We start from the raw sequence: 49,480 nt of genomic DNA on the forward strand, positions 1-49,480 counted from the left end.
CCCATATACGGTACGGCCTATCCCAGCCCGGACAGCAGTACCAACCACGCACAAGGAGACGACCCGGTGGTCACGAGCGATCAGCGGCGGCGACAGCTCGCCAAGGAGAAGTACGAGCGCCAGCAGAAGCGGCGGGCCGAGGCCCGGCAGAAGGCCCGTCGGCGCGCGGCCGTGATCGGCGCGGCGGTGGCCGTGGTGGTCGCGACGCTGGTCGGCCTGATCGTGGGCGGCGTCTTCGACAAGGACAAGAAGGACCAGGCGGCGGACCCGTCGGCGAACCCGTCGTCCTCGGCGTCGCCCAAGCCCAAGCAGTCCCCCTCGCCGGAGATGGCGATCGACCAGAAGGCGAAGTACACCTTCGCCCTGAAGACGAGCGCGGGCGACATCACCTTCACGATGGACGCGGCGAAGACCCCGCAGACCGTGAACTCCTTCAAGTCCCTCGCGGACAAGGGCTACTTCGACAACACGAAGTGCCACCGGCTGACGGCCGGCGGGATCTTCGTGCTCCAGTGCGGTGACCCCGAGGGCACCGGCATGGGCGGCCCCGGCTACACCATCCCCGACGAGAACCTCGACTCGCTCGGCAAGGCGAACGAGCAGGGCCAGGTCGTCTACCCGGCGGGCACGGTCGCGATGGCCAACACCGGCCAGCCCGGTTCGGGCGGCAGCCAGTTCTTCCTCGTCTACAAGGACAGCCCGCTGGCGCCGTCCTACACCCCCTTCGGCAAGATCGACGCGGCGGGCCTGAAGGTCCTGGAGGACATCGCCAAGGCCGGTACGGCCGACGGCGGCCAGGACGGTCCCCCGAAGAACGAGGTGAAGATCGAGAAGGGCACCGTCACCCAGAGCTGACGGGCCCCCGCGGCCCCGGGACCGGCCGGCCCGCCGTCCGTACGTCGAATTCCGTCGTGCGGGATGCGGACAGCCGGCCCGGCGGTCGCCTATGTTGGCGTTGTGCAGGGCGGGCGCTGCCCGCCCCAGGAAACTGTGGACGATGCCCAGGGGGTGAACCCCTCACAGGCATCAGGTGGAGGAGGCGCTGTGAGCAGCGACCCGTGGGGCCGAGTCGACGAGACGGGCACCGTGTACGTGCGTACTGCCGATGGCGAGAAGGTCGTCGGATCGTGGCAGGCGGGCACCCCTGAGGAGGCCCTGGCCTATTTCGAGCGCAAGTACGAGGGCCTGGTGGTCGAGATCGGCCTCCTCGAAAAGCGGGTGCGGACCACCGACCTGTCCGCGAAGGACGCGCAGACGGCGATCGACCACCTGCGGACGCAGGTCGACGAGCACCATGCCGTGGGCGACCTCGACGCGCTGCGCGTGCGGCTGGACAAGCTGGTCGCGACCGTGGAGTCGCGGCGCGAGGAGCGCAAGGCCCAGAAGGCCAAGCAGACGGACGAGGCCCGTGCGGCCAAGGACGCGCTGGTCGTCGAGGCCGAGCAGCTCGCGCAGAGCGACCAGTGGCGCAGTGCCGGTGAGCGGCTGCGCGCCCTGGTGGACATCTGGAAGGGCCTGCCGCGCCTGGACCGCAAGTCGGACGACGAGCTGTGGCACCGCTTCTCGCACGCCCGTTCCGCCTTCTCCAAGCGCCGCAAGGCGCACTTCGCCTCGCTGGACGCGCAGCGCGAGGACGCCCGCAAGGTCAAGGAGAGGCTGGTCGCGGAGGCGGAGGCGCTGTCGAAGTCGACCGACTGGGGTCCGACGGCCGCCCGCTACCGCGAGCTGATGGCGGACTGGAAGGCGGCGGGCCGGGCGCAGCGCGAGTCCGAGGACGATCTGTGGAACCGTTTCCGCGGTGCGCAGGACGTCTTCTTCGCGGCCCGCAGCGAGGTCTTCGCCGAGCGGGACGCCGAGCAGACGGAGAACCTGAAGCTCAAGGAGGAGCTGGCCGACGAGGCCGAGAAGCTCGTGCCGATCACGGATCTGAAGGCCGCCCGCGCCGCGTTCCGCTCGCTGAACGAGCGCTGGGAGGCCGTCGGCCACGTGCCGCGGGACGCCCGGCCGAAGGTCGAGGGCCGGATGCAGGCGGTGGAGCGGGCGATCCAGGAGGCCGAGGAGGGCGAGTGGCGTCGTACGAACCCGGAGGCGCGGGCGCGTGCGGCCGGTCTGACGGGGCAGCTCCAGGCGGCCGTCGACAAGCTGCGTGAGCAGATCGACGCGGCGCGCGCCGCGGGCAACAACGCGAAGGCCGACAAGCTGTCCCGGGAGCTGGAGGGCCGCCAGGCCCTGCTGGACCAGGCGCTGAAGGGCCTGGAGGAGTTCGGCGGCTGATCGCCGGCTCCCCGGTCACGCGCAGGGCCCCGGTACGGATCTCCGTACCGGGGCCCTGCGCGTCCTGCTACGGCCGCCGGGCCGAGGTCACGCGGTAGACGTCGTACACGCCCTCCACGCCCCGCACGGCCTTGAGGACGTGGCCGAGGTGCTTGGGGTCGCCCATCTCGAAGGTGAACCGGGAGGTGGCGACCCGGTCGCGGGAGGTCTGGACGGCCGCCGACAGGATGTTGACGTGCTGGTCCGACAGGACGCGGGTGACGTCGGAGAGCAGCCGGGACCGGTCCAGCGCCTCGACCTGGATGGCGACCAGGAAGACCGAGGACTGGGTGGGCGCCCACTCGACCTCCAGCATCCGTTCGGGCTGCTGCGAGAGGGAGTCGACGTTGACGCAGTCCGCGCGGTGAACCGATACGCCACTGCCCCGCGTGACGAACCCGATGATCGGGTCGCCCGGCACCGGGGTGCAGCAGCGGGCCAGCTTGACCCACACGTCGTCGACGCCCTTGACGACGACACCCGGGTCGGCGTTGCTGCGGCGCTTGCGGCCGCGCGCGGGCGGGATCGACTCCTCGATGTCCTCGCCGGCCGCCTCCTCACCGCCGAGGGCCGACACCAGCTTCTGGACGACTCCCTGGGCGGCCACGTGGCCCTCGCCGATCGCCGCGTACAGCGAGGAGATGTCGGGGTAGCGCATCTCGTGGGCGAGGGTGACGAGGGAGTCGCCGGTCAGGATGCGCTGGATCGGCAGGTTCTGCTTGCGCATGGCCCGCGCGATGGCGTCCTTGCCGTGCTCGATGGCCTCGTCGCGGCGCTCCTTGGAGAACCAGCCGCGGATCTTGTTACGGGCCCGAGGGGACTTGACGAAGCCCAGCCAGTCGCGGGACGGGCCGGCGCCCTCGGCCTTGGAGGTGAAGACCTCGACCAGGTCGCCGTTGTCGAGCGTCGACTCCAGCGGGACGAGGCGGCCGTTGACCCTGGCCCCTATGGTGCGGTGGCCGACCTCGGTGTGGACGGCGTACGCGAAGTCCACGGGGGTGGCGCCGGCGGGCAGCGCGATGACGTCGCCCTTGGGCGTGAAGACGAAGACCTCGTTGCGGGAGAGGTCGAAGCGCAGCGAGTCGAGGAACTCGCCCGGGTCCTCGGTCTCCTTCTGCCAGTCCAGCAGCTGGCGCAGCCAGGCCATGTCGTTGACCGTGTCGTGGCCGGCGCTGCCCTTGGCGGCCTGCGGGACGTCGGTGCGCACCTTGGAGGTGCCGGCGACGGTCTGCTGCTTGTACTTCCAGTGCGCGGCGATGCCGTATTCGGCGCGGCGGTGCATGTCGAAGGTGCGGATCTGCAGTTCGACGGGCTTGCCGCTGGGCCCGATGACCGTCGTGTGGAGCGACTGGTACATGTTGAACTTGGGCATCGCGATGTAGTCCTTGAACCGGCCGGGGACCGGGTTCCATCGCGCGTGCACGGTGCCGAGGGCGGCGTAGCAGTCCCGGACGGTGTCCACCAACACCCGGATGCCGACCAGGTCGTAGATCTCCGCGAAGTCGCGGCCGCGCACGATCATCTTCTGGTAGACGCTGTAGTAGTGCTTCGGGCGGCCCGTCACGGTGGCCTTGATCCGGGCGGCCCTGAGGTCGGCCTGCACCTCGTCGGTGACGACGGCGAGGTACTCGTCCCGCTTGGGCGCGCGCTCGGCGACCAGACGCACGATCTCGTCGTACATCTTCGGGTAGAGGATCGCGAAGGAGAGGTCTTCGAGCTCCCACTTGATGGTGTTCATGCCCAGCCGGTGCGCCAGCGGGGCGTAGATCTCAAGGGTCTCGCGGGCCTTCTTCTCCTGCTTCTCCCGCTTGAGGTAGCGCATCGTGCGCATGTTGTGCAGCCGGTCGGCGAGCTTGATGACCAGGACGCGCGGGTCCTTGGCCATCGCGACGACCATCTTGCGGACGGTCTCGGCCTGGGCGGCCTCGCCGAACTTGACCCGGTCGAGCTTGGTGACGCCGTCGACGAGCAGGGCCACGGCGTCGCCGAAGTCGCGGCGCAGGTCCTCCAGCCCGTACTCGGTGTCCTCGACGGTGTCGTGCAGCAGACCGGCCATCAGCGTGGCCGGGTCCATGCCGAGCTCGGCGAGGATCGTGGTCACCGCGAGCGGGTGGGTGATGTAGGGGTCGCCGCTCTTGCGCTTCTGGCCGCGGTGCCAGCGCTCGGCCACCTGGTAGGCCTGTTCGAGCTGGCGCAGCGTCGCCGTCTCGATCTTCGGGTCGTTGCTGCGGACTATGCGGAGCAGGGGCTCCAGTACCGGGTTGTACAGGGTCGAGCGCTGTACGCCGAGCCGGGCGAGACGGGCGCGCACCCGGTTGGAGGACCCGGCCGACTTCGCGGACGCGGGCTTGACCGGCGGCGCGGGCCGCGCGGGCGGAGCCGGCGGGGGCGTGGCGGCGGCCGCCGTGGCCTGCTCGGCCTGCGGGTCGGGCTGCGCGGCGGAGAGTGGCTGGACCTCGTCTGGCAAGAGCGCTCCTCACGGGGGTCCCCCGGGACGGAGTCCGGGGGAGGATCCGGTGCCCGTGTCCGGTCCGGATAACCCATCGTAGCGAGGGTTCGGCCCCGTCGTTGTAGCGAGGGTTCGGCCCCCTCGTTCCCCGGGCCCGCCCCTCCCTCCGGGGGCCGCCGCCGGGGCTCAGCCCGGCGCCCGGCGGGCCCCGCACGCAGAAGCGGCGGGCACCCGGAGAACCGGATGCCCGCCGCTCGGCGCGGGAGGGATCAGACCACGATCAGCGCGTCCAGCGGGGCTTCCCCCAGGGCGCCGGCCAGCTTGGCCCGGCCCGGGAGGAACGACAGCTCCATCAGGACGGCCACGCCGGCGACCTCGGCCCCGGCCCGCCGGATGAGCATGAGCGAGGCCTCGGCCGTACCGCCGGTGGCCAGGACGTCGTCGATGACCATGACCCGGTCACCGATCGCCAGGTCCTCGGCGTGGACCTCGATCTCCGCGGTGCCGTACTCCAGGTCGTACGCCTGGGCGAGCGTCGCGCCCGGCAGCTTGCCGGCCTTGCGCACCGGGACGAAGCCGATCCCGGCCTGTACGGCCACCGGAGCCGCCAGGATGAACCCCCGCGCCTCCAGCCCGACGATCTTCGTCGCCCCGTACCGCACGGCCAGCTCCGCCAGGGCCCCGGTGAGCGCGGTGAACGCCTCGGGGTCCGCCAGCAGCGGGGTGATGTCCTTGAACATCACGCCCGGCTTCGGGTAGTCCGGCACGTCCTTGATCCGCCGGAGCAGCAGGGCCCGTACGTCCTCGGACAGGACCTCGGTCACCGGCGCCGCCCCGACCGGCCCTGGGCCACGACCTGGGGCGCGTCCTCGGCCTCGTAGGCCTCGTCCGGGGACTCGCCCTTGGCCGCCGCGGCCGCCCGCTTGGCGAGCACCCGCTTCTTCAGGGCCTTCATCGCCGGCTCGCGCTCCTTGAGGTCCACGACCAGCGGGGTCGCGATGAAGATCGAGGAGTACGCACCGGCCGCGAGGCCGACGAACAGCGACAGCGAGATGTCGTTCAGCATGCCGGCGTCCAGGAAGCCGCCGCCGATGAACAGCAGGGCCGCGACCGGGAGCAGCGCCACGACCGTGGTGTTGATCGAGCGGACCAGCGTGCCGTTGATGCTGCGGTTGGCGATCTCGCTGTACGTCCAGCGGGTCTGCTTGGTGATGTCCTTCGACCCCTCCTTGAGACCGTCGAAGACGACGACGGTGTCGTAGAGCGAGTAACCGAGGATCGTCAGCAGGCCGATGACCGTACCCGGGGTGACCTCGAAGCCGACCAGCGCGTAGATGCCGACGGTGATGGTGAGGTCGTGGATCAGGGCGATCAGCGCCGCGACCGCCATCCGCCACTCGAAGGCGATGGCCAGGTAGATCACCACGAGGACCATGAAGATCCCGAGGCCCGTCCAGGCCTTGTTGGCGATCTGCTCACCCCAGCTGGGACCGACGAGGTCCGCGTTGATGTCCTTCTCGGTCACCTTGAGGTCGGTGGCGAGCTGCTTCTTCACGTCGGTCGCGGAGTCGGTGTCCAGACCGGAGATCTGGATCCGCAGGCCGCCGGTGCCGAGCTCCTGGACGATCGCGTCGTGGCCGGAGGCCTTCTCCGCGTCCTCCGTCGCCTTGGCGACCGAGACGGCCGTCTTCGGGGTGGTGAAGACGGCACCGCCCTTGAACTCGATGCCCATGTTGAGGCCCTGAACGGCCAGGGCCACGATCGCCGTGATGGTGATCAGGATGGAAACGCCGTACCAGAGAAAGCGCTTGCCGACGAAGTCGTAGCCGACATCACCGCGGTACAGCTTGGCGCCGAGATCTCCCAGCTTCGACATCTCTCACGCCTCCTTTGCGTCGACGGGGGCGGGGGCGGTACGGCGCGACCGGCGCAGCGGGGGCTTGGCGCCGAGCCGCTTGGGGTCGAGCCCGGACCACGGGTGACCGCTGGCGAAGAAGTTCGTACGCGCCAGCAGCGTCATGATCGGCTTGGTGAAGAGGAACACCACGACCACGTCGAGCACCGTGGTCAGACCCAGCGTGAAGGCGAAGCCCTGCACCTTGCCGACGGTGACGATGAACAGCACCGCGGCCGCCAGGAACGACACGAAGTCGGAGACCAGGATCGTGCGGCGGGCACGGGGCCAGGCGCGCTCGACGGCCGGACGCAGGGTGCGGCCCTCGCGGATCTCGTCGCGGATGCGTTCGAAGTACACGATGAACGAGTCCGCCGTGATGCCGATCGCCACGATCGCACCGCAGACGGCGGGCAGGTTCAGCGCGAAGCCGATGGCCTTTCCGAGCAGCGCCATGATCGTGTAGGTGAGGATCGCGGAGACCATGAGGCTGACGATCGCGACGAACGCCAGGCCGCGGTAGTAGACCAGCAGGTAGATCACCACGAGGAGGAGGCCGATCGCGCCCGCGATCAGGCCGGCCTTCAGCTGCTCGCCGCCGAGCGCGGCGGTGACGGTGGTGACGCTGTCCTCGTGGAAGGACAGCGGCAGGGCGCCGTACGAGAGCATGTTGCCCAGGTCCTGCGCGGACTGCTGGGTGAAGCCGCCGGAGATCTCGGCGTTGCCGCCGGTCAGCGCCTGGCTCACGGACGGGTCGGAGATGACCTCGCCGTCGAGCACGATCGCGAACTGGTTCTGCGGCATCTGCTTGGTGGCGAGCTCACCGGTGATCTTGGCGAACTTGTCGGCGCCCTTGTCGGTGAACTGCATCGTGACGATCCACTGACCGCGCTGCGGGTCGATGACGCCCTTGGCGTTCTTCACGTCCTGGCCGTTGACCTGCGCCGGGCCGAGGACCCACTTGCCCCAGGCGTTGCCGCGCTTGCCACAGGCGAGCATCGGCTCCTCGGGCTTGGCGCCCTTGCCGGCGGCGGCGCGCTGCGCCTCGTCGGTGCAGTCCAGCGCCGCGAACTTCGCCTGCAGGGCGGCCGCCGCCGCTTCGTCGCCGGTGGGCGGCGTGGAGGCGGAGGGGGACGGAGCCTTGTCGTCTGCCTTCTTCGACTCGCTCGCCGAGGGCGAGGGAGAGGGCGCGGCCGGGGCCTTGAGGGCCTCGCTGAGGGCGCGGCCCTGGGAAGTGGCGCTGGACGACGGGGTGGCCGAGGGGGTGGTCTTGCCGTCCCCGGCCTTGGGGGCGCCGGAGCCGCTCGCGGAGGGGCTCGGGCTCTGGGTGCCCTCGGGGGCGACCGGGGCGCCGTCCGCGTAGGCGAGGACCGGGCGGAAGTAGAGCTGGGCGGTGGTACCGACCTGCTCGCGCGCCTGCTCCTCGTTGGTCCCCTTGGGGATGTTCACGATGATGTGGTCGCGGCCCTGTGTCTGGACCTCGGCCTCCGACACGCCGAGCCCGTTGACGCGGCGCTCGATGATGCCGACCGCCGTGTTCATGTTGGTCTCGTTGACGGCGTTCTCTTTACCGGGCTCGCTCTTGGCCTTGAGCGTGATGCTCGTGCCGCCAGCGAGGTCGATGCCGAGCCGGGGAGTCGTCTGCTTCGAGAGGAACATCCCCGCGGTGAGCGCCACCATCGCGATCAGGATGATCGCCAGGGCGCGCCCCGGCCTCCCCTGAGCCCCCGTGGGCCGCCGGCCCTTCTTCGGTGCTGCCACCTTGTCGTTTCTCCCTGTCCAACCGCCCCGCGCCGGGTCAGCGCGCGGACGGCCACGAAAATGTGTGGTGGGGACCCCTGCCCCCCGCAGAAATGGGTCACTGACCGGGACCGCGAGGTCGCCGGTCCGGCGCCCGCGCGGTCCCCCGGCCGAACGCTACTTCGCGCCGGCTTCGCCGTCTGCCTTGCCGTCCTTGGGCTCGTCGTCGCCCTCGGGGGCGTCCTTCTTGCCCAGGTCGAGCTTGGGCGCCTCGTCCTCGCCCTTGGTGAGGGAGGAGGCGTCGTCCGGGACGACCGGCGTGTCGGTCGTCACGTCCTCGTCGATGCCGTGGACGATGCGGTTGTACTCCGCATCCTCCAGGACGGCGCCGATGGCGTTCTTCGCGTAGACCGCGTGGACGCCGGGGGCCACCTCAAGGGTGACCGTGTCGTCACCGACCTCCTTCACCGTGGCGTACATGCCGCCGATGGTGCGGACGCCGGTGCCGGCCGTCATGTGGTCGCGCATCTGCGCGGCTGCCTGCTGCTTCTTCTTGGCAGAGCGGGTCATCAGGATCATCGCGCCGATGAGCACGATGAACGGGAGGAATGTCATGAGACTCACGGGACGGAGATCCTTCGCACGACCGCACGCGGACGGCGGCCTTTTCTACGGGGGGTGGGCACACCGACCCGAAGGGTCGGCATCGGCGGAGTCTAGGCGAGTCCGCACCGATGGAACAACGCCCAGCATGGCACCGCAGTTCCTGACGGCGCGAACCTCCGCGCCGTCAGGCCCCGAACAAGCCCGGTTGCCCGCTTGATCCGATCGCGCCGTGCTGCGGCGGAACAAGCCCCAGGTGGGCCCATGCGGCGGGCGTCGCGACCCGCCCGCGGGGGGTGCGCGCGAGCAGCCCCTCCCGTACCAGGAAGGGCTCGGCGACCTCCTCGACGGTCTCGCGCTCCTCGCCGACGGCCACGGCGAGGGTGGACAGGCCGACGGGACCGCCGCCGAACAGCTTGAGCAGCGCCTCCAGCACGGCCCGGTCGAGCCGGTCGAGCCCGCGCGCGTCCACCTCGTACACCTGGAGGGCGCTGGCGGCCACCTCACGGGTGATCGCCCCGTCGGCGCGGACCTGGGCGTAGTCGCGGACGCGGCGCAGCAGCCGGTTGGCGATGCGCGGGGTCCCGCGGGAGCGCCCGGCGATCTCGGCGGCGCCGGCGGTGTCGATCGCTACGTCGAGGAGACGGGCGGAGCGGTGGATGACGCGCTCCAGCTCCTCGGGCGCGTAGAACTCCATGTGCCCGGTGAAGCCGAAACGGTCCCGCAGCGGGGGCGGCAGGAGCCCGGCGCGGGTGGTCGCCCCGACCAGGGTGAAGGGCGGCAGCTCCAGGGGGATGGCGGTGGCGCCGGGTCCCTTGCCGACGATCACGTCGACGCGGAAGTCCTCCATGGCCATGTAGAGCATCTCCTCGGCCGGCCGGGACATGCGGTGGATCTCGTCGAGGAAGAGGACCTCGCCCTCCTGGAGGGAGGAGAGGATCGCGGCGAGGTCGCCCGCGTGCTGGATGGCCGGGCCGGAGGTGATCCGGATGGGCGCGCCCATCTCGGCGGCGATGATCATGGAAAGCGTGGTCTTGCCGAGGCCGGGCGCGCCGGAGAGCAGGACGTGATCGGCGGTGGCTCCGCGCTGGCGGGCCGCCTTGAGGACGAGGTCGAGCTGCTGGCGGACCTTCTCCTGCCCGACGAACTCACCGAGGTCCTTGGGCCGCAGAGCCGCCTCGACGGCGGTGTCCTCCCCGTCCGCCGCGGCGGCGACGATACGTGCCTCGTCCTCGGCGGTGCTGTCGTCGTCCCAGTTCACGGTGTCAGTCTGCCTTCTCGGTTCGTACGGTGGTCTGTCGCGTGCGGCGCCGCTGCCGGGGGCCGGCCCCCGGACCCCCGCTCCTCAAACGCCGGAGGGGCTGCATTTAGCCTCGTCGGCGTTTGAGGCGCGGGGTCCGGGGCGGAGCCCCGGGAGACGGCGCCGCACGCTAGCGGGCTCGGTTCAGGGACTGGAGGGCTGCCCGGAGGAGCTGGGGCACGGGGGCCGAACCGCCGGCGGCAATGGCGGCTTCGGCCTGCGGCGTCACCGCCGAGATGGCTTCGTCCGCCTCCCGGGAGGCATAGCCGAGCCCGATCAGCGCCGCGGCGAGCTGCTCCGTCCACGGGGCCGGCCCCGACGCCGCGGCCCGCTGCGCCCCCACCAGGCCACTGGAGCCCAGCGGAGCGCCCAGCTTGTCCTTCAGCTCCAGCAGCAGCTTCTGCGCGCCCTTCTTGCCGATGCCGGGCACCGCCGTCAGCGCCTTCTCGTCCCCCGTGGAGACGGCCAGCCGCAGGGCGTCCGGGCTGTGCACCCCGAGCATCGCCTGGGCCAGCCTCGGGCCGACCCCACTGGCGGTCTGGAGCAGCTCGAAGACCTGCCGCTCGTCGTCGTCGGCGAAGCCGTACAGCGTGAGCGAGTCCTCCCGTACGACCAGGGACGTGGCCAGCCGGGCGTGCTCCCCCGTCCGCAGGCCGGCGATGGTGTTCGGGGTGCACTGGACGGCCATGCCCACTCCCCCGACCTCGATCACGGCCAGAGTGGGGGCGAGCGCGGCGACGGGGCCGCTGACGAAGGCGATCATCGGGTACGGCCTTTCGAGGCGTGCAGGGCGACCGCCTGCTGGAGGCGGTTCTGGGCGGGGGCCCGCCAGATGTGGCAGATGGCCAGGGCGAGCGCGTCGGCGGCGTCGGCCGGCTTGGGGGGTGCGTCCAGCCGGAGCAGCCGGGTCACCATCGCCCCGACCTGGGCCTTGTCGGCGCGGCCGCTGCCGGTGACGGCGGCCTTGACTTCACTCGGCGTGTGCAGAGCGACCGGTATCCCGCGCCGGGCGGCGCACAGCATGGCGACGGCGCTCGCCTGGGCGGTACCCATCACGGTGCTGACGTTGTGCTGGCTGAACACCCGCTCCACGGCGACGACTTCGGGCCGGTGGGTATCGAGCCATTCTTCGATGCCCTGCTCGACGGCGACGAGCCGGTGGCCCAGCTCGGCATCAGCGGGCGTCCGTACGACTCCCACCGCCAGCATCGTCAGGGGACGCCCGGCGATCCCCTCGACGACGCCGACACCGCATCGCGTCAGCCCCGGGTCCACCCCGAGAACTCGCACCCTGCCCCCTGCTGTTCGACCGTCTGTCCGTGCAGGCTATCCGGCCCCACTGACATCGGCGCAAAGCGACGGCGGGCCGCCGGGGTGTGTCCCCGTCGGCCCGCCGTTCGAAAGGTGAGCGGTGGACGCCGGTCAGGCGTCGACCTTCTCCATGACCTCGTCGGAGACGTCGAAGTTGGCGAAGACGTTCTGCACGTCGTCGCTGTCCTCCAGCGCGTCGATCAGCTTGAAGATCTTGCGCGCGCCCTCTTCGTCCAGCTCGACCTGCATCGAGGGAACGAAGCTGGCCTCGGCCGAGTCGTAGTCGATGCCGGCTTCCTGGAGCGCGGTCCGGACCGCGACAAGGTCGGTGGCCTCGCTGATGATCTCGAACGTGTCGCCGTTGTCGTTGACCTCTTCGGCACCGGCCTCCAGCACCGCGCCGAGCACATCGTCCTCGGAGAGCTCGCCCTTGGGCAGGATGATGACGCCCTTGCGGTTGAACAGGTACGAGACCGAGCCCGGGTCGGCCATCGAACCGCCGTTGCGGGTCATGGCGACGCGCACGTCGGAGGCGGCGCGGTTGCGGTTGTCGGTGAGGCACTCGATGAGCACCGCGACACCGTTCGGACCGTAGCCCTCGTACATGATCGTCTCGTAGTCGGCGCCGCCGGCCTCGAGACCACCGCCGCGCTTGACCGCGGAGTCGATGTTCTTGTTCGGGACCGAGCTCTTCTTGGCCTTCTGAACGGCGTCGAAGAGCGTCGGGTTGCCGTCGATGTCGGCGCCGCCCATACGGGCCGCGACCTCGATGTTCTTGATCAGCTTCGCGAAGAGCTTGCCGCGCTTGGCATCGATCACGGCCTTCTTGTGCTTCGTCGTAGCCCATTTAGAGTGGCCGGACATCCGCCTGTCTCCTTCGCGTCACCAACAGTGTTCGTCTCCGATCCTACCGGGACCTGATTACAGTCCCGCGCGCACCATGTCGACGAAGTAGGCGTGGACCCGGTCGTCGCCGGTCAGCTCGGGGTGGAACGAGGTGGCGAGGACGTTGCCCTGGCGCACGGCGACCGTGTGGCCGTCGTACGTGGCGAGCACCTCGACGGCGCCGCCGACGGACTCGACCCACGGGGCGCGGATGAAGACGCCCTCGACCGGGCCGTCCGCGATGCCCGCGAAATCGATCTTGGCTTCGAAGGACTCGTTCTGACGGCCGAAGGCGTTGCGGCGGACGATCATGTCGATGCCGCCCAGGGTCTCCTGGTCCTCACGGCCGTCCAGGAGCTTGTCCGCCAGCATGATCATGCCGGCGCAGGTGCCGTAGACGGGCATGCCGGCGGCCACGCGCTCGCGCAGCGGCTCCAGCATGCCGAAGAGCACGGCGAGCTTCGACATGGTCGTGGACTCGCCGCCGGGGATGACCAGGGCGTCGACCTCGGCGAGCTCCTCGGGGCGCCGGACCGGCCTGGCCACGGCGTCCGCCGCGGCCAGGGCGATCAGGTGCTCCCGTACGTCGCCCTGGAGCGCCAGGACACCGATGACGGGGGTGTGGGTCATGGCTCGACTACCAGCCGCGGTTGGCGTAGCGCTCGGCCTCGGGGAGGGTGTCGCAGTTGATGCCGACCATGGCCTCGCCCAGGTTGCGGGAGGCGTCCGCGATGATCTTCGGGTCGTCGTAGAAGGTGGTGGCCTTCACGATGGCGGCGGCGCGCTTGGCCGGGTCGCCCGACTTGAAGATGCCGGAGCCGACGAAGACGCCCTCGGCGCCGAGCTGGCGCATCAGCGCGGCGTCGGCCGGGGTGGCGACGCCACCGGCGGAGAACAGCACGACGGGGAGCTTGCCGAGCTCGGCGACCTCCTTGACGAGCTCGTACGGGGCGCGCAGCTCCTTGGCGGCGGCGTACAGCTCGTTGTTGTCGAAGCCGCGCAGCTTGGCGATCTCGTTCTTGATCTGGCGCAGGTGGCGGACGGCCTCGACCACGTTGCCCGTGCCGGCCTCGCCCTTGGAGCGGATCATGGCCGCGCCCTCGGCGATGCGGCGCAGGGCCTCGCCCAGGTTGGTGGCGCCACAGACGAAGGGGGTGGTGAACGCCCACTTGTCGGAGTGGTTGACCTCGTCGGCCGGGGTCAGGACCTCGGACTCGTCGATGTAGTCGACGCCGAGGGACTGCAGGACCTGGGCCTCGACGAAGTGGCCGATGCGGGACTTGGCCATGACGGGGATCGAGACGGCCTCGATGATCTCTTCGATCATGTTGGGGTCCGACATGCGCGCCACGCCGCCGTCCTTGCGGATGTCGGCGGGGACCCGCTCCAGGGCCATGACGGCCACGGCGCCGGCGTCCTCGGCGATCTTCGCCTGCTCGGCGTTGACCACGTCCATGATCACGCCGCCCTTGAGCTGCTCGGCCATGCCGCGCTTGACGCGCGAGGTGCCGATGGCCGACTCGGCGGACTGGGGGGAGGTGGGAAGCGTGCTCACGGATTGACCTCACTCGAAGGGAGCTCGAAAGGGACGGGTACTACTGGCAGAGCAAACCTCACGGATCAGGCCACTACAAGGGCCAATGTGGAGCCAGTGGCTCTTCCATTTGTCCCCGGCGGCCCTGGCCCGTCCCCCGCGGACCTATGCGGGCCGCTCGGCCAGGTCCACCGGAGGCTCGTCGTCCATTTCGAAGGCGAGAGGGAAGGGCGCGTGCCCCGCGAGGCGGAACCAGCGGACCTTGCGGTGCCGGCGCAGGGCGCGTGCGGCCCGTACGGAGTCATTGTGGAACCTGCGCGCCATCGGTACCCGGCGAACCGCCGCGGCCAGCTCCTCGGTGGCCTGCGCCCCGCCCGGAGCCGCCTTGAGCAGGTCGACCTGGTCGGCGTCGGCGAAGACCGCCCGCAGCGCCTGGCTCAGCTCGCTCTCGGCGACCTCGCGGTGCTCCTCCTCGGCCTGCCGGGCGCCGTGCGCGGCCTCGTACAGCACCAGGGAGGAGGCGGGGTCGAGCACCCCGGAGGTGGCCACCTCCAGTACCACGGAGGCCCGTCGCACGAGCTGCGCGTCGAGCGCGGCCTTCGCGGCGTCCATCCGCGAGTGCAGCCGGTCCAGCCGGCCGGCGGTCCAGCTGAGGTAGACGCCGATGACACCGAGGGCCAGGGCGATCCAGACAAGGGTTTCGATCACGGGCGGCGACACTACCCCGTGGAGATCGGGCCCGGCGAAATCACCGCGACCGGGCCCCGCATCAGCTCGCCGGGTCCCGCGAGAAGCCCAGGCGGGTGCGCAGCGGCACCCGCTCGTCCGTGTCGACCGCCGCCGCGCCGTCCGTCACCGTCTCGTAGACGGCCAGGATGTCCGCGCCGACCGTGGACCAGTCGAAGCGGCGGACGTGCGCCGAGCCGCGGGCGCTGAGCTGCGCGCGGCGGGCCGGGTCGCGCAGCAGGGTGACGGCCGCCGTCGCGAGGGCGTCGGCGTTCTCGTTGGCGAAGAGGTCGCCCGCCCCGCCCTGGTCCAGGACCTGCGCGAAGGCGTCCAGGTCGGACGCGAGGACCGCCGCGCCCGCCGACAGGGCCTCGACCAGGATGATGCCGAAGCTCTCGCCGCCCGTGTTCGGGGCGACGTACACGTCGACGCTGCGCAGCAGCCGCGCCTTGTCCTCGTCCGAGACCATGCCGAGGAACTCGACCCGCGAACGCAGTTCCGCGGGCAGCGAGGCCACCGCCTCCTCCTCGTCGCCGCGGCCGGCGACCAGCAGCCGTACGTCCGGACAGGCCTCCACGATCTTCGGGAAGGCGGCCATCAGCACCGGCAGGCCCTTGCGCGGTTCGTCGATGCGGCCGATGAAACCGAGGGTCTGCCCGGTCCACTCGGCCTTGGGCTCCGCCGTGGCGAAGAAGTCCACGTCCACGCCGTTGGGGATCACCACCGCGTCCCCGCCCAGGTGCTCCACCAGCGTCCGGCGCGCGTACTCGCTCACCGCGATCCGCGCGCTGATCTTCTCCAGCGCCGGCTGGAGGATCGGGTAGGCGGCGATCATCGCCCGGGACCGCGGGTTCGAGGTGTGGAAGGTGGCCACGATCGGCCCCTGCGCCGCCCAGCAGGCCAGCAGTCCCAGCGAGGGCGAGGTCGGCTCGTGGATGTGGATCACGTCGTAGGCGCCCTCCTGCAGCCAGCGCCGCACCCGGGCCGCCGACAGGAAGCCGAAGTTCAGCCGGGCCACCGAACCGTTGTACGGAACCGGCACCGCGCGCCCCGCCGAGACGACGTACGGCGGCAGCGGGGTGTCCTCGTCCGCCGGGGCCAGGACCGAGACCTCGTGGCCGAGACGGATCAGGTGCTCCGCCAGGTCGCGGATGTGGAACTGCACCCCGCCCGGCACGTCCCACGAGTACGGGCACACGATGCCGATCTTCACTGGGCGTGCTCCTGGCGGTCGGTCAGGTCGTCCAGCCACAGGCGCTGCAGCATGTGCCAGTCCTCCGGGTGCTCGGCGATGCCCCACGCGAAGGCGTCCGCCACCGCCTGGGTCATGGCGGCGGTCTTCTCGGCCCGGGTACCGGTCGCGGGCACCTCCACCTCGGGGTGGAACCGGCCGTACATCTTCGGGGTCTCGCCGTAGTGCAGGGTGGCCGCGAGCAGCACCGCGCCGGTCTGCTGGGCCAGCAGGGCGGGGCCGGCCGGCATGCGGGCCGTGGAGCCGAAGAAGTCCACCTCGACCCCGGAGGCCGACAGGTCCCGGTCGGCGACCAGGCAGACCAGGCCTCCGGAGCGCAGCCGCCGGGCGAGGGTGCCGAAGGCGGCGCCGCCGCTGTGCGGCAGGACCTCCATGCCCAGGCTCTCCCGGTAGGCCACGAAGCGGTCGTAGAGCGTCTCGGGCTTGAGCCGCTCGGCGACCGTGGTGAAGGGCACGCCGATGTGGCCGATGGCCCAGGCCCCGGCGAGGTCCCAGTTGGCGAGGTGAGGCAGGGCGACGATCACCCCGCGGCCGGAGGCGAGGGCCTCGCGCAGCAGGTGCTCGTCCTTGAACTCGACGTCCGTGGCGAACCGTTTCGGATCCATCGTGGGCAGCCGGAAGGACTCCATCCAGTACCGCATGTACGAGCGCATGCCGGCCTTGGACAGTTCGCGCAGCCGCTCCGGCCCGGCCTCGGGCACCACCCGCGCCAGGTTCGACTCCAGGCGCAGCACGCTCTTGCCGCGCCGCTTCCACGCGGAGTCCGCGATCCGCCGGCCCAGGGCCACCGCGGCCGGTTCGGGCAGCTTCTTGACCACGGCCCAGCCGAGCCCGTACACCCCGTCGACCAGCTTGTCCTGTGCGGCGCCCATCAGACCGCGCCGCCTTCGGCGGGCGGGGCCTGGGCGGCCGCCTCGGCGTCGGCCTCCGCCGATTCGCGGCGTACGGTGACGACCCGCTGGATCAGCGTGACGAACGAGCCCACCGCGACCACCCACAGGGCGATCGGCAACAGCACCCCGAGCCAGGACGGCGCCCCGAAGGTCTCCAGTCCCGCCAGGCCGGCCGCGACCAGGGAGATCACCAGGCGCTCGGCCCGCTCGATGAGCCCGTTGACGGCCACCGGCAGCCCGATCGACTCGCCGCGCGCCTTCGTGTACGAGACCACCTGGCCGCTGGCCAGGCAGAAGATCGCCACCGCGCACAGCACGTTGTCGTTGCCGGAGCCCGCGTACCAGAGCGCGAGACCGCCGAAGATCGCCGAGTCGGCCACCCGGTCGAGGGTGGAGTCGAGGAACGCCCCCCACCGGCTGGAGATCCCGGCCTGGCGGGCCATGTTCCCGTCCACCAGGTCGGAGAAGACGAAGAGGGTGATGGTGATGGTGCCCCAGAAGAACTCCCCGCGGGGGAAGAAGACCAGCGCTCCCGCCACCACTCCGGCCGTGCCGATCAGGGTGACCGCGTCCGGGCTCACCCCCCGCCGGAGCAGAAATGCGGCGAATGGCGTGAGAACACGCGTGAAGAATGCACGCGCGTACTTGTTCAGCATGGCCTTCCCGGAGGGTCGCTGGGCCGCACGGCCACCACGGCCACCGGCGGGCCCATCGTAGCCAGCGCGCCGCCGCCCGGATGCCGCGCACCCACCGGTTCGCGCCATGTAAGACCGACTTCTCGTCGCGGACCGGCTCCCGGGGGTCCGCGGGGCCGTCCCCGGCGCGACGTATGGACGCGGTGTGACAGCAGTGCAAAGCTCGAAGAACCGCGTATTCCTCCGTCACCACCGGGAGGCACGAGCACCATGGGAGCCACATCACACCAAGCCGGAGCCGCCGGCAGGGCACTGACGGCCGACCGCCCCTCCGCCATCCGGAACGTCGTGCTGGTCGGCCACAGTGGATCCGGCAAGACCACGCTGGTCGAAGCCCTCGCCCTGACCGCCGGAGCGGTCAACCGGGCCGGCCGGGTCGAGGACGGTGCCACCATCTCGGACCACGACGAGATCGAACACCGCCGGCAACGCTCGATCCAGCTCTCCCTCGTCCCGGTCGAATGGGGCGGAATCAAGATCAATATCCTGGACACCCCCGGATACGCCGACTTCGTCGGAGAGCTCAGGGCCGGTCTGCGCGCCGCGGACGCGGCCCTTTTCGTCGTCTCGGCCTCGGACGGGATCGACGGGGCCACCCGCATGGTCTGGGACGAGTGCGAGGCCGTCGGCATGCCCCGCGCCATCGTCGTGACGCACCTGGAGGCCGCCCGCTCCGACTACACGCAGATGACAGAAGTCTGCGGCGAGATCTTCGGCGCCGACGACCCCGACGCGGTCATCCCGCTCTACCTCCCCCTGCACGGTCCCGCCGGCCCCGACGGGCACGCCCCCGTCACCGGCCTCCTGGGCCTGCTCTCCCAGCGCGTCTACGAGTACGCCTCCGGCGAGCGCGTGGAGCGCGACCCGGACCCCGCCGAGCTCGCCCTCATCACCGACGCCCGCTCCCGCCTCATCGAGGGGATCATCGCGGAGAGCGAGGACGAGGGCCTCATGGACCGCTACCTCGGCGGCGAGGACATCGACGTCAAGACCCTCGTGGACGACCTGGAGCGCGCCGTCGCCCGCGGCACCTTCCACCCCGTCCTGATGGCCGCTCCCGCCGCCGACGGCGCCAAGCAGGGCCTGGGCACCGTGGAACTCCTCGAACTGATCACGGGCGGCTTCCCCACCCCGCCGGAACGCGCCGCCGTCACCGTCAGCGCCCCCGACGGCTCCCCCCGCCCCGCCGTCACCTGTGATCCCGACGGCCCCCTCGTCGCCGAGGTCGTCAAGACCTCCTCCGACCCCTACGTCGGCCGCATCTCCCTGGTGCGCGTCTTCTCCGGCACCCTGAAGCCCGAGGAGACCGTGCACGTCAGCGGGCACGGCCTCGCCGACCGCGGCCACGAGGACCACGGCGTCGACGAGCGGATCGGCGCCCTCAGCTCCCCCTTCGGTAAACAGCAGCGCACCCTGACCCGGTGCATCGCCGGGGACCTGGCCTGCGTGGCCAAGCTCTCCCGCGCGGAGACCGGGGACACCCTCTCCGCCAAGGACGATCCGCTCCTCATGGAGCCCTGGACGATGCCGGACCCGCTGCTGCCCCTCGCCATCGAGGCCCACAGCAAGGCCGACGAGGACAAGCTCTCCCAGGGCCTGGCCCGGCTCGTCGCCGAGGACCCCACCATGCGTCTGGAGCAGAACCCGCACACCCACCAGCTCGTCCTGTGGTGCCTCGGCGAGGCCCACCAGGACGTCGCCCTGGAGCGGCTGCGCACCCGCTACGGCGTCCAGGTCGACCCCGTCCCGCACAAGGTGAGCCTGCGCGAGACCTTCGCGGCCAAGGCCGCCGGGCGCGGCCGGCACGTCAAACAGTCCGGCGGCCACGGCCAGTTCGCGATCTGCGAGATCGAGGTGGAGCCGCTCCCGCCGGGCAGCGGCGTCGAGTTCGTCGACAAGGTCGTCGGCGGTGCGGTACCCCGCCAGTTCATCCCCTCCGTGGAGAAGGGCGTACGCAGCCAGGCCGCCCGCGGGGTCGCGGCCGGGTACCCGCTGGTCGACGTGCGGATCACCCTCCTCGACGGCAAGGCGCACTCGGTGGACTCCTCCGACGCCGCCTTCCAGACCGCCGGGGCGCTGGCCCTGCGCGAGGCCGCCGCCGAGGCCCGCATCGACCTGCTCGAACCGGTCGCCGAGCTCGCGGTGCTGGTCCCCGACGAGTACGTCGGCCCGGTCATGAGCGACCTCGCGGGCCGGCGCGGCCGTGTCGTCGGCACCGACCAGGCAGGCCCCGGCCGCACCCGGGTCCGCGCCGAGATCCCCGAGATCGAGATCGGCCGCTACGCCGTCGAGCTGCGCTCCGTCTCGCACGGAACCGGCCACTTCGCCCGGGCCTACGCCCGGCACGAGCCGATGCCCCCTCAGATCGCGGACAAGGTTCGCGAACAGGCGGAGAAGGGAAACTGACTGACATAGCGTCGGAAGGGTCGCCCACCCAACCCGCTTGCGGTGGGCGGCATTTCCCTGTCCCATGACCATGGGCCCAGATCCGCCGATAGGCTCGTCGGCGCACCAAAAGAGCACGAACGCACAGCGATGGGGGCAGCGGTGGCGGACGACGGATTCGACTTCAGGCCCGGGGCGCAGATTCCTCTCCAGGGTGGCGGTGGGCAGACGGCGGCGACCAACGCCCTCGCCTCGGCCGCGTACCGCGACGGCGGAAACGACAGCAAGCTGGAGAAGATCCTCACCGCCAACAGCGAGAACCACCCCGCGACGGTCAAGCCCCCGAAGATCTCCCTGTTCGAGCCCAGCCTCGGCGAGGCCTTCTGCCGGGCCGTCGAGGCCCGCACCCTGGCCCCGGCCCGCAAACCGCTCATCCAGTCCTTCGGCGCCGACCCCCAGTCCGTCGTGGAGCACTGCCTGGCCGCCTCCCACATCCGCAAGCAGCGCGACCGCAGGCTCCGCCTGATCACACTGGTGTGCGGCGTGCTGTTCCTGCCCGGGCTGCTGCTGTGGCTGGGCCTGTTCCAGCTCCGCAAGAGCCTGACCTCCCAGGACGGCAAGCGCGGCTCCGCGATCAGCACCGCCGTGCTGGTCGTCATCGGCGTCGTGGTGGCCGCCCTGATGTTCAAGCTGCCGCTCACCGGCTTCCTCGGGCTCTACCTGCGCGGCATGATCATCGCCCCGGTCCTGGGCTGGATGCTCGCCCGCCGGACCTGCGAGGCCACCGCCCGCGACCTGCGGTCCCGCTGGGACGCGCTGCTGTCCGGCGGCGGGGTCGGCGCCAAGATCCCGGAGGCCGTGCCGGGCAACCCGGACGAGAAGGCGCGCGAGGACCTGCGCCACCAGCTGGCCAAGCTCACCGCGGAGGACCGCAGCAACCAGGTCTTCTACGCGGGCCCCAAGGGCATACTCGGCATGGGCATCCGGTGGGGCAGCTGGCAGATGGCCGAGGAGCTCGTCCCCAAGGCCGAGGGCATGGAGATCCACCCCTTCCGCAGCTGGGACGTCATACGCGCGATCGACACCCAGCTGCGCAAGCTGGAGCGCGGCCCCCTGCACACGGGCGGTTTCCCGCCCGCCGCGATCCAGCACTGGATCGTCACGCCGGTCGGCGAGGGCGCCGCCGAGGTGGCCCGCCCCACCGGCGAGAACGTCGAGGCCTTCCTCATCAAGCCGCACGAGATCACCCGGATCTGCAACGAGCAGCAGTTCAGCGCCGGAGACCGGCACTACCTGGGCATCCAGTACCCGCTCTGGGACGGCCAGCTGGTCATCAACATGCTGGTCACGGTCACCGTGCTCTACAAGACCCTGCGCGTGGACGTCACCGCGCACGCCCTGGGCCCCGTACACGGCCTGTTCACGACGAAGTCCGCCGCGCCGGTCGTGGAGGTACCCAAGAGCATCCGCTTCTGGGAGACCGTCGAGCGCCCGCTGCCGCTGGTGAACGCCCAGGAGGTGGTGCGCCTGGCCGTGCGCGCCCCGCTGACCTGGTACCCGCCCGTCCTCGACTTCCTCGGCGGCAAGCTGGTCCTGCCCGAGCCCTTCGGCCTGCGCCACGTCTGGGCCAGCTCCATGTGGCGCCACCGGTTCATGGCGGACGACGCGCTGCGCACCGTGGCTCCGGTCCTGCGGTCGATCCACGCGGCGACCTTCAAGGTCCTGGAGGAGAACGGCGTCGACACCGACAAGTTCACCAACCGCTCCTCGATCATGAGCGGCCTCATCCAGGAGCCGGCGCCGCGCAAGGCGGACGTGTATGACGCGTAGGTAGGCTGAGGCCGGGGCGACTCCTGGAGGAGGGACCATGACCGAGCGCAAGCCGCCGGGTGTCAGCGTCGAGTCCTGGGTGGACCGCCAGATCCGGGAGGCCGCCGAGCGGGGCGACTTCGAGAACCTGCCGGGCTGGGGAAAGCCGCTGGCCTCGCTCGACGCGCCCTACGACGAACTGTGGTGGATCAAGGGCAAGCTGCACCGCGAGGGCTTCGCCGTCCTGCCTCCGACGCTGGCGCTGCGCAAGGAGGCCGAGGACGTCATGGAGGCGGTCCGGGCGACCCGTTCCGAGCGCCGCGTACGGGACCTCCTCACGGAGATCAACGAGAAGATCGGCGCGGCCCTGCGCATGCCCCCGCCGGGTCCGCCGCTGGGCCTGACCGAGTTCGACGTCGAGGCCGAGCTGAAGAACTGGCGCGAGAGGCGCACCCCCTAGCCGGGGGGGCGCGTCCGCGGTCACTTCGGGTCGGGGTCGAAGAAGCAGCGGGAGTACACGGCGAAGGAGATCAGCGGCTCGCTTCCGCCGGCGCCCTTGAGCGGCCATGGCGCTGACCGACTGGTAGCCGTCGGCGGCCTCGGTGAACTCCGACGGCTTGAACGCCTTCAACGTCGCGTAGTCCATGCCCGTGCTCACCGGCCCCCGCCGTTGCCGCCGGTGGCGGGCGTGTCCTTGTACGCCTCGTTCATGCGGGCGAAGTCACCGCGCAGCGCCTCGTCGTTGGAGACCTGGCCCTTGCCCGCCGACACCATCGGCCCTTGCAGTGCGGTGCACTTGCCGACCAGGCCGTCGAGGTAGGTCTTCCACGACTGGTACAGCTCGCCCTGCGCGGTGGCGCTCTCCACGCCGCTGATCGCGGCGCCCTTCTGACCGGCCTCGAACTCCGTCAACGCCTTCTTGATCCCCGACACCAGGAGGCCGACGTCCTCGGCCCCCTTCTTCCATGCGGCCATGTCGGACTTCAGGTCTCGCCGTCCCCTGCTTGAGTCCCGCCCACTCCGTATCGAAGGAAGACATGCCCACCCGAGCCCCCGTAATGATCTGCGATTGCAATGATCAAGATCCTAATATGCCCACAAGGGCGCACACCCGGGGCCCAGTTGGCCAGTGGGGCTGATCACTGCGGGGACTGCGGGCTCCGCGCGCCGTTTGCGGCCGCGCAGCGCGGGAGGACGCAAGGAGCGGGAGCAGCGGGGAGGAGCAGGACTAGCCGACGGGCCAGGCGTCCGCGAGCATCTGGCGGGTGTCCGCGAGGAGCTGCGGCAGCACCTTGGTGTGGCCGACGACCGGCATGAAGTTCGTGTCCCCGCCCCAGCGGGGCACGATGTGCTGGTGCAGGTGCGCGGCGATGCCGGCACCGGCGGCCGCGCCCTGGTTCATGCCGATGTTGAAACCGTGCGCGCCCGACGCCTTGCGCAGCGCCACCATCGCCCGCTTGGTCAGATCGGCGAGCTCGGCCGTCTCCAGGTCGTCGAGCTCGGTGTAGTCGGCCACGTGCCGGTACGGGACGACCATGAGGTGTCCGCCGTTGTACGGGTAGAGGTTCAGCACGGCGTAGACGTGCCGGCCGCGGGCCACGACCAGGCCCTCCTCGTCCGACATCTCCGGAATCCCGCAGAAGGGACAGCCGTCCCCGGCCTCCGGGCCGGTCGGCTTGTTCTCCCCCTGGATGTAGGCCATCCGGTGGGGCGTCCACAGACGCTGGAACGCGTCCTGCGTGCCCACCCCGATCTGCTGCTCCGGCTCAGTCGTCATGGCGGCAAGCATATGACCTTGCCTTCGGGTACGAGGAAGGCCCCCGGGAAGTGATCACCTCCCGGGGGCCTCCCCCGATGCATCAGACCTGGACGCGGTCCGCGACGACCTTGGCCAGCTTGGCCAGCGCCTCGTCCTTCGGGATGCCGTTCTCCTGCGAACCGTCGCGGTAGCGGAAGGAGACGGTGCCCGCGGCCATGTCCTCGTCACCGACGATGATCATGAACGGCACCTTGAGCTTCTGGTGGTTGCGGATCTTCTTCTGCATGCGGTCGGAGGAGGCGTCCACCTCGACCCGCAGACCCTGCTTCTTCGCCGCGGCGGCGAACTCCTGCAGGTACTCGACGTGGCCGTCGCCGATCGGGATGCCCACCGCCTGGACGGGGGCGAGCCACGGCGGCATGGCGCCCGCGTAGTGCTCCAGCAGGACGGCGAAGAACCGCTCGATCGAACCGAACAGCGCACGGTGGATCATGACCGGCCGCTGGCGCGAGCCGTCCGGCGCGGTGTACTCCAGGTTGAAGCGCTCCGGCAGGTTGAAGTCGAGCTGGACGGTCGACATCTGCCAGGTGCGGCCGATGGCGTCCCGCGCCTGCACCGAGATCTTCGGGCCGTAGAAGGCCGCGCCGCCCGGGTCGGGGGTCAGCGGGAGGCCCTGCTTCTCGGCGACCTGCTGGAGGACCGCGGTGGCCTCCTCCCAGACCTCGTCCGAGCCGACGAACTTCTCCGGGTCCTTGGTGGACAGCTCCAGGTAGAAGTCGGTCAGACCGTAGTCGCGCAGCAGGTTCAGCACGAAGGTGAGCGTGCGGTCGAGCTCCTCGGCCATCTGCTCACGGGTGCAGTAGATGTGCGCGTCGTCCTGGGTGAAGCCCCGGGCGCGGGTCAGGCCGTGGACCACGCCCGACTTCTCGTACCGGTACACGGTGCCGAACTCGAACAGGCGCAGCGGCAGCTCGCGGTAGGAGCGCCCGCGCGCGTCGAAGATCAGGTTGTGCATCGGGCAGTTCATGGGCTTGAGGTAGTAGTCGGTACCACCGTCGAGCTGCATGGGGGGGTACATGCCCTCCGCGTACCAGTCCAGGTGCCCGCTCTTCTCGAACAGGGCGCCCTTGGTGGCGTGCGGGGAGTAGACGAACTCGTAGCCCTCCTCCTCGTGCCGGCGGCGCGAGTAGTCCTCCATCACCCGGCGGATGATGCCGCCGCGCGGGTGGAAGACGGCGAGGCCGGAGCCGATCTCGTCCGGGATGGAGAAGAGGTCCAGCTCGTTGCCGAGCTTGCGGTGGTCGCGCTTCTCGGCCTCGGCGAGGAAGTCGAGGTGGGCCTTCAGCTCCTCCTTCGACGGCCACGCGGTGCCGTAGATGCGCTGGAGCATCGGGTTCTTCTCGCTGCCGCGCCAGTAGGCGGCCGCGTTGCGCATGAGCTTGAAGGCCGGGATGTTGCGGGTGGTGGGCAGGTGCGGTCCTCGGCAGAGGTCCTTCCAGCACAGGTCGCCGGTCTTCGCGTCCAGGTTGTCGTAGATGGTCAGCTCGCCAGCGCCCACCTCGACGTTCGCGCCGTCGTCGGTCGAGGCCGAACCCTTGATGCCGATGAGTTCGAGCTTGTACGGCTCGTCGGCGAGCTCCTCGCGGGCAGCCTCGTCGGAGACCACGCGGCGGGAGAACCTCTGCCCCCGCTTCTGGATCTCCTGCATCTTCTTCTCGATGGTCTTCAGATCATCGGGGGTGAAGGGCTTCGCGACGTCGAAGTCGTAGTAGAAGCCGTCCCGGACCGGCGGGCCGATGCCCAGCTTGGCCTCGGGGAAGAGCTCCTGCACGGCCTGAGCCATCACGTGCGCGGTCGAGTGGCGCAGGATGTTGAGGCCGTCCTCGGAGGAGATCTCCACCGGCTCGACGGTCTCGCCGTCCTTCACCTCGTACGCGAGGTCCTTCAGTTCCCCGGCGATGCGCGCGGCGACGATGGTGCGCTCGCCGGCGAAGAGCTCCGCCGCCGTAGTGCCCGTGGCCACCACGCGCTCGTCCCGCTCGGAATCGCGTTGGATGATCACACGGACGTCTGACACCGGTCTCTCCTGACTCAGGGGGTGCGCGAGTGGACACTGCGCGCCTGAATCGTACCGAGCGCAGTGGCCACGCCGCTAAACGGTTACTTCGCGCACCGCTCTCCCCGCCGGGAGGGCCCGCGGGGTCCGCGCCTCACACACCGGCGGGGCCGCGCGGACGGCCGGGTAGCGTGGCCGCATGCCGAGCCCCCGGATACGCCCCCTGGACCTGACCGACGACGCCACCGCGAGGGCCGTGCACCGGATCGGACTGGCCGCGTACGCGGTGGAGGCGGAGCTGATCGGCTTCCCCGGCATCCCCGCGTTGGGCGAGAGCCTCGCGCAGATGCGGGCGCAGGACCTGAACTGGGTCGGCGCCGTCGGTGAGGGCGGGGAGCTCGCCGGTTTCCTCGCCTGGGAGGAACGGGCCGACGGCGGCGTCTGCATCGACCGGCTCTGCGTGGCCCCGGCCTGGTTCCGCCGGGGCGTCGCCTCCCTGCTGCTGCGCCACGCGCTGACCGAGCTTTTCCCGGACCGCCCGGTCGAGGTCACCACGGGCGCCGCCAACACCCCCGCGGTCACCCTCTACGCGGGCATGGGCTTCACCCGCGGCGACGACTTCTCCCCCGTCCCGGGCCTGACCATGGCGTCCTTCACCTCCGGTCCCGGCGCCGCGTCCGGCCCGTCCGGCGTCTGAGGAGCGGGGGTACGGGAGCGGGGCCCCCGGCGGCGCCGGCGCACCCTACTCGTCGACCGGCAGCACTTCCTCAGGGTCGAACGCCGAGTCCAGCGACTTCATCAGCCGGTCCCGCTCGACCTCGTCCAGCGGGACCGGCGACACCTCCGCCGCATCCGTCAGCCGGCGGAACCCGCCCCGCCGCTGCAACCGGCCGCTGACCCGGATCGGCAGTCCCACCAGGTGCGCGTGACCCGCCACCCGGTACGCCTCCTCGTCGAGCGCGGCCCGTACGTACGGCACCTCCGCCCCGGCCAGGACCCGCAGCCTGACCGTGCCCCCGCCCCCCGGCGCCGAGCGCCGCATGCGGACCACCGCCCCCGCGATCCGGACCTGCACGGCCGGCTCGTCCCGGGTGTAGCGCGCCGCGGCCTCCCGCAGCACCGGCAGGTCGCCCGGCGAGAACTCCACCGGCTCGGGCCGGGCCGCGCAGCCCGCCGGAACCCCGGCCGCCGGCGCCCAGGCCAGCGCGATCCGGGCCCCCTCCGAGCCCCGGACCAGTGCGATCAGCGCGTCGGCGAGCTCCCGGCTGACCCCGGCCTGCACGGCGGCGTCGAAGGCCTCCATGCCGCCGGTGGCCCGCCGGTAGTCCACGGCCTCGCGCGCGGCGTGCAGCGCGTGGTGGAGCCGGGTCATGGTGCCCCGCCCGCCGTCCACGGGCAGGTACGCCGTCAGGTGCCGGCCGCCGGGGTGCGGGCCCACCAGGACCCCGTCCAGGGCCCGCTCGGCCTGGGCCCGGTGCCGGGCCCCGTAGTAGCCGGCCCTCGCCCGCGCGGCGAGCGCTCCGGCCAGCAGCAGCTGCCGGGCGGCCGAGCGCAGCTGTTCCTGCGCCGTCCACGCGGCCTGGCCCTGGAGCCCGTACGCCCCCGGCGGGATCTCCCGGTCCCAGTGGATCTCGTCGCTCGGCACGCTCAGCCCGTAGAGCACCTCCCGCGCGGAGGGCAGCGCGCTGCGCGAGAGCGCGGTGAGCGCCTCCTGGAGCAGGTCGGCGCAGTCCGGGAAGGCCCGGCTCTCGGGGACGAGCAGGCTGGTCCCCGCGTACCCGGGCGGTGTCCAGCGGCCGTAGCGCCCGGCGGCGCCGCCCCGGCGCAGCCAGCCGTGCCGGTGCAGCAGCGCGCCGAGCACCGCCGGGTCGACCTGAGCGGGGTCGGGCGCCCCGGGGGCGAACTCCGGTCCGAACTCCTGGGACGGTGGCGGCGGTTCCAGGTTCGGTGAGTGCGAGTTCCAGTGCGAGTGCCAGTGCGCGTGCGACGGCGAGTGCATCAGGGTGTCCCTCCCGACCCGACCCGGGTCATGATCTCGCACAGCGCCCGGTCGTCGAAGATCCGCGCGGTGGGGATCCGTACGGTGGTCCGGCGCCGGCCGGTCACGGGGTGTCCGGCGAGATTGGTCCAGTAGCAGCAGTGCCTCAGGTCGAGCCGGTCGTGCCCGGCGGCGAGCCACTGCTCGCGCTCCCGCGGGACGAGCATCACGACGAGGATCTTGTGGACGGCGACCGGGGTGCGGGCCAGTTTGACCAGGTGCTCGTTGTCGAGGGTGAAGGCGAAGGTGGGCCCGGCCGGCCTGGGCGGTACCTGGTAGGTCGCCTTCAACTGCACCTTGATGGTGACCTCGTCGTCGACGACGTGCTCGGGGGCGCCGTGGCTGACGTGCCAGTCGATGCCGTTGTCCGGAAAGGGCTGGGAGAGCGAGCAGCCGGCCGCGGCGGCGACGGCGTGCAGGTATCCCACCTGAAGGGTCTCCATACAAGCGGTGGTGGCGAGCGTGCCGCGCAGCGGTGCGGTCGGCGCGTCGTCCGGTGGACCGGTGCGCGGACCGATCTGCCCCGCCAGCACCCCGCCCTGTTCGGGCTGCGCGAGCGCCATGGCCGGCTCCCCCATGCCTGACGGCCCTCAGGTCGTGTCCGGTCGGTGGTGGGTGGGGTGACGGCCGGTCATGTGTGCGGCCCCCCAAGGTTGTTGTCTCCGCACCCGGGTCGCCGCAAACGGCGTACGGGGCAAAGAGCCCGGGTATCACCGATTCGGGCATGGGTGGCACGTTCCGAGGCGGCGGCGCCCGGATGTGCCCATCTGCCGATCGGGGACGAGGAGTTCGCCATGACACGCTGGTACGAGGGCCCGCTGGCCGCATTCGACACCGAGACGACCGGGGTGGACGTCGAGCAGGACCGGATCGTGTCCGCCGCGCTCATCGTGCAGGAATGCGCGGGCGGCCGGATCCGCACCACGCGCTGGCTGGTCAATCCGGGCATCCCGGTGCCGGCGGGCGCGACGGAAGTGCACGGGCTCACCGACGAGCACGTGCAGCGCCACGGGCGCTGGCCGGCGCCGGTGGTGGAGGAGATAGCCCGGGCGCTCGGGGAGCAGCAGCTGGCCGGGCGGCCGGTGGTGGTGATGAACGCGCCGTTCGATCTGACGCTGCTGGACCGGGAGTTGCGCCGGCACCGGGCGTCCTCGCTGTCGCGGTACCTGGAGAACCGGCCGCTGACGGTGCTGGACCCGCGGGTGCTGGACAAGCACCTGGACCGCTACCGCAAGGGCCGCCGGACGCTGACGGACCTGTGCGCGCACTACGGGATCGAGCTGGAGGGCGCGCACGACGCGGCGGCGGACGCGCTGGCCTCGCTGGAGCTCGTACGGGCGGTGGGCCGGCGGTTCGCGTCGCGGCTGGAGCGGCTGACCCCGGCCGAACTGCACACGCTCCAGGCGGTGTGGCACGCGGCGCAGGCGCGCGGACTGCAGGCGTGGTTCGCACGCCAGGGGACGCCGGAGCCGGTGGATCCGCACTGGCCGCTGCGGCCGGACCTGTCGACGGCGGCGTGACGGCGGGGGTACCGCGCCGGCGTGCTCATGGTCACCGTCACGGTCGCCGCCGCAAGACCCCGTACATGCGGAAGGCCGGTCCGTCTCGCGACGGACCGGCCTGTCCCGGTGGGCGATACTGGGATCGAACCAGTGACCCCTTCGGTGTGAACGAAGTGCTCTCCCGCTGAGCTAATCGCCCGGGAACGCACTGAACAATACAGAAGCCCGGGGGCTGGTTCAAACCGCTTCCGGGGCAGCGGCCAGCCAGGCCTGGAGACCGCGCCGGCCGGCCCGCATCATCAGGGCGTGGTTGAGCCGGAACACCGGCCGCGCGAGCAGCGACAGCCGCCGCATCAGCGGCCGCCGCACGTTGACTTCCTGCTCGTACAGCGCGTGGGTGCACCGCGCTCCGCTTCCGGCCCGGGGTTGTACGGTCCACCGCGCCCAGCCGTCGAGATCGCCGTGGAGCGCGACCTCCAGGATCCCGCGCCGGGGGTCGCGGAGGAGTTCGCTGGCGGTGATGCGCAGCGTGTACGGCAGGGCGGCGCGGACGACCGCGGTGCCGGTGCGCTCGTCGGCGCTCTCCACGCGCCGGACCTGGGGCCACCACTGCGGGTACTCCGCCGGCCGCTCCAGCACGGCGAACACACGGGCGGGCGGGGCGTCGAGGTCCCACACACTGCGGAAGCGGTAGTGACTCCAGCGGTCCATGGTCCCAGTCTGGCCCGCACCGGCCCCCGGCATGCCCGCTTCCTCCCGACCGCCGCGTACTCACCTCGCATCTGAGTACGCGCGCCCATGTCCTGATGCCGTGACCGGCGCCACACTCCGGGTATGGACACCCCCTTGCCGCCGGCCGAAGAGCTGGTGCTCATCGACCGCGAGCTGGCGCAACTCGATGCCCGGCGGCTCTACTTGCTGGCCCGCCGGGACTGGCTGCTGCGCCTGCTGAACCAGCCCGCTCCTCCCGCTCCTCCCCGCTGGGCGCCCACCGGGACCGCCGAACCCGCGAAGGAGGCCTCCGCCCCGAGCGCGCAGAACGTGCTGCTGACCTTGGGTGCGGTGCTGCTGGCCGTGGCCGCGCTGGCGTTCACGCTGGTCAGCTGGGGGTCCCTGGGGATCGCCGGGCGTTCGGCGGTGCTGGCCGCGGTGACGGCGGGGGCGCTGGGCGCCCCCGTCCTGCTGCTGCGCCGCGGGCTGCGGTCGACGGCTGAGGCGGTCGCCGCGGTGGGGCTGCTGCTGACGGTGCTGGACGCGTACGCGCTGTACGCGGTCGGCATGCCGGACACCGACGGCACCGGGTACGCGGCGGGGGCGGCCGCGGTGCTCGCGGCGGCGTGGGCCGGGTACGGGCGGGCCCCGTCCGCGCGCCCGCTGCGGATCCCGTTGCCGGCGGCGGTGCTGGCGGCGCAGTTGCCGCTGCCGCTGGCGGCGCTGGCGGCGGAAGGGGGCCCGCTGGAGCTCGGCTGGGCGCTGCTGGCGACGGCCGGGCTGGACGCGGCGCTCGCGCTGCGGGTCCGGGCGGCGGCGCTGCCGGCGGCCGTACTGGGCGCGGGGGCGCTGCTGTGCGGGGCGGCCCAGTCCTGGTCGGCGGCTTCGGCGGCGCAGGCGCTGGCTCCGGCGGCGCTGCTGCTGGCGGCCGCGGCCCTGGGGACGGCGGCGGCCTGGCGGGAGCCGCGCGCCTCGGGGGCGGCGCTGGCGGGCGCCGTGACCGCGGTGGTGGCGCTGGGCGGGGTGGCCCGGCCGCACCTGGAGCCGGGCTGGGCGGTGGTGGTGCACCTGCTGGTGGCCGTGCCGCTGCTGGCGGCCGTACGGGTCCGCGCGCTGCCGGGGGCGGTACGCACCGGGCTGACGCGGGCGGGGGCGCTGGTGGCCGCTCTGGCGGCCCTGTGGGCGGTTTCGGCGGCCGCTGCGGCCCTGCTGGTCCCCCTCCGGGTGCTGGATGAGGTCTGGGCGGCGACGACCCCGGCGTCCGGGCCGCCCCGGCCGGGAGCAGCGGCGGCCGCGCTGACCCTGCTGGTGACGGCCGGCGCCGCCTGGTGGCTGTCGCGGGCGCTGGCCCGGCCGGAGCCCGGGGTGGTGGCGGTGGTCCTGGCCTGGTCGGGGCTGTTCACGGCCCCGGTGCTGCTCGGCTTCCCGGTGGCGGCGGTGTTCACGGCCCAGCTGGCGGTGACGGGCGCGGCGGGGTTCCTCGCGCTGCGCTCCCCCGCCCGCGCAGCCGCGACCGCCGGGATCGTGTGCGCGCTGGCGGGCGCCGCGCACGTGTCGGTGGGCGCTCTGGACGGCCGGGCGGCGACCTTCGCGGTCTGGGGGCTGCTGGGCGCGGCTTGCGCGTCCGCGGCGGCGTACGGGCGCGCCCCGCTGTGGGCCCGCTCCCTCGCCGCCGTGTGGGCCGTCGGGTATGCCACGGGCGTGCTGGTCGCGGTGGGCGCGGTGACGGAGCTCGCCGTGGTCTGGTGGGCGCTGCCGGTGCTCGCGGTCCCGGCGCTGGTCGCGGCGCTCGGGCCGCTGCTGGGCGGCGTACGGCTCCCCGCCGAGATCGCGGCGGCCGTGGCCGGCGTGTCGGCGGTGGGCCTGTCGGCCGGGCGGACCGGGACGCTGGCCCTGGTCCTGGCGCTGGCCGGGGTGATCTGCGCGGGGGCGGCGGTGCGGCCGGACCGGCGCGTGCTGGGCTGGGCGTCGGGGACGCTGTTCGTGGCGGCGACCTGGGTCCGGCTCGCCGAGGCCGGGGTCGCGGCGCCGGAGGCCTACACCCTGCCGGTGACGGTGCCCGCCCTGGCGGTGGGCCTGCTGCGCCGGCGCGCGGACCGCGGCGGGCCCGGCCCGGACGGCGGGGCGCCCGCCGTGGTCTCGTCCTGGACGGCGTACGGCCCCGGTCTCGCGGCGACCCTGCTGCCGAGTCTGCTCGCGGCGTGGGGGGACCCGGACTGGAAGCGTCCCCTGCTGCTGGGCACGGCCGCGCTGGCGGTGACCCTGACGGGCGCCCACCGCAGGCTCCAGGCCCCGCTGCTGCTGGGCGGTGCGACGCTGGCGGCGGTGGCGCTGCACGAGCTGGCCCCGTACGTGGTGCAGGTGGCGGGGGCGCTCCCCCGCTGGGTGCCGCCGGCCCTGGCGGGTGTGCTGCTGCTGGTGGTGGGGGCGACGTACGAGAGGCGGCTGCGCGACGCGCGGCGGCTGCGGGACGCCATCGGAAGGCTGGGGTGAGGCCGGGGGGAGCGCGCGCCGGAGGCCGCGGGAACGCCAGAGGCCCGGAGACGGTGAAAGTCTCCGGGCCTCTGGTCCGGGTGGGCGATACTGGGTTCGAACCAGTGACCCCTTCGGTGTGAACGAAGTGCTCTCCCACTGAGCTAATCGCCCGGACGCACCGCAAACATTACCGCATGTCAGCGGCGTCCCGTGACCATCACTGGTCCTTGAGGTTCCAGGGCAGGACGAGCCCGTACTTCCACAGGTAGAAGCCGATCAGGGCGCCCGCGATGACGAGGCCCGCGCTGGTCAGGATGAGGTTGCGACGGCGGACCTTCGGGTCGAGCGCCTTCTGCGCGGCCTCGGTGACCTTGCGCTTGGTCCAGCGCAGCACGAGGTGCGCCCAGGCGAACTCGGTGGCCCAGATCGCCAGGCCGGCGAAGATCGCGACCCAGCCCGGGCCGGGCAGGACGAGCATGGCGACACCGGCGGCGATCACGGCGAGGCCGACGACGAAGACGCCGACCTGCCAGCTCAGGTGCAGGCCCCTGCGGGCCTTGATGAAGGCGGGTGCCTTCGACACGTGCGTCGCTTCCGTCTCGTCGTGCGTGCCGGACGCGTCGGAGGCAGATGCGGATGCGGAATCGTCTGATGCGGAATCGTTGGTTCCGCGGTCACTCCCCGTATTCATGGAGTCGAATCTACCGGAGCTTCGACCCGAGCTCGAAGCACACGGGAATGGTGCTTTGGATCCGCCGTCCGAGGGACCCAGAGGTCCGCAAAACGGTCAGAGGGGTTTACAACGGCACCGTAGGTGGCATGTCGATTTCGCCGACGTGCGAATCCCCGAGCGCACACTGAGCGAAAGGCCCTGGCGCTTATGAACACCACGGTCAGCTGCGAGCTGCACCTGCGCCTCGTTGTGTCGAGCGAGTCCTCACTGCCTGTTCCCGCGGGCCTGCGGTATGACACGGCCGACCCCTACGCCGTGCACGCCACCTTCCACACCGGCGCCGAGGAGACGGTCGAATGGGTATTCGCCCGCGACCTCCTCGCGGAGGGCCTCCACCGGCCCACTGGTACCGGCGACGTCCGCGTCTGGCCGTCCCGCAGCCACGGTCAGGGCGTCGTCTGCATCGCCCTGAGCTCACCGGAGGGAGAAGCACTGCTCGAAGCACCCGCCCGAGCACTCGAGTCGTTCCTCAAGCGGACGGACGCCGCGGTCCCACCCGGGACCGAGCACCGGCACTTCGACCTCGACAAAGAGCTCTCCCACATCCTGGCCGAAAGCTGAGCCAGGCCCCCCACCGCCCGACACCGTCCGACTCGGGGCGACGGTGCCGTGCGGACAACCACATACGGCAGTGCCGGCGCTGTTCTCGCGGAAGCCACCCGCGAGGACGGCGCCGGTGTGCTGTGCGAGACCCGCTAGAGTCGGGCGGCAGTGGCGGCAGCGGTCCGTCGCCGCAGGCCGGCCCCTGAGGGAGACCCCGTGCAGATCCCCCACGACACTCGACGCGCGCTCGACGTCGTCGTCGCGCTGGTGAACACCGCGGCCGAGGCGGACCAGCCCGACGGGCTCTCGGACATCGGCGAGCTGCGCTCCTTCGTCCAGGAATACGCGATCAGCGACGTCGGCGAACTCGGCGCCCGCGATCTGGCCGGCGTCCGGACCGTGCGCGGCAAATTCGCCCAGGTCTTCGCGGCACCGAACCCCCGCGCGGCGGCCGTACTGATCAACGAGCTCGTGGCGACGGCCGGCACGACCCCGCAGCTGACCGACCACGACGGCTACGACTGGCACGTGCACTACTTCGCGCCCGGCGCGTCGGTGGGCGACCACCTGGCGGCCGACGGCGGCATGGCGCTGGCCTTCATCGTGGTGTCCGGCGAGCAGGAACGGCTCCGCCGCTGCGAGGCCCCCGACTGCCGGCGCGCCTTCGTCGACCTCTCCCGCAACCGCTCCCGGCGCTACTGCGACAGCCGGACCTGCGGGAACCGGCTGCACGTGGCCGCGTACCGGGCCCGGCGCAAGGAGGCCGACGCGGAGGCGTCAGAGCATGAAGAGGTCGTGTACGGCGCCGAGCAGCAGCAGGATGCCGATCACCGCTAGGAAGATCATCAGGGGTGGCTGGGAGAGCGCGAAGAGACAGCCTCGCGGCTCCTCGGCAACAGGGGCGGGTACCGGCGCGGGAACCGAGGGGTCGGTCGGTGAGGTCTTGACCATGTCGGGGCGATGATGGCGCAGCGGACCACCGTCCGTCCGTCAACACGCCACCAACCGCGCGGTACTTCGCCCGATCTTGTGGACCTGCCCCGAAGGGGTGGACCTGGCGGCGCCGGTCAGATGCCGTGCTTCTTGAGGATGGCCTCGATGTCGGAGAAGTCGTCGCCGGGAGCGTCGGCCGGTGCCTTCCCGCGCGCCGCTGGATCGGGGCGTACGCCGGCCCCGGCGGCGCCGAGCGACGGCGCGGAGGCGCCCGGGGCGACGGCCTGCCCGGCGGCGCTCCCCTTGACCTTCCTCCCGGGCTCCCCGGCCCTGCCGAGGCGGCGGCGCTCGACGGCCCGGGTGGTGACGAGGAGCAGCCAGGCCAGTGCCAGCAGTCCGAAGCCGGCCCAGACGGTCGGCTTGAACGCGATCCCGGACACCCACTCCACCAGGCCGGTCATCACGAGGGCCACCGGCACGAGCGCGTACGCGGCGATCCGCGCGGCGGACAGGAAGCGCTTGCGGTAGGCGGTGAGCGCGGCGAGCCCCAGGCCCGCCGCGGACACCGCGGAGCAGATGGTCTCGGCGAGCATGCGGTCCTCCGGGCTTTCGGCGGCTGGGCGGTCTCTCCCCCTCCATCCTGCACCGCCCGGCGCCGCACGGGCCAGGTCCGCGGGCCCCGCCGCCGGGATCTCGGGGGCATCTGGGGGTCCGCCTCCTCCCCAGGTGCCGGTCGGCCGGAGCGGGCGGGGGCTGGGAGACTGTCCGCATGACCGATTCCGTGATCCTCGACGTCTGGTGCGAACTCCAGTGCCCGGACTGCCACAGCGCTCTGGACGACGTGCGCGCCCTGCGGGCCCGCTACGGCGACCGGCTGGACATCCGGCTGCGCCACTTCCCGCTGGAGAAGCACAAGCACTCCTTCGCCGCGGCGCAGGCCGCCGAGGAGGCCGTCGAGCAGGGGCAGGGCTGGCCGTACGCGGAGGCGGTGCTGGCGCGCACCGCGGAGCTGGGTGAGCGCGGCGAGCCGGTGCTGCTGGACGTGGCGCGCGAACTGGGCCTGGACGTGGAGGAGTTCGACACCGCCCTGATCGACGGACGGCACATCCTGATCGTCGACGCCGACCAGGCCGAGGGCAAGGCCATCGGCGTGAGCGGTACCCCGACCTACGTGATCGGAGGCGAACGCCTCGACGGCGGAAAGAGCCAGGAGGGCCTGCGCGCCCGCATCGAGGAGATCGCCGACCGCCTCCTCGGGGCCTAGCCGTCGGCCTAGAGCAGCTCCTTGACGGCGTTCACCGTGGTGTCCCGGTACCCGAGCGACTCGTAGAGCCGCCGGGCCGGGGTGTTGCCCTCGACCACGTACAGGCCCAGGTGGCGGCCGCCGCCGGCCAGTGCGGCGCGCTCGGCCAGCAGCATGAGGGACCGGCCGTGGCCCCGCCCCCGTTGTTCGGGCGCGACCCGGACGTCGTACACGTACGGGACGCTGCCGAGGCCGGGCAGGTCGCGCTCCCCGACCCACACGCTGCCCGCGATCCCGTCCTGCGGCGTCTGGACCACGAGCAGGGCGCTGCCGGGCGTGTCCCGGCCGGCCGGCAGCATCCGGGCGTGCTCCGCGCGGGAGGCGGCCAGGCCCTCTTCGGCGCTCATGCCCGGGGCGACGAGGCGGGGGGCGTACTCCACGACGGCGAGCTCCAGCCAGGCGTCGAACTCCGCCTGGGTCATCGGGCGGCCGGTGCTGCCCTCGGGGAGCGCGGGCGGCTCGGCCGCCAGTTCCTTGAGCATGACGCGCCCGGTCTCCCGGTAGCCGAGGGCCGTGGCCATGCGCAGGGCGGGCGTCGCGTCGGCGGGTACCGACACGGCGACGCCGGTGCAGCGCCAGGAGCGCAGCACTTCCTCGGCGGCGAGGGCGGCGACCGTGCCGCGCCCCCGCCGGCGGTCCGGTTCGTCGATCCACAGGTTCCGGATCACGCCGGTCCGTGGCTCGGCGGCGGAGCGGGTGGCCAGTTCGAGGGCGCCGACGGGCCGGCTGTTGACCCGGACCTCATAGGCCCGGGAGCGGGTGCCGTCGCCGTGGTGCTGGAGCGGCTGTGCGGGCCGCAGGGTGGTGGTCATCACTTGGTGTTCTACCGGCCCCGCGGCTCCGCGTCACGGGTGTTCACGGATCCAGGTCCGCACCGGCCCTCGCTTCGAAGATCCGCATGACCTCGGCCGTGACCGGTCCGGGCGCCGTTCCCAGATCGCGGGAGTCCACCCGCAGCACCGCCTGCGCGTCGCGCAGCGAAGAGGTCAGGAAGACCTCCTCCGCCTCGGCCAGCGCCTCGAAGGGCAGGTCGGTCTCCTTGGCGCCGGCCCATTCGACGACGAGGGCCCTGGTGATGCCGGCCAGGCAGCCGGAGGTCAGGGGCGGGGTGTGCAGTTCCCCGTCGAGCACGACGAAGACGTTGGAGCCGGTGCCCTCGCAGAGCCGCCCGACGGTGTTGGCCAGGAGCGCCTCGGAGGCCCCGGCCCGGTGGGCGGCGGCGAGCGCGACCACGTTCTCGGCGTAGGAGGTGGTCTTCAGGCCGGCCACGCCGGAGCGCTCGTTGCGGACCCAGTCGACCGTGACGACCTCGGTGGTGTCGGGGCGGCGGGGGGACTGCGCGGCGGCGACGACCAGGGTGGGCGCGGCGTCGCCGCGGTCGGAGCCGAGCGGGGAGACTCCCCCGGTGTAGGTGACGCGCAGCCGCCCGTGTTCCATCGGGTTGGCCTCCAGTACGGCCGCGCAGGCCCGGCGCACCTCGTCGAGGTCGGGATCCGGCAGGCCCAGGCCCCGGGAGGAGCGGGTCAGCCGCTCCAGGTGGCGGGTGAGTGCGAAGGCCCGGCCGCCCTGCGCCTTCAGCGTCTCGAAGACGCCGTCGCCCACGGTCAGCCCGTGGTCGAGGACGGACACCTTGGCGTCGGACACGTCTCTCAGCGTTCCGTCGAGCCAGATTCTCATCGTGCGCCTCTCCTGTGGTGCCGTCGTCCTGTGGGGCCGACGTCCTATGGTGCCGTTCGCCCTATGGTGCCGTTCGCCGCGCGGGAGGCGGTCGTCTCCCGGCCGGAGGCCACGCGCAGCAGGCGGGCCGCCTTCAGCTCCGTCTCCGCCCACTCACGGTCCGGATCGGAGCCCCAGGTGATCCCGGCTCCGGTGCCGAAGAGCAGGCTGGGGCCGCCGGGTGCCTCCCGGTCGATCCAGAAGGTACGGATGCCCACGGCGAGCTCGGCGGTTCCCCGGTCGGCGTCGACCCAGCCGATCGCGCCGCAGTAGGGGCCGCGCGGGGCGGTCTCCAGGGCTTCGATGATCCGCAGGGCGGAGGACTTGGGGGCGCCGGTGACGGAGCCGGGCGGGAAGGTGGCGTCGAGCAGCTCGGGCCAGCCGGCGCCGTCGGCGAGCTCGCCGCTGACGGTGGAGACGAGGTGGACCAGGCCGGGGTGCTCCTCGACGGCGCACAGCTCGGGGACGGTGACGGAGCCGGTGGCGCAGACCCGGCCCAGGTCGTTGCGTACGAGGTCCACGATCATCACGTTCTCGGCGTGGTCCTTGGGGAGCAGGTCGGCGACGGTGCGGCCGGTGCCCTTGATGGGGCCGGACTCGACGTGCCGGCCGGCCCGGCGCAGGTAGAGCTCCGGGGAGGCGGTGGCGATCTCCACGCCGTGCGCGGCCAGCCGAATCGTTCCTGCATAGGGTGCGGGGTTGCCGCGCGCCAGCAGCGCCGTGAGGGCGTCGACGTCGGCGCGGTCCGGGTGGGGCAGCGGCGCGGACATCACGCGGCACAGGTTGGCCTGGTAGACCTCACCGGCGGCGATGTGCTCGCGGATGCGGCGCACGCCCTCGACGTACGCGGCGCGGTCGAGCGAGGAGGTCCACTGGTCGGCCTCGGGTCCGGTCCAGGCGCCCGGGACGGGCGTGGGGACGGGGTCGGGGCGCACGTCACCGAAGCGCGCGCAGACGAGCCGCCCTTCGAAGTCGGCGGACACCGCCCAGAAGCCGGTGGAGTCGAGGGCGCCGGGGTCGCCGGTGACGTCTCGGAGGTCGGTCGCGAGGAGGCCGCCGAAGCGGGCCATGGGGGGCAGGTCGTGCACGGCTGCGAGTCTATGACCGGTGACGTGGCGCCGCCGGTGCGGTGACGGCCGGGTGACCTGTGGTGATCGAGCGGCAGCACGCTGCGGAAACGCGTTTTTGAGCTGGCCCCGGAATCCGCTAGAGTTCAACACGTCGCCAGGGAGCGAAGGGGGAGAGCCCCGGAGTGAACACGGTGACCTGCGGACGTAGCTCAGTTGGTAGAGCACCACCTTGCCAAGGTGGATGTCGCGAGTTCGAGTCTCGTCGTCCGCTCGAAGTGGGGGATTTCTTCCCGAGAACCCCTGCAGCTCCATGGTGGAGTGGCCGAGAGGCGAGGCAACGGCCTGCAAAGCCGTCTACACGGGTTCAAATCCCGTCTCCACCTCCAAGGACGATTAGCTCAGCGGGAGAGCGCTTCCCTGACACGGAAGAGGTCACTGGTTCAATCCCAGTATCGTCCACTGATCCGCAAGGATCCCCGCGCGATTAGCTCAGCGGGAGAGCGCTTCCCTGACACGGAAGAGGTCACTGGTTCAATCCCAGTATCGCGCACGCAGCACCTGCACGACCTGCACCACATGTTCGACCTGCGGCTCCAGAGCCGTGGTTCCCGCGCGATTAGCTCAGCGGGAGAGCGCTTCCCTGACACGGAAGAGGTCACTGGTTCAATCCCAGTATCGCGCACAGCCCGAAGCCCCGGCCGTCTCCACGGCCGGGGCTTTCGCGTTCCCCCGTCCGGGCCAGCGGGCACGGGGACGACCATGGGGACGGGCCGGTGAGAAGTTTGAAAAGGGTGCTGCCCGTCCGACTCCCCAGTCGTACGGGCAGCACCCTTCACCTGCCGTCCGTCCGTCACGCCCCCGTCCCCACGGGGTGCGACGCGATGATGTCCGGACCCGGGCCGCTCTCCCGGGCCTGGGGCGCCGCTCAGCGCCCCAGCATCACGCCTACGGACGACGCCTGTGCCGCCAGCTGATCGAAGCCTCCGAAGAGGAAGAGCAGTACGGCGGCCAGGGGGAGCACCATGGCCGCGGCCACCAGTGGGTGACGCGTGCCGGACTCATGGCCGTTGAACGCGAAAGCCTTGCGTCCGTGCCGTGCGATGTCCGCCATGATCCTCTCCCTGTCGTCTGGAAGCGGCGGGCGTTTGACCTCGGGGGAGGGGCACGTCACCCGCCGCTTGTCCTCAACACTAGGCGGGCGCAACCGTCCTGGCCTCATGCCTTCGTACCCCTTGCCGGGCCTCCGGGAGGATGAGGGGGCCTGCCCCGCGTACTCCCCTGGGTGGAGATCGCTCACCCGCTGTCGGGGTCTTCCCGGAGGGGATGACCGGAGGGTAGTGACTTCCCTCACTTTCGTCACTCCCTGTTGATGCGTGTCCGTCCACGGGACCGCAGGAAGATCGACTCGGGTCTGACCTGCGCGCCGACGCGCTTCGGCGCTGCCGGGGGCGCCCACAGGCCCCAATCCCCTTGCGCGAAGGGCGGCTTGGGCCTGTGGCCCGACTGCCGGACGCCACCGGGGACTTTCGCTGAGGCTCCCTCAAGTGTGCTGTGCCGCACTGACGATCGAATCCCACGGCGAGGGCGCGGCCTCTGAGCGCGCATGCCGGATGGTCCGTAAGCTGTGCCAGGTCAACAGGACGACCGGTCAGCGGGGTGGACATGGCGATGATGCGGCTCCGGCGCGAGGACCCGCGTGTCGTCGGCTCGTTCAGGCTGCACCGACGCCTCGGGGCCGGTGGCATGGGCGTGGTCTACCTGGGCTCGGACCGGCGCGGGCAGCGCGTCGCGCTCAAGGTCATCCGGCCGGATCTCGCCGAGGACCAGGAGTTCCGCTCGCGGTTCGCCCGCGAGGTCTCGGCCGCCCGCCGGATCCGCGGCGGGTGCACCGCGCGGCTGGTGGCGGCCGACCTGGAGGCCGAGCGGCCGTGGTTCGCCACCCAGTACGTGCCCGGGCCCTCGCTGCACGACAAGGTGGCCGAGGAAGGCCCCCTGACGGCCGCGCAGATCGCCGCGATCGGCGCCGCCCTCTCCGAGGGCCTGGTCGCCGTGCACGAGGCGGGGGTCGTCCACCGGGACCTCAAGCCCTCCAACATCCTCCTGTCCCCCAAGGGCCCCCGGATCATCGACTTCGGGATCGCCTGGGCCACCGGGGCGAGCACCCTCACCCACGTGGGCACCGCCGTCGGCTCCCCCGGCTTCCTCGCTCCCGAGCAGGTGCGCGGCGCCGCCGTCACCCCGGCCACCGACGTCTTCGCCCTGGGCGCCACCCTGGCCTACGCGGCGACCGCCGACTCGCCCTTCGGACACGGCAGTTCCGAGGTCATGCTGTACCGCGTGGTGCACGAGGAGCCCCACCTCCAGGGGGTCCCGGACGCGCTGGCGCCCCTCGTACAGGCCTGCCTGGCCAAGGACCCCGAGGAGCGCCCCAGCACGCTCCAGCTGTCGATGCGGCTCAAGGAGATCGCGGCCCGCGAGGCGCAGGGGCTGTCCGACGGGCGCCCGCCGGCGCAGCGGGCCCGGACCGAGCGGCCGACGGGGCGGCTGGCCGAGCCGTACGGGGAGCAGCGCACGGAGCGCCGTACGGGCGCAGGCTCCGTGCCCCGGCCGCAGGGACAGGGCCAGGCGTCGCAGAGCGGGCCGCATTCGCGGCCCTCGTCCTCGCGCAACCCGCGGGTGCCCGGGGGGCCTTCCTCGCGCCCGACGGCGGGGCGTACGGGCGGCCGCCCGGCACCCCGTACGACGGGGACGGGGCGGCGGCCTTCGCGGCCCGACCCGAAGCTGATGCGGCAGCGGCTGATCGTGTTCGTCGTGGTGACGCTGATCGTGGCGCTGGGCATCGCGGCGGCGCAGAAGCTCTGACGCCCGGCCACCGCCGCGCCACCGCCCCGCCCGTCGGCCGGGTCCGCGTCCGGCTACTGGCCGTCTGCGCGGCCCTGGGCCACCGCGTAGAAGGCCACCGCCGCCGCGGCGCCCACGTTCAGCGAGTCCACGCCGTGCGCCATGGGGATCCGTACCCACTCGTCGGCGGCGACCAGCGCCTGCGTGGACAGGCCGTCCCCTTCGGCTCCGAGCATCAGCGCGACGCGTTCCAGGGACTGCGGCGCGGCCACGTCGATCGGCGAGGCCTTCTCGTGCGGGGTGAGGGCCAGCAGCTTGAAGCCGGCCTCGCGCACCGAGTCCAGGCTCTTGGGCCAGGCCTCCAGGCGGGCGTAGGGGACGGAGAACACCGCGCCCATGGAGACCTTCACCGAGCGGCGGTAGAGCGGGTCCGCGCAGTCGGGCGACAGCAGCACCGCGTCCATGCCGAGGGCGGCGGCGCTGCGGAAGATGGCCCCGATGTTGGTGTGGTCGTTGACCGCTTCCATGACGACCACGCGGCGGGTCGTGGCGAGCAGTTCCCGCGCCGTGGGCAGCGGCTTGCGCTGCATGGAGGCCAGGGCCCCGCGGTGCACGTGGTAGCCGGTGACGCGTTCGACGAGCTCGGGGCTGACGGCGTAGACCGGGGCCGGGAGTTCGTCGATGACGTCCCGCATGACGTCGACCCACTTGGCGGAGAGCAGCATCGAGCGCATCTCGTACCCGGCGTCCTTGGCGCGTCTGATGACCTTCTCGCCCTCGGCGATGAAGAGGCCTTCCGCGGGCTCGCGCCTGCGCCGCAGTTCGACGTCGGTCAGACCCGTGTAGTCGCGCAGGCGCGGGTCGTCGGGGTCCTCGACGGTGATGAGATCAGCCACAGGGTGATACTGCCTTGTCCTGGGTGTGAAGCCAACGGCCTGTCAGGCGCCGGCGGTGGTGGAGCCGACGCGGACGACCTCGCCGATGACGATGACCGCGGGCGGACGGACCTCCTCGGCGCGGACGCGTGCGCCGACCGTGGCGAGGGTGGCGTCCACCCGGCGCTGGGTGGCGGTGGTGCCCTCCTGGACGACCGCCACGGGGGTCTCGGGAGAGCGTCCGTGGCGCACGAGGGCCTCGGCGATGAGGCCGATCTTGTCGACGCCCATGAGGATCACCAGGGTGCCGGTGAGCTTGGCGAGCGAGGCCCAGTCCACGAGCGAGCGCGGGTCGTCGGGGCCGACGTGGCCGCTGACCACGGTGAACTCGTGGGCCACGCCGCGGTGGGTGACGGGGATGCCGGCGGCGCCGGGCACCGAGATGGAGCTGGAGATGCCGGGCACGACGGTGCAGGAGATGCCGGCCTCGGCGAGGGCCTGGAGCTCCTCCATGCCGCGGCCGAAGACGTACGGGTCCCCGCCCTTGAGCCGGACCACGGCCTTGCCCGCCTTGGCGTGCTCGATCAGCGCGTTGTTGATGGCCTCCTGGGCCATGAACCGGCCGTACGGGATCTTCGCGGCGTCGATGACCTCGACGTGCGGGGGGAGCTCGTCGAGCAGGTCGCGGGGGCCGAGCCGGTCGGCGATGACGACGTCGGCCTCTGCGAGGAGGCGGCGGCCGCGCACGGTGATGAGGTCGGGGTCGCCGGGGCCGCCGCCGACGAGGGAGACGCCGGGGGTGGACTTGTGGCGGTGGGCGGGGGCGGTGAGGGTGCCGTCGCGCAGGCCCTCGACGATCGCGTCGCGCACGGCGGCCGAGCGGCGGGGGTCGTTGCCCGTCAGCACGGCGACGGTGACGCCCTCGACGCGGCCGGTGGCCGGGGTCCAGGCGGTGGCGGCGGAGGCGTCGTCGGCGCGCACGCACCAGACGCGCTCGCGCTCGGCCTCGGCGGAGGCGCGCTCGTTGGCCTCGCGGTTCTGGGTGGCGATGAGCGCGTACCAGGCGCCCACGAGGTCGCCGTCCTCGTAGCGGCGGCGCTCCCAGCGGATCTCGCCGCTCTCGGCCATGGCGTCCACGGAGGGCGTGGCGGAGGGGGAGATCAGCAGGACGTCGGCGCCGGCCGCGATGAGCGCGGGGAGGCGGCGCTGGGCGACCTGGCCGCCGCCGATGACGACGACGCGGCGGCCGGCGAGTCGCAGACCGACGGGGTACGCGGGGTGTTCGGCCATGGCGGTGCGCTCCTGATGCGGCAGTCGTTCTGTCGTGCCGCTGCGGCTTTGGAGCGGCGGGGGTGCTGACGTGCGGGTTCTTGGTGCGAGTCCACCATACGGCCCGGTTCGGTCCGTAGCGCGGACGGGTCCCGGAGCCCCGCGGCGCACACGCCCGCGAGGCGGGTGCGGGTCCGCCTCCGGACGCGGCCGGAGGCGGGCCCGGCCCGACTACTTCTCGGTGACGCCCGCGGAGTCGAACGTGGCGACCTCGTGCATCGCACGGGCCGCGCTCTGGACCAGCGGGAGGGCCAGGAGGGCGCCCGTGCCCTCGCCGAGGCGCAGGTCCAGGTCGACCAGGGGGCGCAGGCCGAGCTTGTTCAGGGCCGCCACGTGGCCTGGTTCCGCGCTGCGGTGGCCCGCGATGCAGGCCGACAGGGACTCCGGGGCGATGGCGCGGGCCACCAGGGCGGCGGCTCCCGCGCTGACGCCGTCCAGGATCACCGGGGTGCGCAGGGACGCACCGCCGAGCAGGAGACCGACGATGGCCGCGTGCTCCAGGCCGCCGATGGCCGCCAGGACCCCGATGGGGTCCGCCGGGTCGGGCTGGTGGAGCTCCAGGGCGCGGCGTACGACCTCGACCTTGCGGGCGTGCGTCTCGTCGTTGATGCCCGTGCCGCGGCCGGTGACCTCGGACGGGTCGACCCCGGTGAAGACGGAGATCAGGGCCGCGGAGACGGTGGTGTTCGCGATGCCCATCTCGCCCGTGAGCAGGGCCTTGTTGCCCGCCGCGACCAGGTCGCGAGCGGTCTCGATGCCGACCTCGATCGCGGCGACCGCCTCCTCGCGGGTCATCGCGGGGCCGGTGGAGAGGTCGGCCGTGCCCGGGCGGACCTTGCGGGGCAGCAGGCCGGGGGTCGAGGGGAGGTCCCCGGCGACGCCGACGTCGATCACGCAGACCTCGGCGCCCACCTGGTTGGCGAAGGCGTTGCAGACGGCTCCGCCGCCCAGGAAGTTGGCCACCATCTGGGTGGTGACCTCCTGCGGCCACGGGGTGACGCCCTGGGCGTGCACGCCGTGGTCACCGGCGAAGATCGCCACGGCCGCGGGCTCCGGGATGGGCGGCGGACAGACCCGCGAGAGGCCGGCCAGCTGTGCGGAGATGATTTCGAGCATGCCCAGGGCCCCGGCGGGCTTGGTCATGCGCTTCTGCCGCTCCCACGCCTCGCCGAGCGCCTTCGCGTCGAGGGGGCGGATGCTGGCGACCGTCTCGGACAGCAGGTCGTGGGGCTCCTCGCCGGGCAGGGCGCGGCGCCCGTACGTCTCCTCGTGGACGACCCAGGAGAGCGGCCGGCGCTGGGACCAGCCGGCCTGGGCCAGCTCGGGCTCCTCCGGGAACTCGTCGACGTAGCCGACGCACAGGTACGCGACGACCTCCAGGTGCTCCGGCAGGCCCAGCTCGCGGACCATCTCGCGCTCGTCGAAGAAGCTGACCCAGCCGACGCCGAGGCCTTCGGCGCGCGCGGCGAGCCAGAGGTTCTCGACGGCGAGGGCCGAGGAGTACGGGGCCATCTGCGGCTGGGTGTGCCGGCCGAGGGTGTGGCGGCCGCCGCGGGTGGGGTCGGCGGTGACGACGATGTTCACCGGGGTGTCGAGGATGGCCTCGATCTTGAGTTCCTTGAACTGCTTGGCCCGGGCCTTGGGCAGGGAGTTCGCGTAGGCCTCGCGCTGCCGCTGGGCGAGCTCGTGCATCGTGCGGCGGGTCTCGGCGGAGCGGATGACGACGAAGTCCCAGGGCTGGGAGTGGCCGACGCTGGGCGCGGTGTGGGCCGCCTCCAGGACGCGGAGCAGCACCTCGTGCGGAATCGGGTCGGTACGGAAGCCCTTGCGGATGTCACGGCGCTCGCGCATGACGCGCAGGACGGCCTCGCGCTCGGCGTCGTCGTAACCCGGCGCGGCCTCGCCTGCGGCGGGCTCGGCGGCGGGCTCGGCGGCGGCGGGCTCGGCGGCGGCGGGCTCGGCGGGCGCCGCGTCACCTGCGGTGGGCTGGGCGGGTTCGACTGCGATGACCGCCTCGGCCGCCTCGGCCACCGGCGGCTCGGACTGCGCCGGCTCGGCCGCCGGGGGCTGTACGTCGGCGGGAGCGGGGGTGACCGGCTCCGCCGGTGCCTCGGCGACGGGCTCGGCCGACGGGTGTGCCTCGGCCACGGCTTCGGCGGCAACGGCTTCGGCCGGTACGGGCTCGCCCGGGCCGGCCACCGGGGGCAGGGGCTCGGCGGGGACCGGCTCGGCGGGCGCCGCTTCGGCCGGGACCGGCTCGGCGGGCGCCGCCTCGGCGGGTACCGGCTCGGCGGGCAGAGACTCGACCGGGGCGGGCTCCGGCTGCGCCTCGACGGCGGCGGGCTCGGCTCCGGCTTCGGGGGCGGCTTCGGGGGCGGCGGCCTGGGCGACCGGCGCCGCGGGGGCCGCCTCGGGCTCGGCCGGGACCGGCTCGGGCTCCACGGGCTGCGCCACGGGCTCGGCCGGGGACTCCACGGCCACCGGGGCCGCGGGGAGCGGCTCCGGCTCGGCGGGCGGTGCCACCTGCTCGGCCGGCGCCTCGGGAGCCTGGGGCGCGGGCTCCGGGGCGGCGTCCGGCTGCGGGGCGGCGTCCGGCTGCGCCACGGGGGCGGAGGCGTCCTGCGCCACGGGCTGCGGCTGCTGCTGCTGCTCGGCGAGCGGGGGAAGCGGGGTCCACGGGGCGCCGGTCTGCGGCGGGATCTCGGACAGCTGCGGGCCGGGGCCGGCCGGGGTGTCCAGGTACTCGGGACCGGTGGTGGGCGGACCGGGCTGGCGCACGGGCGCCGGCGCCGCGGCCGGGCCCCGGTCCGCGAGGGACCGTACGACCCCGCCGGTGGCGTCGGGCACGGGCGGGCCCATGTGCAGCGGGCGCCGCACGGGGGCCGCGGGGGCCACCGGGGCCGCGGCGGCGGGCGTCGGGACGACGAGTCCGCCGAGGTCGAGCGAGCCGGAGTCACGGCCACCCGCCTCGTGGGCGCCCGCGCCGTAGGAGGGGAACTCGGGGTAGGCGGCCGGCTCGGTGTACACCGGGGCCTCGGGGTAGGCCTGCTCGGCGCCGTACACCGGGAAGGCGGGGGCCGGCGGGACGACCTGCGGGTCGCTCCAGGCGCCCTGGCCGCTCGGCATCAGCAGCAGTTCCTCGTCCTCCGGCTCGGCCGGGTTGTCCATGAGGTCCTGGAAGGCGTAGCCAGCGGGAAGGGGGGCGGGAATCTGGACCGGAGCGGGGACGCCCTGCTGATCCACCATGCCCGCGCTGTCCGGGTGATTCTCGCCCGGGACCTGGCCGGTGTCAGTCATGCTTACCCCTCGCCCATCGGTGTTGCTCTTCGATCGCCCGGCCGCCCACGGGGCCGCCGGACGGAGTGTTCCTGCGGGGTTGGCGTGTGATGGAGTTCGCCTCGCATACGCCTTCACGACAACCAGTAAGCATTGTCGCGCCCGTTGGCCATCGTGGCGGCCATAACCGCCAGGGTCCTCTGTGGACTGCGCCACGTCGCGCCTCCCGACGGTGTCGCGATGCCCGAATCGTCCGAGGCAGTACGACGATCGGCCAGCCTACCCCGGCCTCGGATCAGCGGGCCACGGGGCGCTGTGCCGCCAGGAGGAACACGACGGAACGGTCCTGTTCGGCCCAGGTCCGGGGGTCCAGGCCGACGGACTGGAGCAGGGCGCACTCGACGGCGTACCCGTGTTCGGTGAGCGTCCTGCCGATGGCCTCGGCCTCGTCGCGCGTGGAGGCGTGGCTGACGATGCGTTCGGGGCGGCGGTCGGCGACGGCCGCGACGACCGCCGCTCCCCCGCCGCCGACGCGGACCACGTCGGGCTCGGGCAGGTCCTCCAGTACGTGCGGTGCGCGTCCGGCGACGACCTGGAGCTGCACTCCTCGCTTGCGGGCGGCGACCGTGACGCGGGCGCAGGCCTCCGGGTCGGCGTCCACGGCGATGACGGCGGCGCCGAGGGCCGCGGCGTCCACGGCCAACCCGCCGGAGCCGGCGCCGATGTCCCAGACGAGGTCACCGGTGCGCGGGCCGAGACGGGCGAGCTGGGCGGCGCGCAGCTGCGCCGACTCCCCCTCCCCTTCCCCGGCGTCGTCCTGCGGCCGGGCCCAGCCGCGCTCGGCGGAGTGGGCGGCGCTCTGGCCGAGCAGCCACCCCGGCTCGGCGGCGGGGGCCTGGACTCCTCCTCCGATGACGATGACGACGTTCGGGTCGCGCCAGCTGTGGTCGGCGGCCTTGTCGGAGGTCAGGACGCTCACCTGCTCGCGGTCGGTGCCGAGTTCCTCGCAGATGACGAAGGTGCGGTGGACTCCGCCCAGGAGCAGCGCGAGTTCGGCGGGCCCGGCGCCGGGCGAGGTGAGGACGGCGACCTTGGCGTGGGCGCGGCAGACGTTGACGGCGCGGCGCAGGGTGCGGGGGTGGGCGACGACGACCTGGGCGTCGTCCCAGGGCATGCCGGCGCGGGCGAAGGCGGCGGCGACGGAGGAGACGGCCGGGACGACCTCGACCTCCAGGCCGTGCTCGGGGGCGCGCAGGGTGCGTACGACGCCGAAGAATCCGGGGTCCCCGTCCGCGAAGACGACGGCGGTGCCGCGGTGGCCAGCGATGCGGCGGGCGGCGAGGCCGAGGCTGCCGAGGCGGATGCGTTCGGCGGCGGGCGGGACTTCGGGGAGGGCGAGGTGGTGGGCGGCGCCGGCCACCAGGGTGGCGGCGGACAGCGCGGACCGGGCGGCCGCGGTCAGGGGCGAGCCGTCCCAGCCGATCACCGTGACCCGGTCGGCCATCGTCGTCAGTCTCCTGGTGTGGGCGGGGGCGCCTCCCGGCGCCGGCTGGGGGGAGGGCGCAGCTTCGTCGAGGGGTCGGGCACGGTGAGACTACCTGCTCATCGGTTCAGGACCAGTCGGCTCCGACGGCGTAGCCGTTCGCTTCGGCCGGCTGTCCGAATCGGGCGCCGCCCGCGTAGTCGTCGTAGCCGTCGTAACCCTCGTATCCGTCGCCTTCGTCGAGGTCCTCGGGGACGAGGCTCCAGACGATGAGGTCGGTGCGGGTGTCGGTCCAGCCTCCGTCGGCGGTCTGTGTGCGCACTATCCAGGCGTTGCGCAGGACGCCCTCGCTGATGCAGCCGATCTTCTGGGCCACTTGCTGGGAGGCGGTGTTGTCGGCGGCGGTGCGCAGTTCGAGTCGCTCGAAGCCCTGGTCGCGGAAGAGCCACTGGGCGACGGCGAGCACGGATTCGCTGGCATAGCCCTCGCCGCGGGCCCAGGGAGCGGTGACGTAGCCGACCTCGGTGGCGCGCGTGCGCCAGTTGGTGTTCTGGAGGTGGACGATGCCGACGAGGCGCTGGGTGAGGAACTCGGTGACGGCGAAGACAATTCCGCGGCCCTCTGTGCGTTCGGCGTGGGAGTGCCGGGTGGCGAAGGCGTGGGCGTCGGCCTGGGTGTAGGGGTGCGGTACGGAGGTCCAGGCGGTGACGTTCTCGTCGTTCATCATCTCGGTGAGCGCGGTGACGTCCTCTTCCTCGAAGGAGCGCAGCACCAGCCGGTCCGTGCTGATGGTGACGTCCGGGAAGGTGGTAGTCATGCGCAGCTCCATGCCGTTGCTGGACCGTTTGCGTGGGTCGTAGGCCACAGCATGCAGCATGGGCCGCGGGAAGCGCATGGCCGGGTTGCCCGGATGCGGGCAGAGTCGGGGGCCGCCCCGTCTTTCCCCCAGCGGGTCCCGAAGCCCCCACCCCCACTCATGGGGGCGGGGGCCTCCTCGGGACCCCGCCCGAGGGTATGGGCGACCAAGGACCAGACGAACAAACCCCTG

44 protein-coding genes and 7 tRNA genes are annotated in these 49,480 nt (G+C 72.5%); 17 read left to right on the forward strand and 34 right to left on the reverse strand.

Going from position 1 to position 49,480, the window contains the following annotated elements:
• The first annotated feature begins 66 nt into the window (after nucleotides 1-66).
• Nucleotides 67-855, forward strand: coding sequence for a peptidylprolyl isomerase (locus AC07DU_RS14695; RefSeq protein WP_360887280.1), 789 nt, complete (start codon nucleotides 67-69; stop codon nucleotides 853-855).
• 189 nt (nucleotides 856-1,044) lie between these two features.
• Nucleotides 1,045-2,274 carry a DUF349 domain-containing protein gene (locus AC07DU_RS14700; protein WP_453372504.1) on the forward strand — a complete coding sequence of 410 codons (1,230 nt, stop codon included), beginning with the start codon at nucleotides 1,045-1,047 and terminating at the stop codon, nucleotides 2,272-2,274.
• A 67-nt stretch (nucleotides 2,275-2,341) separates the two neighbouring features.
• Here AC07DU_RS14700 and AC07DU_RS14705 read toward each other — a convergent pair whose 3' ends face one another.
• From AC07DU_RS14705 to pgsA, 15 genes are all read right to left on the reverse strand, one after another.
• Nucleotides 2,342-4,780, reverse strand: coding sequence for a RelA/SpoT family protein (locus AC07DU_RS14705; RefSeq protein WP_366866786.1), 2,439 nt, complete (start codon nucleotides 4,778-4,780; stop codon nucleotides 2,342-2,344).
• A 251-nt stretch (nucleotides 4,781-5,031) separates the two neighbouring features.
• The gene (locus AC07DU_RS14710; RefSeq protein ID WP_360887289.1) at nucleotides 5,032-5,586 is read right to left on the reverse strand and encodes an adenine phosphoribosyltransferase; all 555 of its coding nucleotides are present in this window, start codon (nucleotides 5,584-5,586) and stop codon (nucleotides 5,032-5,034) included.
• Nucleotides 5,583-6,638, reverse strand: a complete 1,056-nt coding sequence (gene secF / locus AC07DU_RS14715) for a protein translocase subunit SecF (protein WP_360887292.1) — start codon at nucleotides 6,636-6,638, stop codon at nucleotides 5,583-5,585. Before secF ends, AC07DU_RS14710 begins: the two co-directional genes overlap by 4 nt.
• A 3-nt stretch (nucleotides 6,639-6,641) precedes the next feature.
• Nucleotides 6,642-8,417 carry a protein translocase subunit SecD gene (gene secD, locus AC07DU_RS14720; protein ID WP_479111651.1) on the reverse strand — a complete coding sequence of 592 codons (1,776 nt, stop codon included), beginning with the start codon at nucleotides 8,415-8,417 and terminating at the stop codon, nucleotides 6,642-6,644.
• 156 nt (nucleotides 8,418-8,573) lie between these two features.
• Nucleotides 8,574-9,020, reverse strand: coding sequence for a preprotein translocase subunit YajC (gene yajC, locus AC07DU_RS14725; protein WP_360887298.1), 447 nt, complete (start codon nucleotides 9,018-9,020; stop codon nucleotides 8,574-8,576).
• Between the two features lie 166 nt (nucleotides 9,021-9,186).
• Nucleotides 9,187-10,260, reverse strand: coding sequence for a Holliday junction branch migration DNA helicase RuvB (ruvB, locus tag AC07DU_RS14730; RefSeq protein WP_479111653.1), 1,074 nt, complete (start codon nucleotides 10,258-10,260; stop codon nucleotides 9,187-9,189).
• A 169-nt stretch (nucleotides 10,261-10,429) separates the two neighbouring features.
• Nucleotides 10,430-11,062 (reverse strand): Holliday junction branch migration protein RuvA, encoded by a 633-nt coding sequence (gene ruvA / locus AC07DU_RS14735; RefSeq protein ID WP_479111655.1) that lies wholly within the window; start codon nucleotides 11,060-11,062, stop codon nucleotides 10,430-10,432.
• Nucleotides 11,059-11,589, reverse strand: a complete 531-nt coding sequence (gene ruvC / locus AC07DU_RS14740) for a crossover junction endodeoxyribonuclease RuvC (RefSeq protein WP_453289289.1) — start codon at nucleotides 11,587-11,589, stop codon at nucleotides 11,059-11,061. Before ruvC ends, ruvA begins: the two co-directional genes overlap by 4 nt.
• Nucleotides 11,590-11,721: 132 nt before the next feature.
• Entirely contained in the window at nucleotides 11,722-12,474 is a 753-nt protein-coding gene (locus AC07DU_RS14745) for a YebC/PmpR family DNA-binding transcriptional regulator (protein WP_360887310.1), read from the reverse strand.
• 57 nt (nucleotides 12,475-12,531) lie between these two features.
• Nucleotides 12,532-13,125, reverse strand: coding sequence for a pyridoxal 5'-phosphate synthase glutaminase subunit PdxT (gene pdxT, locus AC07DU_RS14750; RefSeq protein ID WP_360887313.1), 594 nt, complete (start codon nucleotides 13,123-13,125; stop codon nucleotides 12,532-12,534).
• Nucleotides 13,126-13,132: 7 nt separating this feature from the next.
• A complete protein-coding gene (gene pdxS, locus AC07DU_RS14755) occupies nucleotides 13,133-14,050 on the reverse strand; it encodes a pyridoxal 5'-phosphate synthase lyase subunit PdxS (protein ID WP_215018835.1) in 918 nt (305 codons plus the stop codon).
• A gap of 144 nt (nucleotides 14,051-14,194) precedes the next feature.
• Nucleotides 14,195-14,737, reverse strand: a complete 543-nt coding sequence (locus AC07DU_RS14760) for a LemA family protein (RefSeq protein WP_360887316.1) — start codon at nucleotides 14,735-14,737, stop codon at nucleotides 14,195-14,197.
• Nucleotides 14,738-14,798: 61 nt separating this feature from the next.
• Complete coding sequence (locus AC07DU_RS14765) at nucleotides 14,799-15,968, reverse strand: glycosyltransferase family 4 protein (protein WP_479111658.1); 1,170 nt, start codon at nucleotides 15,966-15,968, stop codon at nucleotides 14,799-14,801.
• Nucleotides 15,965-16,879 carry a phosphatidylinositol mannoside acyltransferase gene (locus AC07DU_RS14770; RefSeq protein ID WP_479111661.1) on the reverse strand — a complete coding sequence of 305 codons (915 nt, stop codon included), beginning with the start codon at nucleotides 16,877-16,879 and terminating at the stop codon, nucleotides 15,965-15,967. Before AC07DU_RS14770 ends, AC07DU_RS14765 begins: the two co-directional genes overlap by 4 nt.
• A complete protein-coding gene (gene pgsA / locus AC07DU_RS14775; RefSeq protein WP_479111663.1) occupies nucleotides 16,879-17,556 on the reverse strand; it encodes a phosphatidylinositol phosphate synthase in 678 nt (225 codons plus the stop codon). The genes AC07DU_RS14770 and pgsA overlap by 1 nt, the downstream gene beginning before the upstream one ends.
• A 249-nt stretch (nucleotides 17,557-17,805) precedes the next feature.
• Here pgsA and AC07DU_RS14780 point away from each other — a divergent pair, with 249 nt between their 5' ends.
• From AC07DU_RS14780 to AC07DU_RS14790, 3 genes are all read left to right on the forward strand, one after another.
• Complete coding sequence (locus AC07DU_RS14780; RefSeq protein ID WP_479111665.1) at nucleotides 17,806-20,001, forward strand: elongation factor G-like protein EF-G2; 2,196 nt, start codon at nucleotides 17,806-17,808, stop codon at nucleotides 19,999-20,001.
• Between the two features lie 141 nt (nucleotides 20,002-20,142).
• Complete coding sequence (locus AC07DU_RS14785) at nucleotides 20,143-21,810, forward strand: hypothetical protein (RefSeq protein WP_453372495.1); 1,668 nt, start codon at nucleotides 20,143-20,145, stop codon at nucleotides 21,808-21,810.
• A gap of 37 nt (nucleotides 21,811-21,847) precedes the next feature.
• Complete coding sequence (locus AC07DU_RS14790) at nucleotides 21,848-22,249, forward strand: DnaJ family domain-containing protein (RefSeq protein WP_479111667.1); 402 nt, start codon at nucleotides 21,848-21,850, stop codon at nucleotides 22,247-22,249.
• A 194-nt stretch (nucleotides 22,250-22,443) separates the two neighbouring features.
• Here the strand turns inward: AC07DU_RS14790 and AC07DU_RS14795 are convergent, their stop codons facing one another.
• The 3 genes from AC07DU_RS14795 to thrS form a co-directional block, all read right to left on the reverse strand.
• A complete protein-coding gene (locus tag AC07DU_RS14795; RefSeq protein WP_479111669.1) occupies nucleotides 22,444-22,764 on the reverse strand; it encodes a hypothetical protein in 321 nt (106 codons plus the stop codon).
• 253 nt (nucleotides 22,765-23,017) lie between these two features.
• Nucleotides 23,018-23,578, reverse strand: coding sequence for an HIT family protein (locus tag AC07DU_RS14800; protein ID WP_360887339.1), 561 nt, complete (start codon nucleotides 23,576-23,578; stop codon nucleotides 23,018-23,020).
• Between the two features lie 70 nt (nucleotides 23,579-23,648).
• Nucleotides 23,649-25,625, reverse strand: a complete 1,977-nt coding sequence (gene thrS, locus AC07DU_RS14805) for a threonine--tRNA ligase (RefSeq protein WP_479111671.1) — start codon at nucleotides 25,623-25,625, stop codon at nucleotides 23,649-23,651.
• Nucleotides 25,626-25,803: 178 nt separating this feature from the next.
• Between thrS and AC07DU_RS14810 the strand changes: the two genes are divergently transcribed.
• Nucleotides 25,804-26,301 (forward strand): GNAT family N-acetyltransferase, encoded by a 498-nt coding sequence (locus AC07DU_RS14810; protein WP_479031465.1) that lies wholly within the window; start codon nucleotides 25,804-25,806, stop codon nucleotides 26,299-26,301.
• Between the two features lie 45 nt (nucleotides 26,302-26,346).
• On the opposite strand, the gene AC07DU_RS14815 is transcribed toward AC07DU_RS14810, so the two are convergent.
• Nucleotides 26,347-27,603, reverse strand: a complete 1,257-nt coding sequence (locus AC07DU_RS14815) for a hypothetical protein (RefSeq protein ID WP_479111673.1) — start codon at nucleotides 27,601-27,603, stop codon at nucleotides 26,347-26,349.
• Nucleotides 27,603-28,205, reverse strand: a complete 603-nt coding sequence (locus tag AC07DU_RS14820) for a DUF4365 domain-containing protein (protein WP_360887351.1) — start codon at nucleotides 28,203-28,205, stop codon at nucleotides 27,603-27,605. The genes AC07DU_RS14815 and AC07DU_RS14820 overlap by 1 nt, the downstream gene beginning before the upstream one ends.
• 231 nt (nucleotides 28,206-28,436) lie before the next feature.
• On the opposite strand from AC07DU_RS14820, the gene AC07DU_RS14825 reads away from it, so the two are divergent.
• Nucleotides 28,437-29,162 carry a 3'-5' exonuclease gene (locus AC07DU_RS14825; RefSeq protein ID WP_360887354.1) on the forward strand — a complete coding sequence of 242 codons (726 nt, stop codon included), beginning with the start codon at nucleotides 28,437-28,439 and terminating at the stop codon, nucleotides 29,160-29,162.
• A gap of 109 nt (nucleotides 29,163-29,271) precedes the next feature.
• Here the strand turns inward: AC07DU_RS14825 and AC07DU_RS14830 are convergent.
• Nucleotides 29,272-29,343: transfer RNA gene (locus tag AC07DU_RS14830), tRNA-Val, on the reverse strand.
• Between the two features lie 38 nt (nucleotides 29,344-29,381).
• On the reverse strand, nucleotides 29,382-29,855 hold the full coding sequence (locus tag AC07DU_RS14835) for an SRPBCC family protein (protein ID WP_360887357.1): 474 nt from the start codon (nucleotides 29,853-29,855) through the stop codon (nucleotides 29,382-29,384).
• Between the two features lie 123 nt (nucleotides 29,856-29,978).
• On the opposite strand from AC07DU_RS14835, the gene AC07DU_RS14840 reads away from it, so the two are divergent.
• Nucleotides 29,979-32,348, forward strand: a complete 2,370-nt coding sequence (locus AC07DU_RS14840) for an SCO7613 C-terminal domain-containing membrane protein (RefSeq protein WP_479111675.1) — start codon at nucleotides 29,979-29,981, stop codon at nucleotides 32,346-32,348.
• Nucleotides 32,349-32,429: 81 nt separating this feature from the next.
• Here the strand turns inward: AC07DU_RS14840 and AC07DU_RS14845 are convergent.
• Both AC07DU_RS14845 and AC07DU_RS14850 read right to left on the reverse strand, forming a co-directional pair.
• A tRNA-Val gene (locus tag AC07DU_RS14845) sits at nucleotides 32,430-32,501 on the reverse strand.
• A 46-nt stretch (nucleotides 32,502-32,547) separates the two neighbouring features.
• On the reverse strand, nucleotides 32,548-33,021 hold the full coding sequence (locus AC07DU_RS14850; protein WP_360887363.1) for a TIGR02611 family protein: 474 nt from the start codon (nucleotides 33,019-33,021) through the stop codon (nucleotides 32,548-32,550).
• 189 nt (nucleotides 33,022-33,210) lie between these two features.
• On the opposite strand from AC07DU_RS14850, the gene AC07DU_RS14855 reads away from it, so the two are divergent.
• Entirely contained in the window at nucleotides 33,211-33,624 is a 414-nt protein-coding gene (locus tag AC07DU_RS14855; protein WP_030011909.1) for an SsgA family sporulation/cell division regulator, read from the forward strand.
• A gap of 198 nt (nucleotides 33,625-33,822) precedes the next feature.
• A complete protein-coding gene (locus tag AC07DU_RS14860; protein WP_360887367.1) occupies nucleotides 33,823-34,443 on the forward strand; it encodes a CGNR zinc finger domain-containing protein in 621 nt (206 codons plus the stop codon).
• Nucleotides 34,444-34,673: 230 nt separating this feature from the next.
• On the opposite strand, the gene AC07DU_RS14865 is transcribed toward AC07DU_RS14860, so the two are convergent.
• Nucleotides 34,674-35,132: a hypothetical protein gene (locus tag AC07DU_RS14865; protein WP_479111678.1), complete on the reverse strand. Its 459-nt coding sequence runs from the start codon at nucleotides 35,130-35,132 to the stop codon at nucleotides 34,674-34,676.
• Between the two features lie 176 nt (nucleotides 35,133-35,308).
• Here AC07DU_RS14865 and AC07DU_RS14870 point away from each other — a divergent pair, with 176 nt between their 5' ends.
• Entirely contained in the window at nucleotides 35,309-35,803 is a 495-nt protein-coding gene (locus AC07DU_RS14870) for a DsbA family protein (protein WP_360887372.1), read from the forward strand.
• 8 nt (nucleotides 35,804-35,811) lie between these two features.
• Here AC07DU_RS14870 and AC07DU_RS14875 read toward each other — a convergent pair whose 3' ends face one another.
• From AC07DU_RS14875 to AC07DU_RS14885, 3 genes are read right to left on the reverse strand one after another with little or no spacing between them, the layout of a single operon-like run.
• Nucleotides 35,812-36,654: a GNAT family N-acetyltransferase gene (locus AC07DU_RS14875; protein ID WP_479111680.1), complete on the reverse strand. Its 843-nt coding sequence runs from the start codon at nucleotides 36,652-36,654 to the stop codon at nucleotides 35,812-35,814.
• 43 nt (nucleotides 36,655-36,697) lie between these two features.
• The gene (locus tag AC07DU_RS14880; RefSeq protein WP_479031487.1) at nucleotides 36,698-37,519 is read right to left on the reverse strand and encodes an aminotransferase class IV; all 822 of its coding nucleotides are present in this window, start codon (nucleotides 37,517-37,519) and stop codon (nucleotides 36,698-36,700) included.
• A gap of 44 nt (nucleotides 37,520-37,563) precedes the next feature.
• On the reverse strand, nucleotides 37,564-38,646 hold the full coding sequence (locus AC07DU_RS14885; RefSeq protein ID WP_360887381.1) for a chorismate-binding protein: 1,083 nt from the start codon (nucleotides 38,644-38,646) through the stop codon (nucleotides 37,564-37,566).
• A 180-nt stretch (nucleotides 38,647-38,826) separates the two neighbouring features.
• Between AC07DU_RS14885 and AC07DU_RS14890 the strand changes: the two genes are divergently transcribed.
• From AC07DU_RS14890 to AC07DU_RS14910, 5 genes are all read left to right on the forward strand, one after another.
• Nucleotides 38,827-38,899: transfer RNA gene (locus AC07DU_RS14890), tRNA-Gly, on the forward strand.
• 41 nt (nucleotides 38,900-38,940) lie between these two features.
• Nucleotides 38,941-39,014: transfer RNA gene (locus tag AC07DU_RS14895), tRNA-Cys, on the forward strand.
• A 1-nt stretch (nucleotide 39,015) separates the two neighbouring features.
• Nucleotides 39,016-39,087, forward strand: a tRNA-Val gene (locus AC07DU_RS14900).
• Nucleotides 39,088-39,106: 19 nt separating this feature from the next.
• A tRNA-Val gene (locus AC07DU_RS14905) sits at nucleotides 39,107-39,178 on the forward strand.
• Nucleotides 39,179-39,238: 60 nt separating this feature from the next.
• A tRNA-Val gene (locus tag AC07DU_RS14910) sits at nucleotides 39,239-39,310 on the forward strand.
• A gap of 243 nt (nucleotides 39,311-39,553) precedes the next feature.
• On the opposite strand, the gene AC07DU_RS14915 is transcribed toward AC07DU_RS14910, so the two are convergent.
• A complete protein-coding gene (locus tag AC07DU_RS14915; RefSeq protein ID WP_360887384.1) occupies nucleotides 39,554-39,739 on the reverse strand; it encodes a hypothetical protein in 186 nt (61 codons plus the stop codon).
• Nucleotides 39,740-40,290: 551 nt separating this feature from the next.
• Between AC07DU_RS14915 and AC07DU_RS14920 the strand changes: the two genes are divergently transcribed.
• On the forward strand, nucleotides 40,291-41,490 hold the full coding sequence (locus AC07DU_RS14920) for a serine/threonine-protein kinase (RefSeq protein WP_360887386.1): 1,200 nt from the start codon (nucleotides 40,291-40,293) through the stop codon (nucleotides 41,488-41,490).
• A 53-nt stretch (nucleotides 41,491-41,543) separates the two neighbouring features.
• On the opposite strand, the gene AC07DU_RS14925 is transcribed toward AC07DU_RS14920, so the two are convergent.
• From AC07DU_RS14925 to AC07DU_RS14945, 5 genes are all read right to left on the reverse strand, one after another.
• Nucleotides 41,544-42,365: a TrmH family RNA methyltransferase gene (locus tag AC07DU_RS14925; protein ID WP_479111683.1), complete on the reverse strand. Its 822-nt coding sequence runs from the start codon at nucleotides 42,363-42,365 to the stop codon at nucleotides 41,544-41,546.
• Nucleotides 42,366-42,407: 42 nt separating this feature from the next.
• Nucleotides 42,408-43,634, reverse strand: a complete 1,227-nt coding sequence (gene cobA, locus AC07DU_RS14930; RefSeq protein WP_479031497.1) for a uroporphyrinogen-III C-methyltransferase — start codon at nucleotides 43,632-43,634, stop codon at nucleotides 42,408-42,410.
• A 210-nt stretch (nucleotides 43,635-43,844) separates the two neighbouring features.
• Nucleotides 43,845-46,970 (reverse strand): nicotinate-nucleotide--dimethylbenzimidazole phosphoribosyltransferase, encoded by a 3,126-nt coding sequence (cobT, locus tag AC07DU_RS14935; RefSeq protein ID WP_479111685.1) that lies wholly within the window; start codon nucleotides 46,968-46,970, stop codon nucleotides 43,845-43,847.
• Between the two features lie 274 nt (nucleotides 46,971-47,244).
• Nucleotides 47,245-48,453 carry a precorrin-6y C5,15-methyltransferase (decarboxylating) subunit CbiE gene (cbiE, locus tag AC07DU_RS14940; protein WP_479031503.1) on the reverse strand — a complete coding sequence of 403 codons (1,209 nt, stop codon included), beginning with the start codon at nucleotides 48,451-48,453 and terminating at the stop codon, nucleotides 47,245-47,247.
• Between the two features lie 106 nt (nucleotides 48,454-48,559).
• Nucleotides 48,560-49,249 carry a GNAT family N-acetyltransferase gene (locus tag AC07DU_RS14945; RefSeq protein WP_360887401.1) on the reverse strand — a complete coding sequence of 230 codons (690 nt, stop codon included), beginning with the start codon at nucleotides 49,247-49,249 and terminating at the stop codon, nucleotides 48,560-48,562.
• Between the last annotated feature and the right edge of the window lie 231 nt (nucleotides 49,250-49,480).

The organism is Streptomyces sp. NPDC045695 (assembly GCF_056432025.1).

What these genes read in the sequence shown, in the direction of transcription:
- AC07DU_RS14825 (WP_360887354.1), top strand. Translation starts at nt 28,437, where the DNA reads ATGACACGCTGGTACGAGGGCCCGCTGGCCGCATTCGACACCGAGACG.
- cobT (WP_479111685.1), bottom strand. Translation starts at nt 46,970, where the DNA reads ATGACTGACACCGGCCAGGTCCCGGGCGAGAATCACCCGGACAGCGCG.
- AC07DU_RS14855 (WP_030011909.1), top strand. Translation starts at nt 33,211, where the DNA reads ATGAACACCACGGTCAGCTGCGAGCTGCACCTGCGCCTCGTTGTGTCG.
- AC07DU_RS14800 (WP_360887339.1), bottom strand. Translation starts at nt 23,578, where the DNA reads ATGCTTGCCGCCATGACGACTGAGCCGGAGCAGCAGATCGGGGTGGGC.
- AC07DU_RS14770 (WP_479111661.1), bottom strand. Translation starts at nt 16,879, where the DNA reads ATGGGCGCCGCACAGGACAAGCTGGTCGACGGGGTGTACGGGCTCGGC.
- AC07DU_RS14850 (WP_360887363.1), bottom strand. Translation starts at nt 33,021, where the DNA reads ATGAATACGGGGAGTGACCGCGGAACCAACGATTCCGCATCAGACGAT.
- ruvA (WP_479111655.1), bottom strand. Translation starts at nt 11,062, where the DNA reads ATGATCGCCTTCGTCAGCGGCCCCGTCGCCGCGCTCGCCCCCACTCTG.
- AC07DU_RS14880 (WP_479031487.1), bottom strand. Translation starts at nt 37,519, where the DNA reads ATGAGAATCTGGCTCGACGGAACGCTGAGAGACGTGTCCGACGCCAAG.
- pgsA (WP_479111663.1), bottom strand. Translation starts at nt 17,556, where the DNA reads ATGCTGAACAAGTACGCGCGTGCATTCTTCACGCGTGTTCTCACGCCA.
- AC07DU_RS14810 (WP_479031465.1), top strand. Translation starts at nt 25,804, where the DNA reads ATGCCGAGCCCCCGGATACGCCCCCTGGACCTGACCGACGACGCCACC.
- AC07DU_RS14875 (WP_479111680.1), bottom strand. Translation starts at nt 36,654, where the DNA reads ATGACCACCACCCTGCGGCCCGCACAGCCGCTCCAGCACCACGGCGAC.
- AC07DU_RS14835 (WP_360887357.1), bottom strand. Translation starts at nt 29,855, where the DNA reads ATGGACCGCTGGAGTCACTACCGCTTCCGCAGTGTGTGGGACCTCGAC.
- pdxT (WP_360887313.1), bottom strand. Translation starts at nt 13,125, where the DNA reads ATGACCCACACCCCCGTCATCGGTGTCCTGGCGCTCCAGGGCGACGTA.
- AC07DU_RS14745 (WP_360887310.1), bottom strand. Translation starts at nt 12,474, where the DNA reads ATGTCCGGCCACTCTAAATGGGCTACGACGAAGCACAAGAAGGCCGTG.
- AC07DU_RS14820 (WP_360887351.1), bottom strand. Translation starts at nt 28,205, where the DNA reads ATGGCGCTCGCGCAGCCCGAACAGGGCGGGGTGCTGGCGGGGCAGATC.
- cbiE (WP_479031503.1), bottom strand. Translation starts at nt 48,453, where the DNA reads ATGGCCGACCGGGTCACGGTGATCGGCTGGGACGGCTCGCCCCTGACC.
- secF (WP_360887292.1), bottom strand. Translation starts at nt 6,638, where the DNA reads ATGTCGAAGCTGGGAGATCTCGGCGCCAAGCTGTACCGCGGTGATGTC.
- AC07DU_RS14920 (WP_360887386.1), top strand. Translation starts at nt 40,291, where the DNA reads ATGGCGATGATGCGGCTCCGGCGCGAGGACCCGCGTGTCGTCGGCTCG.
- AC07DU_RS14945 (WP_360887401.1), bottom strand. Translation starts at nt 49,249, where the DNA reads ATGACTACCACCTTCCCGGACGTCACCATCAGCACGGACCGGCTGGTG.
- AC07DU_RS14780 (WP_479111665.1), top strand. Translation starts at nt 17,806, where the DNA reads ATGGGAGCCACATCACACCAAGCCGGAGCCGCCGGCAGGGCACTGACG.
- AC07DU_RS14790 (WP_479111667.1), top strand. Translation starts at nt 21,848, where the DNA reads ATGACCGAGCGCAAGCCGCCGGGTGTCAGCGTCGAGTCCTGGGTGGAC.
- AC07DU_RS14865 (WP_479111678.1), bottom strand. Translation starts at nt 35,132, where the DNA reads ATGCTCGCCGAGACCATCTGCTCCGCGGTGTCCGCGGCGGGCCTGGGG.
- AC07DU_RS14915 (WP_360887384.1), bottom strand. Translation starts at nt 39,739, where the DNA reads ATGGCGGACATCGCACGGCACGGACGCAAGGCTTTCGCGTTCAACGGC.
- AC07DU_RS14795 (WP_479111669.1), bottom strand. Translation starts at nt 22,764, where the DNA reads ATGGCCGCATGGAAGAAGGGGGCCGAGGACGTCGGCCTCCTGGTGTCG.
- AC07DU_RS14840 (WP_479111675.1), top strand. Translation starts at nt 29,979, where the DNA reads ATGGACACCCCCTTGCCGCCGGCCGAAGAGCTGGTGCTCATCGACCGC.
- AC07DU_RS14870 (WP_360887372.1), top strand. Translation starts at nt 35,309, where the DNA reads ATGACCGATTCCGTGATCCTCGACGTCTGGTGCGAACTCCAGTGCCCG.
- AC07DU_RS14815 (WP_479111673.1), bottom strand. Translation starts at nt 27,603, where the DNA reads ATGCACTCGCCGTCGCACGCGCACTGGCACTCGCACTGGAACTCGCAC.
- cobA (WP_479031497.1), bottom strand. Translation starts at nt 43,634, where the DNA reads ATGGCCGAACACCCCGCGTACCCCGTCGGTCTGCGACTCGCCGGCCGC.